The organism is Calidifontibacillus oryziterrae (assembly GCF_000331575.1).
Lineage (GTDB): Bacteria > Bacillota > Bacilli > Bacillales > Bacillaceae_J > Calidifontibacillus_A > Calidifontibacillus_A oryziterrae.
Map to the genome: position 1 here is coordinate 1,428,613 of NZ_KB223527.1, position 57,671 is coordinate 1,486,283.

Sequence of the window (57,671 nt, forward strand, 5' to 3'; positions counted from 1 at the left end):
GATTGCATAATGAAGCGGACGTTGCACCATATGCTCTTTATAAAGAACCATGTTATCACGCAAATAGTCAAAGCCAAATTCATTATTAGTACCATATGTTATATCCGCATTATACGCTTCCTGCTTTTCCTCTTGAGAAAGACTATTCAAATTTAAACCAACCGTTAAACCTAGAAATCTGTGGACTTTCCCCATTTCCTCAGCATCACGGCGAGCTAAATATTCGTTCACAGTTACGATGTGAACACCTTTGCCTGTAATAGCATTTAAATAAGCTGGCATTGTCGAAACAAGCGTTTTACCTTCCCCTGTTTTCATTTCGGAAATATTCCCTTCATGCAATGAAATTGCACCGATTAACTGTACAGGATATGGGCGCAAGCCTAATACACGGACTGATGCTTCGCGAACAACTGCAAATGCTTCTGGTAAAATATCATCTAATGATTCACCATTTTGAAAGCGAGCTTTAAATTCGTCCGTTTTGGCACGAAGCTCATCATCGGACAGCTTTTGCATATCCGGCTCAAGCGTCTCAATGTGATCTGCAACTTTTTGATATTGATTTAAATACCGTTGATTTCCATCCCCAAAAACCTTTTTCAAAATCCCTAGCATTTTTTACGCTCCTCTATTCATTTCATTATAATTGTTCAATTGTTAGTTATAAGGTAAGGTTTTTACCAAAACTAGCAAAACCCAAATTCCTTTTATGAAAAACTTTAGTAGTAACCGTAAAGGCATGTCCATATTATACAAAAGCACTAGCAAATAACGAAAAAACATAAGTGTGAGGATGCGCTTTTAACATCCAAACATCGTTATGACTTCATACCATCATACGCTTAACGCATAAAAAATATTAATAAAGTCCTATCTTTTATAATAACATTTTCTTAAAAAGTATTACAACTAATGGCTTAATTGGTTTTAAACATCGAATATTGAGGGAAGTTCGGAAGAAGCGATCGGAAAAAGGTTTTGAAAGGTTTGTAAATACGTCCCAGTTGAAAATCCGCCACATGATATACAAAAAACAAGCCAAGAACGAGCGAGATTCGTAGGTTCCTGACTTATTTTTATGCTTGTGCTTGGGATGCCATTTTCTTTTCTATATTAGCAAGTTGCCGTTCGTGAAACAAAATTTTGCGATGGGCAAGATCAACGTCTGTTTGCAAAACAGTAATTTGACCAATTAGTGTTGTTACTTTTTCATCCGTCTTTTGTTGATTAAGTTTTAGCTCAGTAACATCATGGTTGATTACTCTAACGGAATCTTGAAGTTGACTTATCATTTCTTCATTTTTGTCGAATCTAGTGTTAACTTCAGCAAACGCTTGTCTTACTTCTTGTTGGAACTCTAACGATTGTTCTTTGAAGTCTGTCATTTCTTGCTTGAAGCCAACCATTTCTTCCTTAAAGCTCGTCATTTCTTCTTGGAAACTTAACGATTGTTCTTTGAAGTCTGTCATTTCTTGCTTGAAGCCAACCATTTCTTCCTTGAAGCCAACCATTTCATCTTTAAACTCGACAAACTCCTCCCGGAAATCTGTTAGGAAATCCATAATTTGTTTTGTCTCTTCACTCATCCGATTCACCACCATTCGTATTATATTTTAACCCCAGAAAGGTAATTTTGTCACACAAAATCTTGCCCGTTAATAGCTTCAAAGACGCATATAAATTATATATGTAAGTACCTTATATCTTTATTGATGTACTACTATTATAACATAAACGCCGATAAAAACAAACGTTTGTTCGCCTTTCGTCGGCCTTTGTGTTGTCGAAACGATCAGACTTCACACTTAACATTATCAAACTACTACCCACATCAACTAAAAATAGCGAAAGACGCCGTTCAATTACAGAACAGCGCCTTTACCTTCTTAGATTTAAATATGTTACTGAGCTTCAATCAAACCATATTTTCCGTCTTTACGAGCGTAAACAACGTTTGTTTGGTTTGTTTCAGCATTTACGAATACGAAGAAATTATGACCTAACATGTTCATTTGTAGAATCGCTTCCTCAGCATCCATTGGTTTTAAATCAAAGCGTTTTGTACGAACCACTTCGATTTCATCATCTTGACCATTGTCCGCATCTTTGTCATTATCCGTAAACACAAAGCTAGGTGCGTTATCCATTTGACGGAATTTACGGTTTACCTTTGTCTTGTGCTTGCGAATTTGGCGCTCAAGCTTGTTAGATACTAAGTCAATTGCTGCATACATATCAGTATGGCTTTCTTCAGCACGAAGTAGCAGGTTAGGCATTGGAATTGTGACTTCTATTCTTTGCTCATCATTATATACACTCATGTTCACACGAACATCAGAAGTTGGAGTAGAATCAAAGTATCTTTCAATATTTCCAATTTTTTTCTCCACATATTCCCTTAATGCTGGAGTAATCGTAATGTTCTCCCCGCGAATGTTGAAATTCATAGGAACCCCTCCTTGATAAATAAAAGCTATGTAATATCATTTCTATTTTACCCTATAAAACTCCTGCTGAAACAGTAAAAATATTTCCGGTTGTGGAGAGAATGTGACATTTTTCGCACAACTAGCACAACTATATTTATAGAATATTCTGCCCCATTTTATACAGATAGATGGTTTTATGGTTTTATTTTGGGCTCTTCTATCCTGATATTGCGGTGGATTATCATTGTTGAATTTAAATGCGCAAAAAGATTTTCCATCTCGTCTGTTAACCTCGTGTGCGATCGTTGAAAGTCATTGATTGCTGACGGAAGTCAAAAACGGTTTCTTCTCTGGATGATCCAAGTGAATATGAAATCCGTATTCTCTTTACAATTTCAAATCAATCGTTCCCCCAAGATGCGGCTGAGCGGCACGTTGTATCGCACTAACATTAGCTGATTCAAGCATTTTCGTTAAACCATCTGCAGAAACTTCAGCTTGATTCATTGCCTTTTTCATAACAGCTAATGAAACTTGTTGTCCTAACTGACTTTGGCTTAGCGACATTGACATTATTGCTATATCCATTCGAACACATCCTTTACTAGTTTGTGCGACTACTATTTTATGCTTCAAATTTCGAAATCCTGACCTAGCAAACATTTATAATTTTTGCTAGGGTTCCTAATTCCTTTATAAAAAGTTTCCCCCTGATTCATCTTCGTTACATTAGCATAAGCTTTTCTAGTCATCGGGGAGCAATAATTTTAATACCATTTGAGATTGTTGATTTGCTTGGGCAAGCATCGCTAATGCCACCTGTGATAAAAGCAATCTTTTAGTATATTCCATCATTTCTTTCGCAATGTCTGCATCTCGAATTCGTGATTCGGCAGCTTGTAGATTCTCAGCTGTATTGTTTAAATTATTAATGGTGTGCTCTAGACGGTTTTGATAAGCACCCAGTCGAGAACGTTCAGATGATACTTTACTAATTGCTTCATCAATCCGATCTAATGCAGATGTCGCTTTATCATGAGTCGAAACGTCTAAATAAAACTCACTGTTCGGATCATTACTTAACCCTAAAGAAGCTAAACCAATATTTCCAATCTCAATCGTCATCGTTTGCCCTGCATTTGCCCCTACTTGTAGTGTAAAAGTAGATTTTGCACCACCATCAGCGCCATTTAATAATGGTTGAGTATTAAACTCTGTCGAATCACTAATTTGTTGAATTTCTTCCAATAGCAGATTAATTTCAGTTTGGATCGCTTCACGTTCTGCTTCACTATTTGTGTCATTTCCAGCTTGTACGGTCAATTCTCGAATTCGTTGCAAAATAGCATGTGTTTCATTTAAGGCACCTTCTGCTGTCTGAATAAGCGAAATGCCATCCTGGGCATTCCGTGCCGCTTGATTCAAACCTCGAATTTGCGCTCTCATTTTCTCAGAAATCGCCAAACCAGCAGGATCATCAGCAGCACGATTAATCCTTAAACCCGTAGACAATCTTTCCATCGATTTCTGAAGATAACTTTGCTGCCGTATATAATTATTATACGCGATAAGAGCGGTCGAATAATAATTTATTATCATGGAAATGACCTCATTTAAATGAAATTGAAAGCTCTCCGTTTCCCTTCATCCATTTTCTAACGGAGCATATTGTTTGCACTCACTTAATAATCAAATGATATGTGAAATAATCCCCACCTTTGAAATGAACCATTTTTGTTAGACATAACAAAAATTAGTGGTGCCGTTCATCTAAAGCAGGGATTATTATCATAATAATAAAGGAATTGTAATTATTGATCTATCATCGACGCTTGTCCAAAAAAGTACCGTCTAAATTTGACGAAGACTCGTATGGATTAGAATATTGTATATTTTTTTTCTTCCTTTGGTTAATTCGTTTTAAATCGTTTTTAATCAACTGTAAGCATTGATTTAATCGTTTGTCTATTTCCTTATTGCTTTGAATAATTTGACTCATTTCAGCACGATCAAAAGCAGGATCAGTTTCTTTTAATTTTATAATAAGTTCCTCACGTTCTTCTAAAAATTTATTAATCTCCTCAATGTACGAATCCCGATTCTCAGTAGGAAAATCCTTATTCAAAAAATCAAGAAACTGTTTATTTAAATTTAATAAGGTTGAATAGCTTGTCACTATACATTGCCACCTTGATATTTTTGCTGCCTTACTTGCTGAATCACTTCTTTCCATGTATCCCTGAATTCAGTTGCGTACACTTCAACTTCGTCTAAAATAGAAATATCATTTGTAATATTCGCTTCAACTAGTCGTCTATTCATATAATCATACATTTTTAACATATCTTTTGCGACCGGGATATCCATATTTAGAGTAACCATCAGCTCATGAATGATATTTTCCGCTTTAATAATATTTGTGTGTTTTCCTTCAATATTTTGGTTATCAATATCTTGCTTTGCTTGTTTGATAAACTTTAAGCAACCATTGAATAGCATCAACGTCAATTCACCTGGCGAGGCAGTTTCTACTGAATTCTGCTTATATGTCTGATATGGATTTCTCATTGCCATCTTATTACACTCCCTCTATTTACATACTTGAGAACTGTTGCATTAACCATCCGCTTTGTTCATTAGCTTTTTGGATTGCTTTCTCCATTGCGGTAAATTGACTCCAATAGCGAGATTCAATTTGCTGTAGGCGGCGTTCAAAATCATCAATACTATCATTAATGTCGTCGATATTTTTTCCAATCGTATAATTTTCTAACTCACTATATTGATTTCCAGCCTTCTCTTCAATTCTATTAATTGTGTCATATAAAATATCTCTCATTCTAACTACTAGGCCAGATTCATTAAATTTTTCTTGCCGTTCTGCTGAAGTTAAATCCTTACTGCTTTTAGATGATAAATCACTGTCTGTTGTTTTTGCAAACAGTTCATACACTGCATTTGGTTCAGTTTCGAGTGCTTTACGTAGTTTTGTTTCATCGATTTCTAATTTACCACCGTCGAGGTAATTCTTAGTTGTTGTTATACCAATTTCGCTTAAAATATCAAAGTCCGAATTAATCCCTTTATCACCTGGTTGAACTTTTGTATAAAGCGCTGTTCGAATACTGGAAAACCCACTTGAAAGGATTGGATCTCTTCTTAAATGTCCACTTTTTGCGCGTTCTTCCCAAAGTTCAATTTCTCTATCACTCATTGCTTCTTTTTGCTCATCGGTTAGAGGACGATAATCCCGATATTTTGTTTCATTTAACTTTCCATTTACCTTATCTAGCAAATCATTGTACTTATCTACAAATTCTTTGATATTTTCAATTGCTAAATCTACATCAGTCTTAGTTGAGATCGTAACATTGCCAACATCTTTCAATGTATAGGTTACACCACTAATCGTAAATGTATTAGACTTTTGTTTTGTATACATTCCATTTATTGTTAGCTCTGCGTCTTCGCCATCTTGAAAACCTGTTAAATAATTTGAAGCGTCTGTTTGGAACCCTAGGTTACTCATAAATGTATTTGTATTAGCATCTTGAACAGCAATTTCGTAGTTACCAGAACCAGATGATTTATTTGTAAAGACGATTGTTTCCTGCATCGTGTCATCATCACGAAGAAAATTACCTTTCATCGCTGTAATACCTAAGGATGAATTATTAATTTTGTTTAAAACATCGTCTACAGTATCTGTTTCATTTATTGTAATATTTATTGTTTCAGATTCTACACCATTTGCATTAGTAGTTTTAAAAGCAAATGTTGCCTTTCCATCAACAAAATTAATCCCCTCACGCCAATCAGTTTTTACGGCACCTTCTGATGCCCATCGAGAGGAAGTTGCTAGTTTTGTAACTTGAATAGATGAAGTCATATCAGGCGCATTCGAATTAGCAGTTGCAGAAACAATTGTCGAATTACTACTTTCAACGTTTTTCGGTACAAAAGTATTTTTCTTTAGCATCTTATCAAACAAGTATGTCCGAAATTGCTCCATTTCTTTATTTAATGTACGATAATCGTCCCGTTGCCATTCCAAAATCTTCTTTTCTTGTTTAAATCTGTCTAATGGTAGCCTCTCTACTTGCATTAATTGTTTTACAATACTGTCAGTATCCATTCCACTCGCAAGACCACTAAAACGAATTCCATTCATAAAATTATCACTTCCTTCATGTATTACTTATATTCTTTTATCTACAACAAATCCTAACAATTCCTTCATAGCTGCATATATATCTAATAATTTTTTCGGTGGTATTTCTCTAATTACTTCTTTAGTGTTATTGTCAACCACTTGAACGTAATATTCACCTAATTTGTCATGTAAGGAAAACTTCAAAGATGAATAACTCGGTTCCAAAAATTTATTTATACTATCAACAGCATTTTGAATTTTTTCTTTAATAAGCTTGTCTGTTTCAAGTTCGTTTTCCTTTTCTTGTCTAAACGGCTTAACAATTTCCTCCTTTACTTCACTTATGGGTCTATTTTCATTTTTAGGCACATGAGATGTTGAAACAAATGATGTTGATGCATTTTCAATCCTCATGAGGATCCACTCCCATTATATATATTATTAATCTATATATCGGTATTTATGGGATAAATTTTAAGTAAAATAATTTTATTAAATCTACTCCATACAAAGTGAATAGTAAACATATAAAATAGATCTAAAACATTTTCTCCTAAGTAGTTTCTTTACTTTAAATAATACTCTGCAACCTTTTTTACACCTTTAATGACAGATTCAATATCTAGTTTTGTCATCTTCGGAAATAATGGTATTGTCAATACCGTTTCATACCATTGTTCTGCAATCGGACATAATCCTTTTTTATAACCTAATCTCTGATAATATGGATGTAAATAAACGGGAATATAATGTACATGAACTCCTATATTTTCTGCGCGTAAAGCTTCAAAAATTTCTTTTCTTCCAACATGAAACTTCTCTAACTCTAAGCTTAGAATATATAAATGCCAGCTCGAGTTTGTATTATTTATTTGGTAGGGAATCTTTACACCATTTAACTTTGAAAATTCCTGATTATAAATATTAGCAATTTCTCTTCTCTTTGTTACAAACTTGTTGAGCTTTTGCATTTGTGATAAGCCTAAAGATGCCTGCAAGTCAGTAATTCGATAGTTATAACCTAATTCAACCATTTCATAATACCAAGGACCTTCATCTCTATATAAAATATCACTTCGGATACCGTGGGAACGGAATAAGCGTAGTTTTTCATAATATTCTTTTGAATTTGTGGTAATAATTCCACCTTCTCCAGTCGTTATATGTTTAACTGGATGAAAACTAAACATTGTCATATGTGCTAACGTCCCTACTTTTCTCCCCATATAAGTAGCACCCAAGGAGTGAGCAGAATCTTCAATCACGACTAAATTATGTTCCTGAGCAATTTTCATAATCTTATCCAAATCAACAGGTTGCCCTGTAAAATCTACAGGTATAATAGCTCTGGTTTTCGATGTTATTACACATCGAATTTTATCTGGGTCAATATTATAAGTTTGCTCATCAATATCAGCAAATACTGGTTTTCCACCACAATAAAGAACACAGTTACTACTCGCTGCAAATGTTATTGGAGTTGTTATGACCTCATCTCCACTACCAATTCCAGCCGCAAAGCAAGCTCCATGCAACGCAGCCGTTCCATTTGCAAATGCTACAGCATACTTTGCCCCAACATAATCAGCTATTGATTGTTCAAACTCTACTATTTTAGGACCTTGCGTTATAAACGGACTTTGAAGTGTATTAACTATAGCATTGATATCATCTTCATCAATCCATTGTTGTCCATAAGATAAATATGTATCACGGACAGGTTTCCCACCAAAAATGGCTAACGTCATAATTACTCCTCCAAACAGGCACTATAAAACTTATAGTAAATCCCAAGATAACGGGGTTCCTTTTTTTACATCTTTTTGTACCTTTTTCCCTAGCACGCTTTTAAAATGTTTAGGTGGCAATCCATGTCCTGGACGAATCGCTCTAACATTTTCTTTAGTAAGCGTTTCACCGACTTGAATATCTTTAACTACATATAAGGAACGGCGATCCTTCAAAGATTGTATCTCTGCATCGGTTGGACCATAGCTTACCGAACCCAAACTTTCCCATGCTCGTTCCGTTTCAACTACTAACACTTCCATTTCTTCCGGTTCCATTGAAAAAGCAGCATCCGTTCCACCTTCGGCTCTTGAGGTAGTAAAATGTTTCTCAATAACTGAAGCACCCAAAACCACACTTGCAACTGCAACCCCGGTTCCCATTGTGTGATCAGATAATCCAACCTCACATTGAAATAATTCTTTCATGTGTGGAAGCGTTAAAAGATTTGAATGTTCAGGGGATGATGGGTATGTACTTGTACACTTTAATAAGATCAAATCTTTGCAACCAGCCATTCTAGCCGCACGCACTGTTTCATCTAATTCTGCAACTGTAGCCATTCCCGTTGAAATTATTAATGGTTTCCCAGTTGAAGCAGCCTTTTCTATCAGTGGGATATCTGTATTTTCAAAAGAGGCAATTTTATAGCATGGAACATCCAATTCTTCTAAAAAATCAATTGCCGTCTCATCAAACGGGGAACTAAAAGCAATTAACCCCAACTCCTGACAACGCTTAAAAATTGGTTCATGCCATTCCCATGGAGTATATGCTTCTTTGTATAACTGATAATAGGATTTACCCTTCCATAGACTATCCGGGTTATTAATAAAAAACTCATCTTCATTTATGTCAAGCGTCATCGTATCCGCTGTGTATGTTTGTAATTTAAGTGCATCCACTCCAGCCCTTGCAGCAGCTTCAACAATTTCTAATGCTTTTTCCAACGATTGATTATGATTACCTGACATTTCAGCAATAATAAAAGGTTTGTAATCAGAACCAATCAATCTTCCTTGTATATTAATTGGATTTTTCACCTTTTTAAGACCTCCAATATTTCTTGAACAACCGGATGATTCCCCTTTACGATATATGCATGCATTAATTGTAATGATTTTTCGGACATTTTTTGTAATACATTTGGCTGATTAATTACCCTATTAATTATATCGACAAGATCGGCTGTTTTTACATTTTCATGCCATCCTAAATTCCATACAGCTCCATACATAGCAGCAGCTTCCGTAGATTCTTGTTGATTTTCTGCAACAACAGTCACTATAGATGGTAGTCCCAAAAAACAACGTTCCCACATCGTTACCCCACCTGCACCCAAGGCTAAGTCACACATTCTCATTAAATCAGCCATGTAGTCAATTTGTAAATAAAACTTGTATTGACTTTTTTCACATTTCCTTCGAATTAATTCCCTATTTGTGTTCGATAACCCCACAACAACATGAACAGTTACATCCAACAATTTTAGAATATCCATGGCTTTTATCACTTTTAGAGTTTCATTAGTTGGGTCAGATCCCCCGTAAAAAATTAAAATATTTTGAATAGGTTGTTTTATTTCAACAACGTTGTTTTTCGTGTAAAATTCTGGACGTAGCAATAAATAGTGGGGTCCTAAGAGTTTCCTACAATGATCAGGCACTAAATGCTCATATCGATTATTAAAATTGATGAAAAAATTTTGGTCTAAAAGTAAATCACAATCATGTTGTCTATTAGCAAGATCATCAATAACCATCACTTTCAGATCTAAAAATGCTTTTTTTATAATTCTCTCCCATCTGTAGTCAATTTGATAGTGATCAATTATTAATAGATCAGCTTCATTTCCCATTAAAATTTCTTTCGTAACATTTGCATCATTTATAATATTATTTCTCTCAGATAAAGCTTTTACTAGAAAACCTTCGCTTATTATAAATTCAATTAGATTCCCTTTTGTTTCCTTACAAATAAAAATAACCTTAGCACCAATTTCCTTTAAGTAATGAGCTAATGTTAGGCACCGCATAACATGTCCTGTTCCTATTGTAATCGAGGCATCTACTCTAATAAAAATATTCATTTTCTCACACTACCGGTTTCTGTTTTATATGCGCATTAATACTAGCAATTTCAGGATTTTCTTTCAAAAATTTAACTACTTTTTCTGTAGGAACAAGAATATCTTCTATATAGTAATCTGCAATTTTTTTACAAAGCTCATAATCTTCTTCTGTATCTAATGTAATTCGTAATTCTGGCTGTTGAATAGCTTCACAAGCCTCAATTGTATCCCAAGAAAACTCCTCTTTAAACTCATAGGCATAATATGTCACGTGCTCCCGATGGCGTTGCTCTTTACCATGCTGGTTCATATAATTAAGTGAATGATACGAAAACAATTCAACTGCCAATCCTCTTGGTAAATCCCCGATAATACTCATGAAGTCACACCTTGTCTCGTTCTTTTTTTCTACCATTTTCGTAGCTAGCTGATAATCAACAAAAGGACAATCTGCAGTAACTCGAATGACATATTCGGGATTATATTCTTTTGCAGCTTCGACATAACGACTTAATACATCTGTTTCAGACCCCCGAAAATAAGAAACGTCCTTCCGTTTACACCACTCTTCAACCACATCATCCTGAGGCAACAGTGAAGTTGCAACAATTACTTTACTAACGCCTTTAATTTTTTTAGATCGCTCCACAACATAGGTGAGAACATCAAAACTGCCTAATGGCTTCAATATTTTTCCTGGAAGACGTGATGAACCCATTCTTGCCTGAATAATTACGATAACATTCATCTCTACACAACCTCTTTGCTAAGCAGCCATATTTTGAAATAACAATTTCTAAATCACTTCTGGAATATATTTTACATATCTCTTTCCAAAATCTGTCCACATTTTTTTAGTCATTTCGAATATATAGACATTGTGATATTTCCCATATTTATAAATATGCTCGGTTAAATAACCAACTTCTCTAGCACCTTGCTTCAGATGAATCTTGCGAATACCTCCATTTTCTTCCATGACCTCACCCATTAATTTATTCATGCCGAGGTTTTCAAAAGCGTAATTGTACATGTATGGACCTATAAAACCTCCTAACATGCTATATTCCTGCTCTCCTATGTAAAAGTTCCAATAAGCTCTTTTATCTCTTAGATTTATATTAGTTAAAGATACTAGCCCAATTGGTTGATTTTTATATACTAATATCCAGTAGCAACTATTGGAATCATTTTGAATAGACTGAAACCACTTTTTCTGTTCCTCCATGTTATTCTCTATATCTGTATACATGTAACGAGTGACAAATTCTGATGTACGCCATTTCAAAATTAATTTTAAATGTTTTTCCTCAACAGTAACAAATTGCATATTCATCACCTAAATCATCCTAATTATAACTTTTTACATAGCTAAAAATTATTATCATTTCAATTATTATAAATTAATTGTTTATTAAATAACCATAATCAACCTTCACAGTTATAACCTACCGTATCACAATCTCTCTTGTTAAATAAAATAATAAATCATACCCATCCCATATCCCTTCAAAATTTAGGGCCTGTCCAATTGGAACAATTCGATCAATACCTCTATTTTGTAATTTTTTAGCAAAATCAACTAATTCTGTACGTTTAAAACCATAATAAGATAATGTTTGATCCTTATCATCTAAGTAAGGAATTAAGTCATTCAACTTTTGAAGACTGAGTTCTATAAAAAGGCCTCCACCACAATGTTTTCCTCTTATCTCTAAATCAATACTGTCTACTTTTATACGCGAAAAATTTTTTTGATGTGAAAAATATTGAACATTATCACTACCACTTAGCAAATAGCCCGTTGCTAATTTTTGTACTTGTAAGGCTGGTGAATAATCTATAAAATGCGTATTAAGATAATTATCTATTCCGTTCCAAAAAAGTTCTCCTGCAGCTTTTATAGCTTGATCATTTCCGATCCATACAATTAATCTTGGTGAAGAACAAGCCATTTGAGCAAACCAAAACCCATCATTATAAAAACGATGAATAAAATCAGCAAAATCCTCTTCTCCTGCTTTCAAAATTGTATTGGCTTCAATAACTGATAACGAAAAGCGATCAGGAAAAGTCAATTCGATTGCTAAAGGAGCCAATGGAATAGCTCGAATTGCTTTTACGGTATTATCTCCACCCCATATAATACGGACATCGCATCGTTCAGATAAATATTTACTTGTTTCAATATCATGATCATAGGTTAAAATCACTGTTCGATTTGCAACCTCTTGATATTTTTCAAGGCCTATCATAATAGCATGGAGTAATAACTCAGTTTGAACTTGCTTTTGTCCAGAAATTCTAATGATATTGTTATTTCCAGCGAGCATGGATAGTACCCAAGAATATACAAAAATCGTATCAACATTTGAGGGGGCAAAATGTAACGCAACTCCCCTTGCCAAAACAATTTTAGAATTTGTTTGGTTATTAAATAATTCCTGCATTTCAACTAAATGAGCTTTTCTTAACCAATATGCTAATGCAATTAATTCAGGAAAGCGGCGATAGGAGCGATCCCCAAAAATTGTTTTTGAAATTGAATCCAAAAATAACAATACTTCAGGATGAAAAGGTTTAAGCGGATTCATTGCTACAACTTCTTCAATTGTTTCTTGCCATTTAGTTTGAAAAGATGTTCCAACTTCATCTTGATTTCCGCTAATTTTTCCATCACCATTTTTAGGCCAAAAAAAATTCATTTCCCATCACCTGCTTTCAAATCAAATGCAAACGTATCACTGCATCCCCGTAATTCTGCTTTCGGAATACGGCCATATACGGTAAAATACTTTCCTTTCCAACCGCACGGACAGTCATCTTCTCCGTGAACAATGCCTAAGTCTTCTGTCAACAAACTATGTCCTGGATAGCTCTTCGGTAAAACGCTAAGTACTTGAATCAATCCTTGTTGACCAAACATTAGTGGTTTGAATGAAATTGGATCACGTATAATAACATCCGCATAAATTGGCGTATGAAGGTGACCTTGCGTACACTCTAAAAAAATTGAACCTATTTGTTCGACCATCCCATAATAATTATGGACATTACGTAATCCAAATTGATTTAATAATGATCCTTTAAAGACATCATTACTAACCGCTTCCTCTCGTAGTTTTTTCCAACCACCACCATGAATAAGTATACTGTTACCCAAGTCAATTTGAATACCACGCTGAACGGCTTCTTTATAAAAATGCTTCCAAATCATAAAAGTAAAACCAAATAATAATATTTTTTCGCCTTTATTTTTTTCTAAAAATCCCATTAAACCAGTCCAATCAACACTCATGTCCTCATGAAACAAATAAAATGGGCTCCTTCCAAAATTTGCAAAACCTAATATACCAGCACCTCTTGCACTAAAGGATTTACGATCCTTCAATATACTTTTCGTGTCAATAATGATCATCGGGAGGCGTTTGGAACCAATTAGTGGCTTCATGACAGTAACAAGTGCCCTTGTTTGTGCGGATGCAGTTTCTTTATCTAAAAAAATTTTTGAAACCTTCTGACCAGTCGTACCACTTGAAGTCAATATTTTAAAGATATCTTTTTTATTGACGGAGTATAAATCCATCATTTTGAAAAGCTGCACAGGTAAATACGGAACCGTTTCAAGTGAGTGTACCAATGTTTTTTGTCCCGCTTTATTTATTATGTTTCGATATGGCTCACAATGATCATAATGAAAACGTGTTAACGTATTCAGTTCCGTTAATAGATAGGATTGTTTCATTGTTTTCTTTGTTTTATATGGTTCCATTTAATATCAATTCCTTTTAAGCATCATAATTATAATATGATAGATTGTTACAACCACAACTAATAAAAGCTAGTGTGGCATCTGTCTTATTTAACATATAGAAAACCCTTAACATTACGGTTTTAGAAAACTAAATCCAATAGAATTTTATAATCAATTTTCCCATTAGCTAGCCTCGGAATGTCTTCTATGACTTTCACAACGAAGGCACTGGGATGTAATTTATATAAATCTTCAACTATCTCTTGAATTTTATCTTTCATTTCCATATTTCGAACCACTATTGCCATTTTATTATCTGTTCCAACGCAAACAACATTTGTCCCTAATCTGGATTCGATTTGCTTTTCAATATCATCTAAATTTAATCGTAAGCCAAATAATTTAATAAACCGCGTCAATCTGCCCTTTAAATAAAAAAAACCTTCCTCATCAAGGGTTGCAAGGTCGCCAGTACGTAGATATCCTCTTAATTCGTCAATCTTCGCTAAATCTTCTATGTTTACCGCATAACCCATCATTACATTTGGTCCTTCGTATATGAGCTCGTTTGTTTCCGGATCTAGATGTAGATTACCACCTGGAATCGCTTTTCCAATACTTGTTGGCTTCTCTAACGTTTTATCTGGCGGTAAATAACTAATCCGAGCTGTCGCTTCAGTCTGGCCATACATGACAAAAAATTGCTTCCCTTGTTCCTTGGCGTACTCACCAAATAAACGAACAAGCTTCTCATTTAAAGCTCCACCCGCTTGTGTAAAATAACGTAGGTGGGGGAGTTTCATTTTATGGAAACCAACCCGATGCAACATCTGGTATGTGTATGGAACACCAGCAAACGATGTCGCCTTTTTGCTTTTCATAAAATCCCAAAAAGACTTTGTCATTACGCTTTCGTTTGTTAACAAAACAGTCGATCCTGCTAGAAGGTGACTATTAATAATTGAAAGTCCATACGAATAATTTAGTGGCAAATTGGCTAAACCGCGATCTTCACTTGTAATATTCAAGTATTCCTTAATCGATTTTGCATTTGCCACAATATTATTATATGATAACCGTACGAACTTCACACTACCAGTCGTTCCTGAAGTGCTTAACAATAATGCAAGGTCGGGATTAATGAAATAGGGGATGGTATTTTTTCTTCGAGTCCAAATTTGGCAATATTCGTATTGTTCACACTCGTATCTATCAGAAAAATCAAATCGTTGGTTTACTGAAAAAATCCAGTTAGGTTTGTATATTTCAAGAATTTCCGAAAGTAGCTGCCTATTTAATTTTTCATCAAGTAGCATAACAGCATCCTGCTTTTGCAATGCTGCTAAGTAAGCAACCAACGGCCCAACTTCATTTCTACATAAAATCAGCCCATGTTGTTTTCGATCACAACTGGGTAAAAGCTTTTTTACAGTTTGAACCTTTTCGTCAAGAGAACTATAAGTAAATGAACCATATTTGTTATCTATTATGGCAATTTGATCAAATTTAATTTGCAAATTCCAAAAATACATATTTATCACACACCTTGTTACTCTAATATTTCTATCGGAAGAATTCTTGTTTTGTAAACTACAACTTAATCAAAATTAAAAACAGCACTTTTCTTAAAAGAACAAGTACTGTTATTTTCTCAAATTATTGCTTTTTATACAATCATACCCCCATCAACCCCAATAACCTGTCCCGTAACATAAGAAGACAAATCTGATGCAAGGAATAACATTGTGTTTGCTACCTCTTTTGGTTTACCAATTCGATTCATTTTTATTGATTCCATTCTTTTTTTATATTTAGCTTCTGACAGTCCTCTTATCATCTCTGTCTCGATAAAGCCGGGGGCAACAGCATTCACACGAATATTGGAAGGTGCTAACTCTTTCGCCGCTGACATGGTAGCACCAATTAATGCTGCTTTTGTAGTCGAATATGCAACCTGTCCTGCTTCCCCAAAACGACCAAAAATTGAACTTACATTAATGATTGATCCTTGTTTCTTTTGTGTCATTATTCTTGAAGCTAATTGCATATGGAGAAGTGAGGCAATTAAATTCACATTCAAAATTTCTTCAAGCTTTTCAAGTTGAATCATTCCTAGTAAGCTATCGTAGAGTGTGCCAGCATTATTTACTAGTACATCTAACTGACCAAACTGCTTATGTATCTGTTGAAAGGCAGCTTTCATTTCAACTATATTGGACACATCATATGGAAATACAAGCACCTTTTGGCTGGTATTCTTATTAATTCTTTCTGCTAGTTCTAATAAACGCTGTTGATCACGTCCATTAATAGCAATCCTCGCTCCTTCCTCAGAAAAAACAAGCGCAGTAGCTTCCCCAATCCCTTTCGATGCTCCAGTGATGAAAGCAATCTTCCCATCAAGTAATCCCATAGTTAAAATTCCACTCCGTATTTCTTTAAAATCTCTTTTGCTTTTGCAAATGAACTCAACTCAATGACATCGTCAGTATCCATCATAATTTCAAAACCATCGTCAATTGCAGAGACCAAAGCCATATGAGCAATAGAATCCCACTCTTCAATTCTATTATATTGAAGATCATCCGTTACTTGCGCTTCCGGTATCCCTAATGTCTCAGCAAAGATTCCACGTAATTTATGTAGGTTCATTGTATTAATCCCCTTTATGTATTTTTTAACATAATTATTTTTAGTTGCAATACTATATATCAAATTTATTAATAATTTTTACTTTCTTTAAATATTATTCCTCATCCCTAGTATAAGTAAAGGATAGATCTAAGGAAGTAATTTTTTCGGATTAGTAACACCGTTAACAAGTTAAATCCTTATTCTCATTCTTACCACATAATATTGTTGACATAATTGTTAAATAATGAATTTTTTATAATAATGTTTTGTCCTGATACATTCCCAAACTCGATATATCCAATCAAGGTTTTTGCCAACTATTACTATATAAACAAAGGAATTTATACTGCCTACTAAGCATAAAATTGATAATAAGAAATACATTGTAAAAATGTCAAAGGCAGGAATCATCCCTCTATCAATAAACCACTTTTTCCAAGATGCACGGACAAGTGGGTGTTTTTTCATAAAAGGTAAAACATATTTATGAACGACAATTATATCAAGCATAAGTGTTGTTATAAATATTATTTTAAAAATAACCTGAACATTCGTTCCGAATAAAATACCCAACAATAAACTAGTTCGAACTAAACGATCTAAATGCAAGTCCAGTTTTGCTCCTATAGCTGAAGATGTTTTCGTTAGTCGTGCTAAATTACCATCGACAATATCTAAAATTTGATGGGCAATAATTAATAAACCAGCGAAAACTAAATTACCATTATAAATACATATTCCTGCCAACGATCCGAAAGTTCCTGAAATAATCGTTGCCATATTTGCAGAAAGTTTAAGTTTTAGAAATAATAATGTTACATAAGGAACAACAGTATACAAATAAAACAGGTTTGTAATATAATCTAGATTTCGATTAGAAGCATTTAATCTATTAAAAAACTCTTTATATCTTCTCCATAAATCTTTCATTCTCGCCACCGCTTTATATTTCCCATTTCATCACCGTTTTACCGTATGGTTTTATACTATCCATTTCAAACGCTCTATGGATATCAGTAATTGAATGTACTGTTAGTTGATTTGTAACTAGCATATTTAAATAATCGTATATTTTATTTTCAAGAATAAATTCAATCGTATCTGTAAAATCCCTAGTGTTACTCCTACTATTTCCAATAAGGACAATACCCTTTTCTAATACTTTTCGAACATTGACTTCTACTTTTTTTTCCGAAACGCCTAAAATTGAAATAGAAGCCCCTGGTTGTACAATGTCTATGATTTTATTTATTACTTCACTTTGTGCTTCACCGCCTACGCATTCAAACATGTGATCAATAGTTATAAACGTTGGGTATTGATCAATAAAATATCTTTCATCAACAAAGGAGAACATCTCAAGTTTATTTGGGTGTTTTCCAAATACAATAACTTTAGTCGAAGGCATCTTTTTCTTAAGTAAGAGGGCCATTAAAAAAGCGACATTCCCATCTCCCCAAACCCCAATATATTTATTCTCACCATTTGAGTAATAATAAAATCTTTTAAGGGCGTGCATACAAACTGATAATAATTCTGTAATTGAAAAAAGATAGTCATTAGAATTTTCATGTATTTTAACAACAAGGCTTTTTGGTTGCATAATCAATTCTTGCATAAAACCATCGTATCCACTAGATCTAAATTTACCTTGTGGACAGTAATTTTCGCCAATTCTATCATTTAATTCACTAACTGTTTTAGGTAATCCTATTAAATAGCCTGGTACATTGGGCACTAACACAACTTTTTCACCAGACTGATATTCATTTGAAGGGTCATATAACACTTCTCCGATCGCCTCATGGATTAACGCCATTGGTAATTTCTTTTGCAGCACCTCTTTGTCACGAGTCCCTTTGTAATAACGTTGATCAGCGTGGCATATCGACATATAAGAGGGCCTGACAATTAAGTATTCCTTCGAGAAATGTACACTTTCCATTACAGTTTCAAACATTTTAGGTTGAATTAATCTAATTACTTGATTGATCAATAGTGTCAGCCCTTTCTATCAACGCCCTGGCCATTGATAAATCAAATGGAGTAGTTATTTTAAAATTATTCTGTTCACCCATTACTAAATATACTGACTTATTTAACAAACGATATAATTTAGCAACATCAGTTGTTGATTCGAGTTGTTCATCTGTGAATTGGCTATAAACACTAACCAGTTCATTAATGAAGAATGATTGAGGTGTCTGACCTTGATAATATTCCTCTCTCTTTGGAATTTCAGCAATTTTAAGACCATCTTTTGAATATACAATTGTATCTACAGCTGGAATAACTGTATCAACAGCACCCCATTTTTGAGTACCTTTTATATTTTCTTTAATTATTCGGTAGCTAACAAACGGGCGCACTGCATCATGTGTTAAAACTACATCGTCATCTTGAGGATCGTAACTCTGTTGAATATGTTTCAAACCAATTCTCACAGTACTATGTCTAGTAGTTCCTCCTGTGATCACTTCAAAATATGAAGATTGTTTTTTGAAATTTCTACTAATTAGATCCCGTGTATAAGCAAACCACGTTGGATGTGTAGCAACAATGACTTTATCAATTTCATGCCGAAAAACAAAAAATTTTTCTAAGGTATGCAATAAAATCGCCTTATTATCCAAAATAAGAAATTGTTTTGGCATATCTATATTCCCCATTCGCTGACCTGAACCACCAGCAAGAATTAAAGCAATGTTCATGTATACCCTTCTCTCTATTTTAAAAATTTAAAAATTTAATTATTCGACGGTAAAGCATACAAAACAGTATCAAATAAGACATCTTTATGATGACCAACAAAATATTTATAACCTAAATCGAATTGCTGAATTACATCAAACACCTTCCAAAAGTGAGTAATATCATGGTAGATACTAATTGCTAATATAGGTTTATCTTTCTTTATCAGTTGTTCACCACCTTTTAATGCTTCTACTTCAGAACCTTCAATATCCATCTTAATAAAGTTTATTTTTTGATTTGAATTGAGACCATTTGCAAATTCATCAAGAGATATTGCCGAAATAGTGATCTCCCCTTCATCTGAAACTTTATTAGTCATAGCAGCATCAAAAGTTTGGAACTTAAGGTTTGTGCAAGTAGACCACAAGCATTTATCAAGTAGTGTAATCTCCCCAAAGTTTCTTTTTTCTTTATTAATCATTTCTTTTATTTGAATCAGCTTATCTTTTGTAGGTTCAAAAGCATATAAGTGGTTCAAATTTGAGAATTGACTAAAAAATATTTTAATTGTGTCCCCATTATACGCTCCAGCATCTATAACTGTATTTACCTTATTCTTTTCTATAGATGGATGAATGTATTGATCATAATTAGAAATCTTTATAAGTTCTCTATCTCCGGTAGCTCTATATGCAAGCATTCTAATATATACTTCTTTAGATAGATCATCCTCTAAATTATCATATACATTTTTATATTTCTCAGCATTTTCCAGCACTTTAAACTCCTCGATAATTTTACAATTATCCCATTCAAATAGTTCAAATGGATACACAATATAGTTATAAAAATCCTCGTCATTTAATTGCCTAATTATTTCTTTATACCATTGACTTGCTATTATAATTTGCATGTCTTTGATTTCTCTTTCCTGAAAACCCATTACCTTAATTCCATCAATGCATGTATTCACCTTTTTTTCATCATTATCGATAAATGCATGCACATTAGCCATTCCCTCAATTGCTTTCTTTACCTTATTTCCAGCTAAACCCGCACCAAATACATAAACATCCTTGTTTATTTTATTGTTGAAATCATTAATGTTATTGCTCTCCAAACACCGCAATAGATAATCCCAATTATATTCTTTGACCATAATATATTTATCTCCTCATAGTATCGAAATAGTAAATATTGAGTATATTATTTTTGAATCATCAAACCATATTTTATGAATATGACATATGGCTATAACCTACCCCACCAAGGATTCGATTCTAAATATTACTGAATTAAGGATCCTACATATCTTCTATCAATGATTGCAGTTCTTTTACAGATAACCACTCATTATTCTTATCACTTGTATATTTAAAATCCTCTGGAAGTGCTTTTCCATTAGTTGTTCTTTCTTTTGACCACCAAGGAAACTCTGGCGTAATTACATAGTAATCATCAAACTCTATTGTATGTCTTGCATCATCTTCTGTAATCATTACTTCATGTAACTTTTCTCCTGGACGAATTCCTACAATTTCAATTTCAGCATCAGGTGCAATAGCTTTAGCAAGATCAGTTATTTTCATACTTGGAATTTTTGGAACAAAGATTTCCCCGCCGCTCATTCTTGATAAACTATCAATAACAAATTGAACACCCTGATCTAACGTTATCCAAAAACGGGTCATTCTTTCATCGGTGATTGGTAGTTTACCTGTAGAAGCCATCTTTTTAAAAAAGGGCACAACACTGCCTCTACTGCCAACAACGTTTCCATAACGAACGACAGAAAATCTTGTTTCTTTATCCCCAACATAGGAATTTGCCGCCACAAATAATTTATCTGATGCTAATTTTGTGGCACCATACAAATTTATCGGAGCTGCAGCCTTATCTGTACTTAAGGCAATGACTCGCTTTACCTCTCGATCTATAGCTGCCTCAATTATATTTTGAGCACCATAAATGTTGGTTTTTACCGCTTCAAACGGGTTATATTCGCAAGCTCCTACATGTTTTAATGCCGCCGCATGAACTACAATATCTACCCCATCAAATGCTCTATAAAGCCGATTCCTATCACGTACATCACCAATAAAAAAGCGAATGCGCGAATCTGTAAATTCTTGTGCCATTTCATATTGTTTTAATTCATCACGACTAAAAACTATTATTTTTTTTACATTAGTTTTTAGCGCTTCCTCAATAAACCTCTTCCCAAAAGAACCTGTTCCACCCGTTATGAGAATGGATTTGTTACGCATATCCATAATTTCACCAATCCTTATTTTAAAAAACACATAAAAAAATTAATTAAGCATAATTTGTTCTAAGTTATTAATTTTTTAATAATACTGACATGTAACTCATAGTTATGTAGCGAGATTCTTTTAACGATTCAAATATACTTTTCATGTATATTTTATTGTGGCCTATCTCTTTTTCAATTGACTGTATTAATTTAATTACTATATCAACATTAAGCCCCTTGCGGTAACCAGACATTCCAATCAAGTGTACTTTTATCAAAGCATAGTGCAAAACCATGAATGTATAGTTATCAAACAAAGTATCACCAGTTCCTAAAGGAAATGCATTTTGAAATATGTAGTTCACAAGATAGTTTTCCAATATAAATTCATTTTGATTCATAAATGGTGAATAGTAATTAGAATGACATTCTTTATATATTGATTTTGACTCTTCTAATGAGTGTTCTTTATCAAAACCCAAACCATTTAAAAATTCCTCAAAACACTCTGAATATCTCTTCGTTTTAATATTCTTGGAATAATTTACAATAACGCTGTTCAACATCATCATTTGGGCTGAAATCTTTGTTGGAATATCCTTTATCAAGTCAAAAGATTCTACTTTTTCTAGCAAATTTTTATATGATTGAATAAAAGTAGGTATGCTTAAGTAATTACTATCATCTATCATTTTTTGTAACTTATTGTAAAACATCCCTAGTATTATTAAACGTTCATAAAGTGGATATCTTCTATCTTGGATTGTCTTTATTGAAAAGACCCTTAGGTCCCAAAAATATTCCCATATGGTATCTGATTTCAATACCGAGTTATCTAAATGGATATTTTTTTCTGATATTAGTACTTTTTTTGACTCTTCAACATAATTAAATGACATCGGCTCTGAATTTAATAAAGCAATCCGTGCAACTTCAGGACACGACATTGTTGCAGAAATTTCAATAGTGTTATCAATCTTATTGATTATTCTAGGATAAGTTGCACAAACTGGAGATAAGTAATCCTCACCAAGATTCAACTGCACTTTACAAAGTGATTTTTGAGATAATAACGGGCAACGATTATTTTCATCTAATCTAATTTTTGCATAAGTAGCATTGGTTGGGTTTGAGCGATTACGTTTAATTGCCTTGTTTAATAAGGGGCGAATCTCACTGTCATTTATTCTTTTATACTTTTTATAAGTATTCTTATCTATATCAATATCCCAGATAGCACAACAAGTATCCTCGCAATTTGATCCTATACATTGAAATTGTTTAAGATACACAGGCTCTAAAAAGTTTGTTTTTTTTACACCCATGATTCTCCCCTCTTTTAATTATTTGTAGTAGTTTCTTTAGATGACAATTGATTATTCCAATTTCTGAAAATTGGTAGCACCTGATATTCTAATATATCAGAAACTGAAACATAATCATTATTTTCTAACAACTCAATAATTTCTGCTGATCTAAAAGCTAACTCTTTAACATCCTCAGGGAATAATTGTTTTATGGTTGAATTACTCAAAATTACATCAAACATCTCAGATAGCAGTTGAATTCCTTCTGCATTTTTATCATTATATAAATAGCCAACTGTTATCTCAATAATTTCTTTAAATGTTTCAGTTAGATTATGCATTTGTACAGCAATTTCCTTATTCATGTTCATCACCTTCTCCAACATTAATTGCCGAAAATAAAGTATTAACGATAACATCATAAAATTCATATTGTTTTTTTATACCATTTAACAATAACTCATATTTCTCTTTTAATTGACCTTCCGTTTTACTTTCTAAAGAGTTATAAGAAGTTTGTCTTATAGCTAGATTAAATGCTGCAACAATAGGTTGTATAAATTTCTTGTGAACCTCTAAATCTTCGATTTTCTCAGTTAACTCTTCTACCATATCGAACTCTTTTGTAAACTCTTCATACATTTCTTCTGCCACCGTTGTTAATAACTGTTTTATCTTATTAATCCTTTTTTCACTTAAATCTAATATTACTTCAGCTTCTCTTTTAATGTATTCTATAAAATATTTTAGCTTTAATTCATAGTTAACTGTCTCGTTTTTTAATAATTCCTCATTATATATTGAAGTAATTTTTACAAATAAGTCATCAGGAATAGTTTTTAATGTTTCGATAACTTGGGAAACGGGAATATTAATCATACCTTCAATATTTAGCCCACCGTCAGTACAATTAATATATTCAACACCCTGGTGTTGATATATATAATTTTCAAAATATGACTTATAAACTAGAAATGCTGATTTTGTATAGATATCATTCCCATATTTATCTTTTGTTAAAATTCTATCACCATTATCGGTATGCATATTAATCTTATGAACAGCACCAGTAGCATAGAGTTGATCATTGGTATATGCCAAATCCTGCCCTATAAAAATGAGTTTTTGACAACCAAATTTACGAGCAATATCCATTGCTATGTTTGCACAAGATGGGCCAAATTCAACTTCCTTTGTATTAATTCCAACGTAGTATTCATAAAATTCAGTCGAGTAATCTACATCCCCTTTCATCCATACTTTTTTTCCTTTAAAAGAATCTAAAGCGTTATAGTTAATGGTATGTCCATATAACAATGTTATCTGATCATAATTTATTATATTCTTAAATATCCGTTGCTGTGCATTAGCACCATCAACCGCAACTACAAAGTGTGGAATTATTCCGATTTTTTCTAGTATATTCACTGCTGAGCCAGCAGCTATTATTAGAAATTTATCTTTGTTTTCCAATATTAGTGACAATTGGTTACTTAAAGAAGGCCCTGCCGCAACAATTAGTGCCGGCATATTTAGGAATCTATTAAAATAACTGTTGATGTTAATATTATCAATATTTACAACATGTAAATTTCGTGTATTATTATACACCCATTTTTGCGAGTGCACATATTCTGTCGTTATATTACATCTTAATGTTTTTAATGTATCATTTATGCTCTTGTTTAATTCCAAATAAAAATTTGAAAAATCCCTTCTGTAAGACATTAAAATTGCCAAATCAAAGTTTTGAAACCCTTTGGCTATAAGCAATTCTGCTAGAATTAGTGAGATTTGATAGGGATTATTTAATTGCAGTAAGAGGATTCTATTATTTGTTAAATACGGTTGCATATTTATATTTTTTAAAGCAGATAAAAATATCTCTTTGCTTGGTTCAATAATAATTATTTTTTTATTCGGGTATTCTTTAATTAGCTCTTCAATATGATAGTAATAGCCACCACCCACTACTACTACAAGATTATTTTCTAATTGAGAAGAATCAATCCATTTCTGGGCTTCACTATAGGGACAATAATTACTATGCAGATAGTATTGCTTTGGACCATTTTTTATTAATAAATTTTTTTGCCCTTTTTTTGTTAATACTTGTTCCAAGTTTAAACTTTCTTTCATATCGTTAGAACATTTTGTAATATCTATATATATTTCAGGATAAGTGTCCTTAAGTATTTGTAAATTCCTTTCAAACATTCCCGGTATCCCTTTCTCTTTTAAAAAGAGCTAGCATATATTTATACGCTAGCTCTTTTTTTCTTTACTAGTATTATCTTAATAATTGTAGTACAGCTTGTGGTTGTTGATTAGCTTGTGCAAGCATTGCCTGAGATGCTTGATTTAAGATATTTGTTTTTGTAAAGTTCATCATCTCTTTAGCCATATCAACATCTCTAATCCTTGATTCAGCAGCTTGAATATTTTCAGAAGTATTATTTAAGTTTTTAATTGTATGTTCTAAACGGTTTTGGTTTGCCCCTAGCTTAGAACGTTCAGTAGAGATTGTTTTAATCGCTAAATCAAACTTTGCAATTGCAGAAGCGGCATTCCCATGAGATGCAAAAGAAAAACCAGTTAAAGATAATTTAGCTGCTTTCATAGTCGCAATTTGAAGCTGGATCTTAACGCCTTTATCAGCACCAATTTGCAAATTACCTACTGCCTTTGTTAATGTTCCATCTAATAGCGTCTTTTCATTAAACTTTGTAGAATCAGCAATTCTATCTACTTCAGTGATTAGTTCATCAATTTCTGCTTTGATTGCTGTTCTATCAACATCAACATTAGTATCATTAGCCGCTTGTACAGCTAATTCTCTCATTCTTTGTACAATTGCTTGAGTTTCTTGTAAAGCACCTTCAGCAGTTTGGATCAAAGAAATTCCATCTTGAGCATTTTTGGATGCCATATCAAGACCACGGATCTGCGCACGCATTTTTTCTGAAATTGAAAGACCTGCTGCGTCATCTCCAGCACGGTTAATGCGAAGACCTGAAGATAACTTCTCCATAGACTTTGCACCAGAATTAAGGTTAATACCCATGTTACGATGTGCATTCATTGCATTTAAATTGTGATTGATAATCATTTTATTTTCCTCCTTGAATTGTAAGTATATTCACGTCCTTGTGAATATTGAATTTGGTTAAGTCGCTTTTAAAGTCGGCCGCCTTTTATTGCTCACTTAACTTATACATTCTATATATCGACAAAGATTTTATTAGTTTAATAGTTTTAATAAAATTTTTTTGCGATTTTCATTCCTTTTTTTAACAAATATAAATATCCACCTAGATTTATTTTGAATCTAAGTGGAATAGTGGAGACGAATTATTTTTTTTGTATTTGCATGGATAAATTTTTCAATTGATCAATTGAAACTTCTGATGCTTGGCTGTTTTCTTCTTGGATTGCTAAATAGATTTCTTTTCTATGGATTTCTATTTGTTTTGGGGCATTAATACCTATTTTTACTTGGTCACCTTCGATGGATAGGATCGTTAGCTCAATGTCTTCACCGATTTGGATCGATTGGTTTTTCTTTCGGGATAGTACAAGCATTATTGGCCCCCCTCGTTTGCTGGAGCTGGCGTTTTGATAATAGGATGTTTTGTTGTGAAGCTTTCATCATTTACTATTACTTGTTTCCCTAATCGATGCTTTACATTTATTACAATCGGTCCTCTTAAGTTAGCGGTAGTATTTTCGAACGGATCTTGCACCGTTAATATCACATATAACGCTACTTGATCTTTGTTTTCGATATTTAATTTTGTTAGCGTTGAGTCGGATAGTTCAATTGAATAGTCGTTAAAATAGTCAAATGGATTTACAATAACAAAGCCTAAGCTAGCTGTTTTTATTGATTGAAGAATCAGAAGCGGACTGTCTTCCCCTAGTGGAAGTACAATGAAGCTCTTTTCGTCTTCAAAGCCTGGGATCCCTTCTTCAAATTGAATCATTCCTTGTTCGTCTATTTCAAGTTCACCGTGATATTTTGTTTGAAATTTCATATTGTCACCATCTTCTTATTATTTGCATTTTACACAAAAATGCTACAATTAAAACTATACTTGTACGAAATCGTTTAAAATCAAAATCTAATTGCACCGACTGCAACTTTGTTAAAAATTTTTTAATAAAAACAATTGAACCCAATTGAACCTCTATATCCTACGATTATAAATTTCTATCCACATTCAAGCCAACAGCCCTAAATTGTATCGATTCCTTCTGTTTAACATAAATATTAGTTTGTCCAGGATGATATTTCATTTCTGGCGGATTTGCTTTGAATTTTACGATTGGTTTTTCTGGATTGACTTCTACTTTTATACGCGAAGGCTCATAATGGAATTTGACTTTAAATATGGACGATGGAACGTAGCCAATATTAAAATCTTGCCTTTTTGGCGTAATATTCTGCCTTGCGATTTGTGGAAAGGCATTCCCACCATTTTCGATTCTCATCATTTGATCGCCTTGCTGGACATCTATCGCTACTGCTTCACGAGCTTTTTGAAGCGATTGCTGTATCCACTCTCTACTTTTCCTTAAAGGGTGCTTTAGACCCGCATCGGCAAATGCTTCCGACTGATCAATGTATAATTTCCCTTTTGTTTTGATCATCTTAACGTCTGCGGGTGGTTGTTTGATCATCACGTCAGCATGTCTTTGATGGATTTCAAGATGTGCCCTTTTTTGTCGAATACCTAGCTGGGCAAAATGATTTGTAATTTCAAGTCGAGGAAGCTGCATCCTTTCATCACTCCTCTATATCATTATAGAAAAAAGGCTGACCCAAAGCAATGAGCCAGCTATGTTGTTGCTATTTCTATGAAAATATACAAAGTCACCTTTACGATTTACGAAAGAAAGCGTATGAACGATACATTCACTGTAGAATGTATCGACGTTTTCAATTCATTAACGGAGAAAATCCATCAGTGTCGGCTGAATAATACGCGCACCTGCTGCTAGTGAGGCGCGATGAATGCTTTCCTGTGTCTTTAAATCAATGATAACTTTTTCAAAGTCAACATCTTCGTTTTTTGACATTTGGTCCCGAGCGGTTAGCTCTTGTTGCATCAGCCTATTTTCAACCATTTCGACTCGATTTGTTCGTGCCCCGATTTCACTACGTTCCGAAATCACAGTATTAATTTGCGCATCTAATATATCCAAGAAATCGTCAATTTCCTTGGTTTCTGTCGTGCTATCTTCTAATTTATTCGCTAATTCATACAATGCACCAAACAGTTTTTGCGAGAATACTTTTTGCGCATTTGCGTTAACCGGCATATACACACCCTTCAGTACTTCCATTTCGATAGATTGGTTGTTTACTGCAATAGCAGTTTTATCGAACAGGACAAATTCATCTTCTGTTAGTTCAGTGGTGGATTGGGCCCATGCCGGTGGTTCACTATATTTATTATATCCCCAAGAAGTATATTCAATTGTAAAGTCATCAGAATCAATCGGAGATTCTGTAATTGTAATTGTGTCTACACCATCATCTGTATCATCATCTGGATCTTTTACATTAGGTATCGAAAAGACCCATTCTTTTTTTTGTGGACCAGTGGGATCATTAATTGGATCAATAGGAACAGTAGTTACGTGGTCGAATTTGTACTCTTGCCCTTTATAAATAATTGAATGGTCTTCTAGAGTAACGTTTGCTCCCTTTAACACTTTTGCGTCTAAATCAAAGCCATCTGTATTGACAGGCGGTACAGATGTATCTGAACCATTAAAAATGTATTTCCCATTAAATCTAGTGTTCGCAATCGAAACGATTTGCTCATTTAGCTGCCTTATCTCTTTCGCAATATTGGCTCTTTCTTCCGGACTATTACTGTCATTTGAAGCATTGACAGTGAGGTATCGAATCCTTTGCAATGCCTGAGTTGTTTCTTCAAAAGCAGCATCTGCACTATCCATCCAGCTATACACTTCATTAAGATTTCGTTGAAACTGTTGAACTTCAGCAACTTGGGAACGATAACGCATCCCTTTCATCGCAATGACAGGGTCATCAGACGGCTTTGTAATTTTTTTCTCCGCAATCAATTGATCCTGAAGCTTCCCTAATCTCTCATAGTTTTTACTAAGATAACTCAAATTGCTATTTGTTAACATCATTTGCGTGACGCGCATAATGGTTCACCTACCTTCCAACTAATCCCATGTTGTTAATAATTCGATCAAGTGTTTCATCTACTAGTGTTATCATTCTAGCCGCTGCATTGTACGCATGTTGAAATTGAATCATATTTGTCATTTCTTCATCTAACGATACATTGCTCACTGAAGCTCTTTTATTTTCAACGCTATCTCTCAAAATGCCTGTATTTGTTGTCATTCGATTAGCTTCGTATGCTTGAACACCCATTTCACCAATCACACCTTGATAAAAGCTTCGTAGCGTTGTACGACTTCCACCAAAATGAAGCTGAGCATCGCTAATGACTTTCCCTAATTCAAGAGCGTTTGAACCATCACCTTCGCCCATTTGCGTGAGATCTAAAACTGGCTCATATATCTCATATTTAACCGTATAAGGCTCTGGATATTTTGATGGATCCTTAATTGTGACTGTCAAGGTTTCTGGATCGATTGTATAATCAATCCCATTTTTTAATTCTTCTGTCCCCGAATATATCGCTTCTGAACCAATTAAGTAGTTTGATTTATTGTCTGTTGACGGATCAGCATCATGATCATACCCGGGTGGGTTTAACGTAAATGTTACGCCAGTTTTATTATTTTCCTCATATTTGGAAATGATCGGTGCCCCCGCTGCGGCAATATTGCTTAAATCAGCCATAATACCAGAACCAATACGAATATGATATGCGGCCCCTTTGTAATCATATCTATCGGTTTTTACTGGATCGAATTCAAAAAAATCGAAAGATGTATCATAGTCGTTGCTTCCTGCATTAATTTCCGATAAACTCCATCCTAATCTATTAATTTCGTTAAATCGCTCCGCAAAAGAAAACGCCATATGGTCTAGTTCATCGAGTATTTGTGGTAGGTCTCCTTTCACGTTACCATTATTATCAATATATCCATACGTTTCTACAAAAGACTTCAAACTTCCTGGCGAATTAAAATCCTCAATTTTTAAATTGAAACTTGATTGAGCAACAGCACTACTATCTGTGGCGAAATCTACCTCGTTCCCATTGGCATCTGTCGTTTTTGTTGACAAACTTCCGTCTTTGTTTCTATTCGTAAAATGAATATGTTCTATCGGATTTACATCACTTGTATCAGGGAGTTCTGGGAAGGATATTTCCACATATCGATCTGTCTTGCCGTCCAATAATTTAAAATCATAGTCCCCAGCGTTATCTCCATCTGTATCTATATTTATTCTTTTTCCCGCATCATCTAATAAATAAATATTAAAATACCCATCTGCAATATCTTTTGAGAGTCCGCCACTTGGTTTTTTTTCAACCTCAATATTCATATACGTGGAAAGTTCATCAACTAATCGATCACGCTCATCATATAGATCGTTTGGTAAATATCCGTTTGGTTCAATTGATTTAATCTGTTGATTGACACTGTTTATTTGCTTTATCAATGAATTTATTTTACCTGCGGTCACTTTTATTTCATTTTTATAATCCTTCTGTACTACTTGTAATTGTTCACTTAAATAGTTAAACGTATCCGCCACGGCAATCCCTTGTTGAAGAACAACACGACGGGTTCCTTCTTCATTTGGCTCTGTTGATAAGTCCTGTAACGCGCTCCAAAATTTATCGATTGTATTCGCAAGCCCTTCATTGTTGAGTTCATTCATAATATCTTCGATTTGACTAAAAGCGTTAGCTCTAGCCTCCCAATAACCTAACTTGCTATTTTGACCTCGGTATTGGATATCTAAAAAATGATCTCTTATTCTTTGAATTTCTCCAGCTTGCACACCTGTCCCCAATTGTCCAGGGATGTTCGGACGATTCCTTGATGGTGCTGGATATGCATCAGTCGTTTCAAAGTTAACTCGCTGTCTAGTATAGCCCGGCGTATTGGCATTGGCAATATTATGACCTGTTACATATAGTGCCGATTGCTGTGTCATCAACCCGCGATAAGCTGTATTTAAACCATGAAAAGTCGAAACCATTTTATAACCTCCACTTATGCTTTTGAATCAAAAACAGAACGACCTTCCTGCCCAGCTTGCTGATTTTGTCCTGGTCGATCATAATTAAACGAATCTATATCCGGCATAATGATGTCTAACGATAAATTAACAAATTGTAATGATTGCTCAAGCATTTGTTGATTTAAGTCATTTTGAAACTTTAATTCTGTTATTTGATTTTCTAAAGCAGTCTTTAATTGTGTTAGCTTCGTTTTATCTGTTTCATTTAAAAGATTTATGCAATCGTTCAACGTGAACTCACTACTTGTATAACCTTTTTGTTCGAGATACTCTTTTGTATTGTTCATTACTTCTGTCTCAAATTTTTTAATTGCTTGAATATGTCGAGTTTCGTCCTTTATTAGAGAACGAATGGCTTCGATGTCCCCGGTTTTAATCATTTCCGTCTTTTGCTTCGCTAGTTGGTATAAGCTTTTATGCAAAAGAAGTAGATTTTCAAGAGGCTTCGTTATCCTTTCAGTAGACACTGATTACACCCCTTTTTTAATTATTCCAAAATTCATACATCTTCTTAGCTATTTCTTTTGGGTTTACTTGGTAGTCACCGGATTGAATTTTGTTTTTCAATTCATCAATCTTAGCTTGGCGTTCAGCTTCGATTCGACTGCCTTTTTGAAGCTCCATCGCTTCAGTAGAAATTTGAATTTTATCAGTATGAGCAGTTCTTTGTAGCTTTTCAGCTTTTTCTATTTGTTTTTTATATGGGTTTGTATTAATTGACCCGATATTATTTATTTTCACCTTCTACACCTCTTTCATTAGAAAAACACGACTTTCGCCCATAACAGCGAAAGTTGATGTCCTTTCTTATACTATCGACCTAATTATACGAATTGGGATAGTACAACAAATCCTTATTACTAGTATCGGCAGTTTTTAGTAAAAGTTTACTGAATTTATTGGACTACAATTAAAAATTAAACCCCATCCTCTAAACAATGAGACGGGGTTACCAATAAAAATCTATGAACGTATACTATAATTTGTAGTTTCAGTCAATTTTTATTCTGTTTATTAATCACGTTTAATCTTTGTATCAACCGAATAGTACGTATGGGCAGCCTTCTTTTCAGCTTCCTCTCGCTTCTTTCTAATCTCTTCCGTTTTTGTATGCGCTTTGAGATCTGATTGTATATTTTCTAAGCAATCCTGACATAGCTTTCCTTTATTAATAAGCCTTCCACAACGTTCACAACGATAACCAAGATTAGGAAACTGTGTTGTTCGAAGCCGTCCTTCCTTTACGAAGCGCATAATAGTATCCTCACTAACACCTGTTGCTTCAACGATTTGCGCAATACCAGCAGTGCGGTTTTCACGCTTTCTTATAAACTCATATACTTTTTCAAACAATTTGTCTTCTTCTTTTCGACATACATCACAAATTCCGTGTATATTCCGGACATATAAACGTCCACATTTAGGGCAGTTATCTAATTCAGGCATTTTATTGTCCTCCTTGCGACCTTTTCTTTATTGTTATTATAACGTGTAATTTCGGAAAAGTTTAGACAAAATTGGACAATTTAGGGAATCATTTAGGCTTATTTTAAGAAAGTTTCATAAATATTTTAACTTCTAGCTAAAGTTAATGAATAGATAGCTTTTGGTGATAATGGAGTAAGTGCTTTTGCAGCCTGTCTTAACGTTGTCCCTGTAGTATATATATCGTCAATTAATAATATTGGTTTGTTGTGATACTTTTGTGGGTCATTTAGTTGAATTAAATGAAAGGGAGATTGCTTGTGAATACGCTCTTGTCGCGTCTTTTTACTCTGCTTTTCCGTGTGAATTCTAGTGAGAATATTATCAATTGGTACATTTAATAATTGTGCTAGTGAATTAGCTTGATTAAAACCCCTCTCATATAACCGTTCCGGGCTAAGGGGTATCGGGACAATGAAAGGTAGTGATTTTTGATGAAACATTTGTTTGAATTTGCTTTGAACGTGTGTCGTAAAAGCTTTTACGATTTCATGATCGCCACGAAACTTAAACTGAGCTAACAGTTCTTTTAAAAAGTCATTGTAATCAAAAATTGATATGTTTCTGGTTAATGTTCCCGTCCACTCCACGTCTTGCTCCCAGCGGTAACAATCGTGGCAAATATCTTTATTTTGAAATTCTGTTGGTAACTTCGAAAATGGTCGACTGCAAATACGACATTGCTCTCCGTATATTTCTTCTAATTTCGAACTGCAAATTTTGCAAATTTCAGGATGAACTGGACTTGATAAGAAAAGATGCTCCCAGCTTATGATTTGGTCAATTGGGTTGTGGCATAGTAAGCAATACAATTTGTTCACCTCCTTTCCTCGTTTTCATCGCTTCCCCTTAATCTACCAATCCTAGCTTTTGCCCTTTTTGATTCATTGTTACGATTTGGTTTCTAGCTGCGTTCATTGCATGTGTTTTTCCATAGTGATAAAAAATCACTTCACCAGTTGGATATTTAGGGCTGCGCCCAACTCTTCCTGCTATTTGTACAAGTGCACTTTCGGTAAAAATATCATCTTCCGCTCCCAAAATAGCAACATCTGTATTCGGAACGGTAACCCCTCTTTCTAATATTGTTGTAGTCACGAGAATGGGAATACTCCCTCCACGGAAGGCTTGGACTTTTTCTTTTCTGTTTGGGTCTTCGGCATGAACACCTTCTATGTTTGAGTTTTGTTGCTTTAATATTTGGACGACTTTATATTGTGTTTCGATATGTGGGACAAAGAGAAAGGCTTGTTTTTGTTGTTGTAAGTGGGTTGCGATCCAAGTGATGACATTTGGCGGGAGTTGCTTCTGTTTCTTCATTCTTTTTTGCCAGTTGCCACACCATTTGAATATCGGAACTGGTAGCGGCTGACGGTGATAGCGGGCTGGAATGGTGACCGTTGATAAGGTCCTTTTCTTTGCTTGTAGCTGGAGAGTTTGATCAGGTGTTGCCGAAAGGTAAATTGTAGCTGAATGTTCTTTTTTTGATTTTCTTACTGCAAATTTTAACATCTCGTCAACTGAATATGGGAAAGCGTCGACTTCATCAATAATAACAACATCAAAATTCCGGTAGTAGCGCAAAAGCTGGTGTGTGGTAGAAATCGTCAGTTGGGCGGTCTTTCCACGGTCTTCACTTCCACCATAGAGTGGGATAATATTTGTGTCAGGAAAGGCTTGCTTCAGTCGAGGTGTTAATTCGAGGACAACGTCAGTCCGTGGAGTTGTAATACAAATACGTTTGTTTTGATCTAGTGCTGATTGGATCCCTTTAAACAGTACTTCCGTTTTCCCAGATCCACATACGGCCCAGACTAATAAATCAGTATTCGCATTGATCGCATTCATAACAGCATATGATGCTTTTTGCTGACCTAGTGAAAGTTGACCGTGCCAATTTAGAATATGTTTTTTACGTTCAGGCCCCTGGAGATGCCAAGAAGGATCCTGCTGGGTTTGTGAAGGATTATGAGATTTAAACTGTAACTCCACCGAACGCGATGAGGCATCAAGCTGATTTAGTGAAGGTATATTATTTTTATAAACTGTAGGAGGTCCAGTCCAAGTAATTAAAGGAGTACATTGACTTACCCTACCCATTGTGATGCATTTTCGGCAATAAACACAATCGTCATTGCATCTCGCACAATGAAACGAGGCGAATAGATGCTGAGACTCATTGCCGCAGCGACAGCAGTGATATAGGTTTTGGTGCGTTGTCATTCCATGATTTATTTTTAGGTATCTATTTAAATAGTGTTCGTGGAATTGTTTAAGGTCATGCGCTGAAATAATTCCGTGATTATATTTTAGATAACCATTTAAATAATGCTCTTGAATTTGTTCAATTGGAAATGGTATTTCATCTAAAAGGAGCGCTTTGCCTTGCAGGTATGTTTGAAGGTCTTCTGAGAATTTATATTGTAGGTTTAGTTTTTGTTGATGGAGATTTTTAATGTGATAGATTGATTGAAATATAAGTTTCTGTTTTTGGTCATAGGTTGTCAAAATTTCAGGCAACAAAAATTCTTTGTTATTCTCTTTAAAAATAGCAAATCTCATTGTATTCATCACCTTTCTCTCTACTTTAATAAGCAGAACAAATGTTCTTTATTTGCTTGTAGTTCTTAATTTACATTGATATAATAGATTTTAAGGAGGTGAAACTAGTGGATAATGAATTGAAAGAAATGAACGCATTTAGGAAGGAAACAAATGAGAGATTTGATCATGTTGATCGTCAACTTAGATTTTTCGATGCAGATTTAGAAGGAATGAATCTTGAAATTGCTACACAAAACCGAGAAATAAAAAAATTAAAAAATGTCTAACGAGAAGCACTAACAGAAATAATCCTGTCAGTGCCTTATTTTTTATACCAACCTAGACCAAGTGCTCCTTCTCCTAAATGAGTACCGATTACCGCACCAAAATAGCTTATATCGACTTCGACATTGTTATATGTTAATTCGATTTGATTTTTGAGTTCCTCGGCCATTTCCGGACGATTCGCATGAATAACAGTCGCTTTAATTGGTACTCCTATAGTCGCATCCTCGGCAAATAGCTCTAAAATTCGTTTAATTGCCTTTTTCTGTGTTCGAATTTTTTCAAATGGAACAATTTTTTTATCCACAAAATGTAATAACGGCTTTACTTGAAGCAAGCTGCCAATTAAAGCTTGTGCTCCGTTTAAGCGACCGCCACGCTGTAAATGTGTTAAATCGTCAACCATAAAATAAGCCCGCATTGATTGCTTCATTTCATTGAGACGATCTAGTATTTCTTCAGGATCTTTTCCTTTTAATGCCATTTCAGCTGCTTCAAGGACGTAAAACCCTTGTACCATCGCACTTATTTCTGAATCGAATGAATAAACTTTAATATCCTCAACCATTTCACCAGCTGTAACTGATGCTTGATACGTTCCGCTAATTGCACTAGATAAATGGATCGAAATAACTGCATCATACCCTTTATCCGCTAACATTTTAAACGTTTCCGCAAACAAACCAATTGCTGGCTGAGATGTTTTTGGTAGCTCTGTGGCTGTCTTTACTTTTTCATAAAAATCTTCTGCACTTATTTCGAGTTCTTCTTGGTAAGACTCTGTGCCAAAAATAACATTAAGCGGGCATATTTCTATATGTAATTGTTCGCGCAATTCCTTAGGTATGTAAGCCGTACTATCCGTAACGATTGCTGTTTTCATCGTTTACCTTCCTTTAACTAAATACTTTTAAATTATTTGCTCTTCATTACCAATAACTATATTTTACATGAAAGAAATTAAGATTTCATCTAATAATCTACAAAACAAAAAGAGGCTTTCACCTCTTACGTATTATATATGAATAGCTTTTTAAATAAGAATAACTATTTAAGCATAAAAAAGCAATTTCGTACTTCAGGTTCTCTTCTCTTACGCATATATATTAATTAGTAACCCTTTTATTTCACCAACCATCCCTAATATATCTAAGCTGGTTTTTTCTTTATCCAAAACCGCATTTGTTAAATCAATTAGTTTTTTATCTACTTCTTTGACAATTTTATAAATTTTTGTGCGTCCGCGGCGGTTGAAGCCTCGGCGTTCTTCAAGCTGCAAGCCGTTCTGTACAGCTTCATCCATAAATTCTTTTACCATTTTCTTATATTTGCGCAACTCATCAATTGTTCTTGACTCCGCGAGGACCTTGCCTTGGTCTTCAATATCTTGAACAAGTTGGGTTAATTTCTCATGGACCATTTGTTGACGGTTTTTACCCATTACTTCTTGGAAGGAAACACTTTCTGTTGGTCCAGTACTTTTCGCTTTAACTTTATTTAGGCTGGTTCTCCCAACTTTTTGTACATCCATACTTACTACCGCCTTTATTCTTTGTTTAGGGTGTGTTAGAAGACAAACTATCTTTTTCACTTTCGGTTGATGAATTAGACTTGATCTCGTCCAGCTTAGGCATTGAATTCTATTATCTATTTTGCAGCACTCTTTATAACTCTTATTTCCACATCTTGTTTTTCAATTTTTTGCTCAATTCTTTCTATTTTCACTTCAAGGGTGGATAGCTTTTCATAGGTTTGTGTATATCCATCAAATAATGCTTTTTGGTTTGCATCCGTTTTATTTTCAAACAGAATTAATGTCTGCTCAAGTTTATCTACTTTGTCCTCTACTTTAGCCAAATCTTGTTTGGTTGCCATGTTAGATTTAATTTCTTGCATTTCAACATACATTTTTTCTAGCAAATCAAAAGCCTTTTGTTCCATAGAAGAACCACCGCCCAATTTACTTATAGATTTATTATAGCATTTACAGCTTTTTTGAGTGAAATCTTTTTAATTGGATTTGGATAATTCATCGAACCTGACTAAATATACTGCCTTCTCAATGAAGGTTAGATTTAAATAATTAAAATTGGGACAAGGTACCTGTCCCCTTGTCCCAAAAAATTAACCTTGTAATAATTGAAGTACGCCTTGTGGCAATTGATTCGCTTGTGCAAGCATAGCTTGCGCTGATTGATTAAGTATATTATTCTTTGTAAACTCCGTCATTTCCAACGCCATATCAGCATCGCGAATACGAGATTCAGCTGCTGTTAAGTTTTCGTGCGTTGTTTGTAGGTTGTTAATTGTATGCTCTAAACGGTTTTGTGTTGCCCCAAGCTTAGAACGAACTGCAGATATTTGGTTGATTGCTTTTTCAACGTTAAAGATTGCTAAATTCGCATCTTTGTTAGTAAGTACACTAAGTTCGTCTATTCCTAATTGAACCGTACTCAATTGTGGCACATCAATGTTTACGTTTTGACCAGTATTGGCTCCAATTTGGAATGAAAGTGCTTTATTTGTTAAATCAAATTCTGATTTACCTTGTTTCGCATTTACCCCAAATACCATTTCTAGGCCGCCATGATTAATTTTGCCATTTCTAGTTGTTAACTCTTTCTTAAATGTAATTGGAGTTGGGTTACCATCTTCCATTCTTGAAACCGATACTTCCATATTAACCTCAACTTGTACTTTCGCTGTACCTGCTTGAGTGATTTGTGAAGTATCTATTGTTACTTTTCTACCAAACTCAGTGCCAATAGTTTGAACGGAACCTTTTTGGGCACCAACCTCCGCAGCTAATTTCCCAATTGAGAATCCATCTGGATCAAATACTTCAATTGTCGCACTACTTGATTCTTCATTATAATTTGTTACGACAATTGCATACTCACCTAAAGCTAAATTACTACTACCAACTTCGAACTCACTAACACCAGTCTTTGTAGCTGCATACATGTCTAATGAAAATTGACCATCTATATCTAATTTACCGTTAACAGTTGTCGCGCCAGAAACGGTTGCAACATCATTGCCGTCAGCATCCTTTATCGCAACGGTATATGTTCCTTCAACAGTTATGGTAGCTTCACCATCTTTTGTTATACCACTAACATCAAGTTGTACTATTTTATTTCCACTTCCAAAATCAACTGTAGTATCTCCGTCAACAACACTTTTTGTTCCAATCAGTTGATTATTAGCATCAAATATAGATACTGTTGCTGACCCTAAAGCTCCAGAACCATCATCAACAAAATCTTCTACAACAACCTTGTATTCGCCTAATGGTAATTCCGATGTTGCTGGATCTTTAATGAATTTGGCGTTTGTTCCAATATCAACGCCAGGATCAGTAGCATCATCAATAGTAGCATCTTCAACTTGGGGGGTACCAGTTACATTAACAGTATATGTCCCAGGCTCTACACCCGTCTGATCAGTAATTGTTGGTGCATTCACAAGATTTGTTTTTGCAGCTTCATCCTTTTTAAATTTTGAATCTATCATTACTACATCTAATACTGTATTTTGGCTAATTCCTGCTCCTGGCTGATTCAATGAAAATTGAAATTCCGGTGTGCTTTCAACTGAAATTTCATATTGACCTGTTTGTAGTGAAGGATCAGTAACAATTGGTACTTTTTTAATATTCGTATTTTCCATTTCTCCTACTCGATATTGAGTATCAACTGCACTGGAGCCATCTAATAATTTACGAGTGTTAAATTCAGTTTTTGCCGCAATACTATCAATTTCTAACTTTAATTGGTCGATTTCTTTTTGAATCGCTTCGCGATCTTCTACAGTATTTGTATCATTGGCAGCTTGAACAGCTAGTTCACGCATACGTTGTAGCATGGAGTGGACTTCTGTCATTGCACCTTCTGCTGTTTGCATTAAAGAAATACCATCCATGGAGTTTCTTTCAGCTTGATTTAAACCACGGATTTGCGAACGCATTTTTTCAGAAATTGCAAGGCCGGCAGCATCGTCTGCAGCACGGTTAATACGCAAACCAGATGACAATTTTTCTAAATTTTTTGATGTAGATGATTGGTTTAAATAAAGATTACGATATGCATTTAGTGCTTGAATATTGTGGTTTATTCTCATTTTCACAAATCTCCTTTTATCTTTGTTCTATCGTTCTATATGTTTGGATATTATTTTTCATCCATTAAAATATTTTTTTCATAAGCCATCGCTTTTTGTCTAGCTCCAGTTGAAGCCGGGTTATCTTTTTTCTTCAACGCTTCATTCCACGCCATTGCAACTGGTTCTAAAGCTTTTATTACTTCTTCAATAATCTTCGGATCTTTTTTATAGTTTGCTTCAACGACTTTATCTGCCATATAGTTGTATAAAGCATCTAGCTGATCTGCAATAATACCTGCTTCATAATTTAAGCCAGCTCCTAAGCGATGCAAAATGTCATTTGCTTTTTGCAGCTTTTTATTGGCAATTACAAAGTCTTTATTATTGATATTTTCGATTGCTTCTTCTAAATAAGTTAGGCATGCTTCATATAGAAGAGCGGTGATTTCTTGAGGTGATTTCTTATATAGTGCGTCCTCTGTTAATATGCCAGTCACGGAATGTGCACCTCCAGTTTTATTATCTGTTCTTTTTATCGGCGAAAGATGATAGAGTTTAATAGTTATCATTTGAATTTTTTCACTTAATTAGTTGAATACATTATTTTTAGGTATTTGTTGTTTATTCAAAATTGTTTACGAAGCTCGATTCATCCATCCAATTTATTAAATATTTAGTCTAGGGGTCCACTTGATACAGACATTATCCCAATGGTTGATCCGCCACTAGTAGTTCTTTTCCATTTCTTCAATAAGTAGTAATATTTCTGCCATGACTGAATAAAGTTGCGGCGGAATGTTATCCCCAAGATCCATGTCTAAAAGATTCTCAACCAGACTTGAATCTTCTTGCATATGAATATTGTTCTTTTTAGCTAACTCGATAATTTGTCGAGCAACTTGTCCCTTTCCGTGTGCAACGACAACAGGTGCTTTACTTGAGTCTTCGTCATATTTAATAACCGCTGCTGACGGACCGTTGATATCTTTCCGTTTTTTCTGATTGTAATATTTTGATACTCTCATATTTTGAAGTCCATTCCCTTCTCGGTAAAGACTGGTCTTGATGGATTTTGCTGCTGGTTACCCTGTAGTTGTTCTTGCTGTTGCTGTTGGAATGTTTGGCTAACGACAGGTGTCATTCTTGTAAAATTAATACTGTTCACGTTGTATCCAATTTCTTGGAGTTTTTCCTTCGTGATTGCTGCGATCGGCTCCATTTTTTGTTTAAAACCTACTTTATCATTTTTGATCGTGATTGCTAGGTTGCGATCTGTCGATGATAGCATAATACCAACATCGCCAAGCTTTTTCGTTTCAATTAAAAAGTAAAGATTACAGTTTTCCCAATCGACTTGTTGTCCTTCATTTTTCGAATTCACAAACACTTGAAGGTTTTCTGGTTTTTCCCCTAGTAATAGTGGTAGGTTAAAAAACATACTTTGCAACGAGTTTCCTGAATCCGATTTGCTTAGCAGTTGCTGCCCTGTTAAATTGGTAAGGGCTTGTTCAGCTTGCTGAGCTATTTTCGTTGTGGCTTCATCCCCATCGATTTGTGCAAGCTTCATGAGGGCCGCCTTTAAGTTTTGCTGCTGTTGCTGAGCTTGTTGATCATGTTGATTTTGCTGATATTGCTGATTTGCACCCTGGTAGTTTTGGCTCTGGTTTTGAAAATTTGGTTGATTTGTACCTTGATGAATTGAAACTTGATTATTTGATTCGCCATTCTTTTGGAACACTAAAGATTTAGCTAAGTCACTGTCATGATTGAGGCCAAGTGATCGTATCATTTCAAACATTTGGCGAGCTGACGGTTCATGTCTTACATAAGAACGTGCCGTTTCATCAAAACGATTTAAAAGTTGTTGCGATGGTGAACGGTGTTCAAGGTTTTGACTTTCTTTTGTCACGTAATGCATGATTTTTTGCTCTGAAGGTTTGAAATTGATTTTATCCATTAGCATTTTAATGTCATGAACGATTTTCGCTGCTTCTGTGTGATTTCCTTTTGCGAGTAGTTTTTTTGCATCTGCCAGCTGCGTGCTTGCTTGCATTAACTGTTTTTCTGTTCTCATATCTGTAAATAACATCATTTCACTTTTTAAGATTGCATTGTCGAGCTTGCTAATCGTAGTTTCTAGGATTTGCTTTGCTTGCGGATAAGCATTTTTCTTTAAAGCGTTGACTAACCGCTCAATGTTATCTAAATTCCTCGTAATCTCTCTTTTTAACTCACGGAAATCATGAGTAGCTTGGGCTAGCTTTTGTGTAACTCTAGTTACGAGAATGTCTTTAGATTGTACTGGTAGTGTTTGCAACTGATCGTTCAAGTCGAAATTGTCAATAGTTTGTTGGACTGTATTTTGTCTGTTCGTTGTAACAGATTGTTTCGGCTCTGTTTTTGCAAGCTCTTGTTCTAGCTCAGTTAAAGCGTTTGTAATGTGCTGACGTGCACCTAGTTCTCGTCCTTTTTCTTGTAGTTGTGATGCCCGTTCTATAGCTTTTTCTACTTTATCGATTGTTTTTAAGTCTAAGTTTGGATCGCTTGACGTTTCTTTCCTTACATGATTTAAAGCTTTTTCTAGATTAGGTTCTTTTTGTATATGCTTAAGTAGATCTTTCATTAGCTCAGTTGGACGCTTTTCGGTTGATTGTGCTATTGGATCTTCTTCAAACATGTTAGGTAGTATGGTGCTTTGTTGATTGGTTACTGGTGTTGTTTTTGCTTGCTTTTGTTGGTCATGTTGATTTTGGTTTGATTGAGTATTGGATTGATTATTTGTTTGATTATTTGTTTGATTATTTGTTTGATTATTTGTTTGATTTTCTGTTTGTTTCGCTTGTACTGCTTCGTTTTGCTTGAGTATCTGCTCAACCTGTTCGAGCATTTTGGTAATTCTTTCGCGTCCCGCTTGATCCAATTGCTCTGCTTGATTAACCATTCGATCTATGTTACGAGAAATTTCAGGATCAATATTTTTATTATTAGATAATAGTTCACGGACTTTTTCGAGTGCTTGTTGAAGGTTTGGATTACGTTGAACTATCTCTTTAGCTTGGTTCACCGTTTCGCTTGCTCGTTGTTCCTTAGTATAATCAGGTTGCGTTGACGGCTGTTCCACTCTTAGTTGTTGCTGTTGTTGTTGCTGACGCGTTTCAATTTGTTTTAATTCACGTTCTGCTTGTTCTAGAGCTTGGGTTAAGCGTTCACGACCTATTCCTTCTCGGCCAATTTGTTGTAGCTGACGAGCTTCGTTAACAGCTTTTTCAACTTTTTGTGCTACTTCTCGGTCTATCTTTGGATTATTAATAACTTGCTCGCGAACCTTTTCAACGGCACTTGCAAAATTCGGATCACGTTGAAAAGCTTCTTTTACTTGCTTGACGGTTTCACTTGCTGATTGCTCCGTTGGACGACGTTCTAGCTGAGTTTGCATTTGTTGTTCGGTTGAGCGCCTCTCTAGTTGTAGTTGTGCCTGTTGTTCGGTTGAGCGACGTTCCTGTTGAGCTTGCGCCAGTTGTTCAGTTAAGCGACTCTCTAGTTGTGGTTGCGCCTGTTGTTCGGTCAAACGGCGTTCTACTTGTGGTTGTGAGTACTGTTCGCCTGAACGACGACTTGGTTGAATCTGTTCATGTTGTTCCGCGCTACGGCGTCCTGGATTTTCTTGCTGTGATGGCTCTCCCTTTGGTTGCTGCTGTGGTGATAAAGTATCTGTCACTTTTCCTTGACTTGGCTTCGTTACTTCTATAGCCTCTAATTCGTTCTCAATAGCTTTTAATGCATGTACTAACGCTTCCCTGCCTGTCGTAATACGACCTTGTCGCTGTAGTCGAGTTGCTTCATCCACAGCTTGGATAACTTTTTGGACAACTTCCTTCGGAAAACGAGGATTTTCAATTATTTGGCTTCGGACTGCTTCGATAGAACGCTGAAGATTAGGAGTTTTTGAAACACCTTCTTTTACACCTTTTACAATCTCACTTACCGATCCATCCCGCGCAGTTTCAAAGTTTGCACCTCGGCTCGACTGTGTCGAGTTCAATCGAGTCTGTTCCGCCGTTTGTTGTTCCCGTCTAACAAGCTGCTCTTCCGCTGTTTTAAGTGCTTGAATAAGACGTTCCTTGCCAATTGATTGTAGCTTCTCGGCCTCATGAACTGCCTTTTCTATTTTTTGAACCATTTCTCGTTCAAGTGAAGGGTTTTTTAATAACTCATTACGCAAACTTTCTATTGCTTGTTTTAGATCGGGCGATTTCTCAATTAGCTCAATAGCTTTTCGAAAAGCCTCGCTTACTTGATTGTTGAACTGAAGCTTACTACTAGTAGCTTGAGTAGAATTGAGTTTGTTTGCTTCTACTATTTGAGTTTGTCGTTCATTGCTAGTTGTTTTTCCTTCAGATCCCTGAGTCTTAGACGCATTTTGATTCGCCTGCTTTTCAATATCGTGAGATTTCGGCGCTTGATTTGTGTCCGCTTCCTTTTTTGACTGTTGAGCATTTCCAGCGTTTTGCTGTGTTGCTCGTTGTTCTGCTGCCTTTTGCTCATTTTTCGCTAAGTCAAATTCTGGATCAATCTCTTTTGCAAGTTTTGTTAAAATTTCGTTTAACGGCTTCCCATGGAGCGCCTCATGAATAGGGCGAAGATGAGCTTGTGTGACTTCTAATCTTTTATTCACTAGAGCTTTTACAGTATCTAATTTTTCGGCAGCTGTTCCTTCTGTTTTTTCAAAAAAATCTCTTAGTTCTTGAACAGACTCTTTCGTAACAGGCATACCTTTATTTAACAAAATCTGAACACTTTGTTTTAATTCCGGAATGTCCTTCATTGTAATTCCAACGCTTTGGAACACTTTCGTGTCATTTTGTTGGTTTGTTTGGTTCGTTGCCTGCGAAGAATCAACTGATATTGCTTTCACTATTACAGTTTGCTCTTTTTGCCCAGAGATTTGCACATTTATGCGGTCTTCACTAGGGACCGCGCCTTCGAATTTTGCCGAAATTTCCTTCCCTCTAATCTGTATAATAGCTTCACTGTCTGAAATTCTTTCTTTTATTTGAGCTCTATATAGTTCCCCTTGCTTCAATTCAAGAAGTTTATCTGTGGTAGTTGTTTGTAATTGATTCGAAGATGATAGCTGTTGATTGTTGATCTGCATACTTCTCCACTCCCGATGGTTTTTTGCTTATATTCGTTATACGGTGAACTTAGTATTTTCTGAGGTAAAGTTCATTTTTAAAATTTACAATTATTATCAAAAACGCCGAGTAAATACTGGGATAAAATATATTTTTATAAGTTTTTTTGCACTACCGATATTGGATTTAAATGGATACCGAGATAAGATTCGATTTTACAGTTATTTCTAAATAAACCTGAGTGAATACTGGAATAAGGTTTGAACTTTATAAGTTTATTTGTATTACTTATATCGGTTTAAATTGGGGGATTTTAATGGAGATTTATTTTCCAGATAGTAGAATCAGTTACTCTTTTTATGGAATTTATTTATGTGGTTAATATCAATCCTTTATTTTTCAAGTAATAGTTTGATAAGATAAGAAATTACTAATTTCATATTTAATCATCAAATAGTAGATCGTATGATCTATCCTTATAAGTTCCTGTATATTTCAGGTTCAATGAATGAAGAATGTTATAGGCTATTGCATTTGTAGGGAGTTTTAAAAAGGTTTTTAGCTGATTATTTGAAATCGAAGGTTGAATTAGAAGAGAATAATCTTTTAAGGAATTTAGATGGGCATCTTTAGACGAAAAAGAACAATTTGGGCAAATCCATACTCCTCTTTCATATTTCATAAGAAGTGAAGAACAGTTCTCACAATAAACACCATTTAAGATTTCCGACTTTTGAATATTATATTTCGTAAGATAATCAGGACAGGATGGAGTATGATTTTTCACTAATAGATTTGTTAGTCTTTTTAGATCTTTACCGTTTAACTCAGCTGTTGTTTGTCGTTTATTGAATTGATCAATTTTGGAAAGTAAACCCGTGCTTCGAGTTACTCTTTCCATATAGCCTCTTTTATTACTTGCGCATTTTATGATAGTGTTCGGATTAGTTAAGACAACAATCGTCTCAATTGGAATATCTTTATAGTTTTTCCGTTTTATCCATTCCTGCAATTGGTATTGTTGATGCGTGACTTGCCTTATTGGATCTGGAAGTGCAATATCGACGCCGGAATGTGAATTAGACCAAATAACTTGATCAAAGGCTGGATCAAATATAAGAGTTCCAGATATATTTTTTACTTCTACTATAAGGAAAAAAGTTTGTGAAAGGAGTAGAATGTCGATTTGAAAGTGAGTACCAGCGGAGTTTGAAAGGCGTAGATCATGTAAAATAATGTATTGCTGCGTTGGTAAAAAGTCAAAATAGTAGTCTAAGGATTTTTCTCCTTTGTATCCTGAAAAACTTTTTGCGTATTCTTCAAGGATTTCTTTCCGTTTTGGGTGATCTTCTGGAATTCTTCTTACTAGTGCTTGTAGTTTTTTAAGCTTCAATGGCATTTTTAATTCTTTCTTAATCATTTTAAAGGCCTCCTTATAAAATTCTTGTTAAAATACTGAATTTTAGTCCTATTTCTTTGTCACCGAAACTACTTTTTTGCTTTGGATTCGGATAAAAAAATGATTTACCCACATAATTTGGTAAAATACCCATATAATATTTAGAAATACCCACATAACGTAATACATTACCCACGAGAAACTCTAATTTACCCACGAATTTAGGACAAATACCCACATTTACAAACAGCTTTCAAAAATGAGTAGCTCTTAGTGATAAGAGTCATATCGCTAAGAGCCAATATCTATAAAAGAGGTATAAAAATCTATCTAACTCTATCAAAAAACTATTTCACCTGCACCCAGCCGTTTTTTATTGCGACGACTACGGCTTGTGTACGGTCGTTTACATCCATTTTCTGTAGAATATTGCTTACGTGGTTTTTCACGGTTTTTTCGCTAATAAATAACGTTTCACCAATTGCACGGTTGCTTTTTCCGTCTGCAAGCATTTGTAATACTTCACACTCTCGGCGTGTAAGAATATGTAGAGGTTTACGATATTCAACATCCTTTAATGTACCGATCGAATGGCCTGAATCTCCAGATGCAAGGCGGCGGTACTCGTTTAATAGGTTGTGAGTCACCTTTGGATGTAAGTATGATCCGCCAGCAGCAACAACTCTTACTGCTTCAATTAAAGAGTCAGCATCCATTTCTTTTAATAAATAGCCCATTGCGCCAGTCTTGAGAGCATGTGTTACATAGCTTTCATCGTCATGGATTGATAAAACTAGTACTTTTACGTCAGGGAACTTTTCAACTAGCTTGGCTGTCGCTTCAACACCGTTCATATGTGGCATATTGATGTCCATTACAACAACATCCGGATTGTATTGTTCTACTAAACTGACAGCTTCTTCACCGTCATCTCCTTCTGCAACAACTTCAAAATTCTTCTCTAACTCTAAAATGCGTTTTACTCCTTCTCGAAATAGCTGATGGTCATCAATGATTACTATACGTGTTGTATCATTCATTGTTAATCCCTCCTTAAAGTAAAAACCTTAAATAAAATAGTGGAAGTTTTTGATAATTATTGATTCTTTTCAATCTTATGTTAATTCTTTTAACTTTTTTTCTCATCATCCATTAGCGGTACCAAAATCATGATGAGCGTACCCTTATTGATTGCTGAGTCGATTGTCATTTCTCCTTTTAGGAGTTCGACACGTTCTCGCATGCCGACAAGCCCAAAGGATTTTTCTTTTTTCTCATAGATATCAAAGCCTTTGCCGTCATCCTTAATGATTAACGTGCATTTTGATTTCGTAATTTCAATTTTTACTTGAATTTCTTTAGGGGCCGCATGCTTTACTGCGTTTTGAACAGCCTCTTGAACAAGCCTGAATAACGCAACCTCCAAACGAGGTGATAACCGTTTGTCTTTCCCCATTGTTAGGAAATTAATTTGAATATTATTATATTCTTCAATTGTTGACAAATACCTCTTTAATGTCGGAATTAAGCCTAAATCGTCGAGTGCCATTGGTCGTAGGTCATAGATGATTTTTCGAACCTCGTATAATGCAGAACGAACCATTTGCTTCAAATCCTTAACTTCCTTCAGCGCCTCCTCCATTCCTTTTTCGCGTGAAATGCGCTCGATCAGTTCGGATCGCATCATCACATTGGCTAACATTTGCGCTGGCCCATCATGAATTTCACGTGATAGCCGTTTCCGTTCCTCCTCCTGTGCTTCAATAATGCGCAGACCAAATTCTTGTTTAACCTTGGCATCTTCAAGCATTTCATTTACTAGCTTTAAATCACTAGTTAAATAGTTTAATACAACTGATATTTGACCGACTAAATTTTCGGCGCGGGCAACCGTCTTCTCGAGGTTTTTCAAACGGCGTTCTAGTTCATTGCGTCGCTCGATTAGCATTTTTTCATTTTGACGTAGGAACGATAACTCCATTTGAAGTTTATGTGCTGCTTCATACGCCTCGCGAATTTGTTCTTCAGAATATTTTTTAAAATGCTTGCTAACTTCGGATAAACGCTGGCGGGAGAACTTTTCACTAATCTCTAAGCGCTCGCCTTTTTCAATTGATTCGACTACTTCTTGGCGCGTTCGTTGCAGCTCTTTTGTTAAAATTTCAAATTCCTGACGTGATTGCTCACCAATTTCAAAAATTTCTTTTTTGCTATTGGCAACCGTTTCGATCATTTTTTCTAAAATTTTATCTAATACTTTTTCATTCAAGCGAATTGACATTTATAACGCCTCCGGCAAGTGCTATATGAAGCCTATTGTATTAAAGCTTTATGTTTAAAGTCAGTTTTACTTATGTAGATTTAAATTTGATTTACGATTGCATACTTTTAAGTGTGGTACCTTTATTTGAGTTAAGAATGCCCATTTGAGTGGTAGCTTTTATAAGGTAGGACTCACAATTTTAATGTGTACCCTTGTTTGAATTAAAATTGCTCACTTTTATTGGATCTTCTATTTGAGTTTAAAAACGTATTTCTTAATGCACTCTTGTTTGAGTTAAATTGCGTATTTCTTAATGCACTCTTGTTTGAGTTAAATTGCGTATTTATTTCTAAATGGCCCACTTATTTGAGTTTTATATGGGTCAAAAATGCAGCTTTTCACCTTTAATTTCTAATTAATTTTAAAAAGTATGATTATAGTACGGTCAATTGGCTAAATTTTGCTACTAAAGTCTTCGTTACTTTGACCCATTGTTTGGGGGTAGTATTAAAATTTTTTTAAAAATATTGAAAGCTATTTTTGAGTTGCCTGCGTAATATAATGATTTGATGCATAATCCATGTATATTTATAATGGAGTTATTGGTCTATTAATATTTTCTATATTAATCTTCGCTTATTTATCAGTCGAATTTCAATTTAATTCGTCACACATTGTATATATTTTTAGGGGGACAACTATTTATGCTACTACAATATTATACCGTAAAAGCTGCGGGTGAACATGAAATAGTCATTGAAAAATCAAGATTTATTGCCTATTTTAATCGGGCAACAACCGAGGAAGAAGCACAATCTTTTATTCAGGAAATTAAAAAAAAGAATTGGAATGCAACCCATAATTGTTCAGCATATTTGATTGGTGAGCATAATCAAATTCAAAAGGCAAATGATGATGGCGAGCCAAGCGGAACTGCTGGTGTACCTATGCTAGAGGTTTTAAAAAAACGTGATTTAAAGGATACAGTCGTTGTGGTTACTCGTTACTTTGGTGGTATTAAGCTAGGCGCTGGCGGTTTGATTCGTGCTTATGGTAAATCTGTATCGGAAGGTTTAAACGCGATTGGGATTGTTGAACGCAAATTAATGCGTATTATTCATACAAAAATTGATTATTCTTGGCTAGGTAAAATTGAAAACGAGCTTCGTGCTCATCCAACTTTTATTTTAAAAGAAATTCATTATTTGGATTCGGTTGAGGTTGAAACTTATGTTTTGGAAGAACTGAAAGAAACCTTTGTAGAGTGGATGACAGAGCTGACGAATGGCCAGGCAGAAATCCTTGAAGGCAATACGGAATATTTAGAACAAGATATCGTGTAAGCGATAACGATCGTGCAATCCAGTGCAAAATAGGCAAAGGGTCCTATGCTTGTTATCGCAGCATATTCGTTTAAGCGGCAGCGGTCGTCCAATCCGTGATTAACAGCAAAAAAACGGGTAAATAGAATTCCGAGCTTAACATTCGGCAAACTAATCGCAATTGGAGAAATATGGCTGAATAATGTAACAAAAAAGACATAAGAATGTGTACGAAAGTTGAATATTATTAATTATAGTAGTATAGGGTAAACTATTAAATATGATCGAATTTTGCAAAAGCTAGCTTGAAACTAACAATATTACAAGACAAGCAATGTTTGATACTTGAGCATTTGCCCAATAGTTCCATAAGGGAGTATATATTCATGACAGAACAAAAGCAACGCCCAATTAAAAAAATTTTGCTTCTTATTCTTATTCCAGTTTTGTTGATACTCATAGGGGTAGCAGCGTATGCATCCTATTTAACAAATACAGCAAAAGAGGTTGTTGAGAACTCGCAGCATAAGTTAAGTAGTCGCTCTCTTGAGGAAAAATCAAAACTACGCGTTGAAAAGGTAGATCCAAGAGTTGATAACATTTCAGTACTATTTATTGGAGTCGACGCTAGTAGTGATGAAATGGTTAGTGGATCCACACGGTCAGACGCCCTTATTTTAGCTACCTTTAATGAAAAAGAAAAGTCGGTGAAGATGGTTAGTATTCCACGAGATTCTCGTGTTGAACTCGTTGGACGTGACCGCATGGACAAAATTACACATGCTCACGCTTACGGTGATATTGAAATGACAGTTGATACAGTTGAAAAGCTATTTAATGTTCCAGTTGATTATTATGCTAGATTAAATTTTGATGCCTTTATTCAAATAATTGATGCCCTTGACGGCATAGAAATTGATGTTCCTTTTGCAATTGTTGAGCAGGATAGTCACCGGAAGAAAAACGCGATTAAAATAGATGAAGGCTTGCAAACATTAACTGGTGAACAAGCACTTGCATATGCCCGCACTCGAAAATATGATGGTGATCTTGAAAGAGGCCATCGCCAGCAGGAAATTTTGAAGGCTGTTATTAATAAGTTACTATCGTTTAAATCTGTTTCAAAATATAGTGATGTAATGAAAAGCATTGGAGAAAATTTAACGACCAACATGTCGTTCGATGAAATGCTAGCGTTTCATGATTATGCATATGAAGGTTCAAATATTGACATAGAGATGTTGACTTTAAATGGAAAAGCAGCAAGAATTGACGAGCTTTATTATTATATATTAGATGAAGAAAACTTAGAAGAAGCAAAAACAAAGCTTAGACAGCATTTGACACTTGAGGAACCCATTGAAAACAATGCTACTAATTTCAAAGAATCTAGTTCGGATATAGAATAAAACAATCCATAAGTGGTCGTCCCTAATTTGTTAGCTATATGATTTGATCTCTATTGATTTAGAATAAAACAATCCATAAGTGGTCTTCGCTAAATTGAGTAGCTACATGATTCGATCTCTATTGATATAGAATAAAACAATCCATAAGTGGTCTTCCCTACTTGAGTTATATATTGTATAAAGCATGTCCTGAAATATAGCAAAAAACCAGTCATTCCATTTTGTAAATGACTGGTTTTTTATTTTCACTCATAAAATTCGACGAATGTATCAAACAATGCTTGAGCTGCCTTTTGGCGGAATTCATCTGATTTCAACAGTTTCTCCTCGGAAGGATTTGACAAAAACGCTAATTCGACTAAAATTGCTGGGATTTCAGTTTCACGGATTACGTGTAGGCTTTTGTCATTTGATCCTCGATTTTCTGTCCCTAACTGTGAGGTAAGTTTTTCAATCGCGATATCTGATAAAAGCTTACTTTGTTGCCAGCTAGGATTTTTACCGGAATGATAAAACGTTGTTGATCCTTTTGAAGATGCTTTAAATGAATCTGCATGCAAACTAATAAAGACATCTGCTTCATTATCATGAGCAACTTCCACCCGTTCCTGCAATGATAAAAATGTATCATCCTGCCTTGTTAAAATAACATCAGCTCCGGCTCCGCGGAGTAAAGCTGCTAATTTATGTCCAACATCAATATTGACTTCTTTTTCTCTTAGCCCTGTCGCTCCAATTGCACCTGGATCATGATCGCCATGACCAGGGTCAACAACAATTCGTTTTCCTTCGAGGCCATTGTTCAATAAAATGACTTTTACTGAATCAGTAGAGTGCCGGACAACGAAATGATAGCCACGGTTAAAGTAAATGCGTATTTTTGATCCATTGGATGCTTCATGATAATCAATTCGATCTATAGCCGGGTGATCCTCATTATCCCATTTCTCTATATTTGAAGCACTTGTTTCGATTTCGACACCGTTAGCGAATATGCGATGGGATGTTGTAACTGCGCCTAGGAAACCCCATTGTAAGAATGACCTATCATCATCTTCTTCTAAAACAGGTTCAATTAACACTGCATAAGTTTGGTTTCCCTTTTGCATCTTTAAGTAAGCAGTGTGAATATAGCCCCATTCATCATCGTATTTGATTTTTGCCCAATTTCCGTCTAATTCATAGACTAAGACTACTTGGTTCTTTATAAGCTTTGCAACAATATCTGACTCTGTATCTGGTGATTCACGAATGTTTAATACGGTTGCCGTGACAGTAGCTTTAATTGTTTCATCTAATGGTCGAATTGAGTCAGCGTCTATATAACCAATTTCATCATCAAAATCTATTTCTAACCATTCATCATCAAAATCGTCAGCTTGAGGGTATTCATAAATTTTAACTGTATCGCCTTCCTCTAGCTTGCCTAATCTATCGCTTTTTTTAGATGGCTCTTCATAGACTCTTACGTCGTCTTCTTCAATTAATGCCAATACAGTTGTTATAATCTTGTCAGGTATCTTTGGTGTCTCAGGATTAGGCGAACTAAGAATAGGATCGTCTATAATTAAGCTTTCATCAACTGTATCAATGAGTACTACACGTTCCTTCTGATCCCAGCTAACACTAGCTCCATAGCTTTCCGCAAAAAAGCGGAGTGGGATTACTGTCGAATTCTCAACAATGGTTGGTGCTGGGGTCAAACTGACTGTTTCGTCATTAACTTGAACAGTAGTTGCTCCAATAGTAAATAAGACTTTCTTATCCGAGCTAATCGCCTCAACTTGTCTTGTTTCTGGTAGCCAACTCACCTTAATACCAAGTGTTTCTCCAATCCCACGGAAAGGAATTAATACGCGGTTATCAATGATTGGCGGGTCAACCGGTAGCTTTAACTGTTCCCCATTTACAATTACCTTCACAGGAGCTGTTGCTGTGGATGACTTTGCAGGCGAAGTTACCGTAGTTTTTGATGGATCAATTTTTACGTATAAACTATGAACATAACCCTTGCCTAGCTTTGATGTAATTTTTAACCATTCTCCTGCGTGTTCAATGACTTGAACTTGGTCACCAGTATGTAATTTACCAAGGATTTGTCCTTGCAACGAAGGAGTACTTCTGACATTTAAATTATCTGCCGTTATGTGAGCTGCTTCATTTGCACTAGCCGAATTTAAAGGAATACTTAAAAAAACAAGAGCAATGACGAACGTACAAATGAAGGAAAATATAAATGACTGTTTCGACATATAATTTACCCCCCTTCTAGTTAGTTTCGGTAACTTTTTTTAACTTCATTTCAAATTTAATAGTTTACTAGCAAAATTTCAATATGATTAGCACATTTTCTTAGAAATTGAGACATTTGACCTGATTTTGTCATATTACTGTTAACATTGTATTATTTCCTAGGAAATAGTCGAATTTATTCCGCGATTTGTTACAAAGTTTTACGAATTTTTTTAGTAAAGGGGATCGGAATTTTATGTTCGACATAAAAAGAGCGGCTCCCAACCAAAAGCTCGATTGAAGGGATCGCTCTTCTTTTCTATTATATTTTCATTCAATTAACATTTTTTGTACTGCTGAATGAAACGCTTACTTTGATTTATTTAATAAAACTTTAACAACTGCTATTTCGCCATTTTCTACTTCGCTGAACTAGAGACTCTTACTTGGATTTATTTATTAAACTAAGCACCTTTTGTGCAGTTTCATTTGCATTTTGTTGCAGCGGCTTAGCTTGTTCTTTTAAAAGAGTAGCTTGTCGCTGGTGATTTTGAAGCTGATCTTGAATCATTTCATAAAGCTGTTCAGGAGTCCAGTCTCCATTAACATTGCCAATTAACGGCTGGTCGATTTGATTAATAAATGAATCAATTTTGGGATCATATGAAATTCCAACCATTGGTGTATTTGCAATAGCTGCAAAAATTAATGCATGAAGCCGCATACCCACCAAAAGGGTAGAATCACCAATGAGGGAGATTTTCTCAGAAATGGTTGCATCATATGGAAAAATTGCAACGTCAGCATTCATGCGTGATGCCCATTCCCTGGATGTCTCGTCATCATCTTCACCATGCATCGGTAAAAATACAATCTTCTGACCATTTTTCGCACAATCATCTAATGCTTTTATAACTTTTTCTGCAAAATTTGTGCTAGTGGGCCACTCCCGAATTGCGACTGTAATAAAAGGCGAAGTGAGCCCCTCTTTTGTTAACCACGATTTATTTAAGCCTTTTTTATAAGTCATTCCCATTACAGGGTCGGGAACCAAGTCAATCGGCTGGCGTACACCAATTTTCTCCAACAATTGTAAGGATTCTTGATCACGAACAGAAATATATTTTGCTTTGGAAATCGCAAATTTTACAAGCTTCTGACTTAACTTTCGCTGTAATGGTCCAATTCCTTGAGCGTAAATGAAAAAAGGTTTCCCAAAAAAGTAAGCAATCATCATGATCACGATATAGTAAGGAACTGTCTTCATTCCTGTTTTATCCTGTAGCAAGCTTCCACCACCGCTAATAACTCCATCTGCTTGGCGAATCGCATTCATTACTTCTGACATCTGCCAGCGATCAACGGCGTCTACGTTGTAAGTTCCCTTAGTATAATCAGGATCATTTGAAAGCACCGTAATTTCGATGTCTTTATTCTTTTTTCGTAAGGCGGTGATAATCGCTTGAAGTATTGCTTCATCACCTACATTATGAAATCCATAATAACCCGACAATACAACTCTCATTTTAAAACCCCACTTTAATAATTGACTAAACGATTTTTTAAGTATAGCTTCTAGATTTTTTCGTGTAATCCTCTAGATTTTTTCGTTATAGCTTCGCTTGAATAAGCGGCCAGTATTTTTTCCCTAGCTTGTACATCCAAATAAGTACGATTCCTAATAATGCACCGATTGCAAAGCCGTATATGGTTCTCAATACTGAAATATAAAGTGGTATATGCAAATGGGTAAATGTATTTACTGTTGATAAAAAGCCGATTGCTCCACCTGCTAATAGGTATTTGCCAATCCGTTGTTCCCATCCTTTACCTTGATAAATAATAAACATCGCTAGTACAAACAGTGGATATCCAATCAAAAATTCCTTTGTTCGTGGTCTTACAAACATCAAGTCCTCTAACCCTTGTCGTAACATTAGTTCCGCACCTGATACAATTTCACCAGCATCGTTACCTGAGCGCAACAGTAAAATTGCCATCCCTGCCGCTAATACGGCAAAAATTATGAAATAATAATTTCGGGTAAAGGCCAGAGCTAGTTCTTTTACATGATCACGAATAACATGTAAGCCTGTTAATACAATTGGCAATAAAAATAAAAGTTTCACACCTCTAAACTCATCAATCTTCACTAAGAATAAGTTGCCATATAACAATGCTGTAACGAACCATGCACCGATTAATGCGATTGCAGCCGCTTTAACAAACTTAATAACCATTTCTTTTTTACTGTTTATATATTCACCTGTAATTGCAGCCCATGTAGCCGCAACAATTGAGACCGCTAATGCCGCCGCCTGTAAAAATAAAATTGATCCTGTTACGATATAGCCTGCTGCTACAACGAGCATACCACCAAACGTAAGCAGTGCGATTTTTTCGGATACCATCAGCGCAGCAACGGCTATGAACGCTGCAACACCGATAAGTGCGGCTAGTGTCATCCATGTTGATGATTTTAAAATATTATAGGATTGAGAAATGCCCGGCTGATGCTTGTCCGCCATTTTTTCTTGAATTGCATCAATGCCAATCGTAGCTACTTCAAATGATTGATCAGCTGTAATCATTTCTGCTTCTAACCGTTTTATATCAGCAATATGGATGTAAAGAGCTCGGATGTTTCGTTCTTTTACGGCACGAGTTGCACGGTCCGTATAGCCACCTCTACCATCAAAAAAGTCAATACTATGCAGTCTCACGATTTTATTTTGAAATGTTCGTGCATAGGTTTGCAGTCCGTCTTGATCAGTGAATTCAATTGGCATCAAGACAAAGCCTTCATTTTTCAATCTTAGAGCGTATTCTTCAGCATCAGTTATTTCAAGATCCTCATGTGGAGATACACCTAGCATCGCATTACCTGTAAATACGATTTTATGTGCATCAAATTGGTCGGAAAGCTGTTTCATTTGATCTAATACAAAGCTGTTTGCCTCACTCACATTATTTCCAATTCGAAAAACTGGCTCAAAACCGTAAGCAGCGTACTCTGCTATTACTTCTTCGTCATACCCAATTGGTTTTGTTAAAATTGGATTCGATACTGTTGTGGTACCTTGCAAAAGCTCTTGTTTGTTCAAACCACTAATAAAATAAAGTGATTCTCCTGTAAGAGTTGGCACATCTTCAACTTTTTCGATTCTGTCCTTAAAGGTTGTTAAAATTGCTCGTTCCCATCGTTCATCTAAATCATTTCGTAATAAAATATATAAACCATTTGCACGAGAGTATAATACATTTTCACGTGTTACTTCATCTTCATTTTGCAGCATGCTGAAAAGGTCACTCTTAGTTAACGTCATAACTTGACCCTTTTTCTCAAGGTCTTGAATTCCGGTTGGTTCAAATGAAATACCTTTTACACCAAGATCCGCAAGTGTACTTAGCATTTCTCCGGTGTCTAAACCTCGATTTTCTAACTCACGAATTTCCTCATATGGGACAATCATTTCATATGTATCATTTTGCCATTCCACTTTGGCGCGGTTATAAATTAGTGGTGCTGTTAACAATATCGATAGTGCTACAATCGCCATTAATATTTTTTTCAATGAATCCAACATCCTTTCCTTACTTACATGAGGTCAGTGTATTTACAATTACGCACAGTATATTTGAAATTTGATCCGATATTTATGGTTTAACGACTATGTTTGCATTTCGTGCAAGTATTTATATATCTACAATCTGTCGCTTCATATTTACAATTTCAATCGAAAATTTTACTATTACACGTTAATTTCTATAATTTTACATTACATAATTCCAATTACACATTTTAAAAATAACCTTTACTAAGAACAAAAGCTATAGGCGCCCTGATTAGCGACGTATAAACTAAGAGCGCATCGACTAAGATAAACAAAACACGTCGAGGGACGAGTCGATGTTGACTTATCGCAAAAGAGATGAGCGAAGTTTACTAGTCGTTGGGGGCTGGAGCTGGACGACTTCTCTCTGTGCTATAGTATTTATCCACAGGACCAAATTTTATAATTTCCTAAACAGTTAAAAAGGAAAGCTGGATCCAGCCTCCCTTTTCATATTAATTAACTAGCTTTTACCGTAAGTATCGCAAGTTTCGTTATCTTTTACTATTTGCAAATTTTCTAACTAAGTTTAACATAGGTCGATAATTTTCATGAATTAACCCAACACGTTCAACGATAA

Annotated in this window: 55 protein-coding genes (2 of these 55 only partly in view); 3 read left to right on the forward strand and 52 right to left on the reverse strand. The window is 35.0% G+C overall.

Annotated features, from left to right (window positions below):
* From secA to D612_RS0115735, 38 genes are all read right to left on the reverse strand, one after another.
* A protein-coding gene (secA, locus tag D612_RS0115550; RefSeq protein WP_017756416.1) for a preprotein translocase subunit SecA crosses the window boundary here: on the reverse strand, positions 1-618 show its start. The gene continues 1,893 nt to the left of window position 1, outside the view; the window shows 618 of its 2,511 coding nt (coding positions 1-618); its start codon is at positions 616-618; the stop codon falls past the left edge of the window.
* A gap of 461 nt (positions 619-1,079) precedes the next feature.
* Complete coding sequence (locus tag D612_RS0115555; protein WP_017756417.1) at positions 1,080-1,589, reverse strand: hypothetical protein; 510 nt, start codon at positions 1,587-1,589, stop codon at positions 1,080-1,082.
* A 315-nt stretch (positions 1,590-1,904) separates the two neighbouring features.
* A complete protein-coding gene (gene hpf / locus D612_RS0115560; RefSeq protein ID WP_017756418.1) occupies positions 1,905-2,450 on the reverse strand; it encodes a ribosome hibernation-promoting factor, HPF/YfiA family in 546 nt (181 codons plus the stop codon).
* A 369-nt stretch (positions 2,451-2,819) separates the two neighbouring features.
* A complete protein-coding gene (locus D612_RS0115565; RefSeq protein ID WP_017756419.1) occupies positions 2,820-3,020 on the reverse strand; it encodes a YjfB family protein in 201 nt (66 codons plus the stop codon).
* A 156-nt stretch (positions 3,021-3,176) separates the two neighbouring features.
* On the reverse strand, positions 3,177-4,031 hold the full coding sequence (locus D612_RS0115570; protein WP_017756420.1) for a flagellin N-terminal helical domain-containing protein: 855 nt from the start codon (positions 4,029-4,031) through the stop codon (positions 3,177-3,179).
* A gap of 223 nt (positions 4,032-4,254) precedes the next feature.
* Entirely contained in the window at positions 4,255-4,608 is a 354-nt protein-coding gene (locus tag D612_RS18445) for a flagellar protein FliT (protein ID WP_017756421.1), read from the reverse strand.
* The gene (gene fliS / locus D612_RS0115580; protein ID WP_017756422.1) at positions 4,608-5,006 is read right to left on the reverse strand and encodes a flagellar export chaperone FliS; all 399 of its coding nucleotides are present in this window, start codon (positions 5,004-5,006) and stop codon (positions 4,608-4,610) included. The genes D612_RS18445 and fliS (D612_RS0115580) overlap by 1 nt, the downstream gene beginning before the upstream one ends.
* Before the next feature lie 19 nt (positions 5,007-5,025).
* Complete coding sequence (locus D612_RS0115585; RefSeq protein ID WP_017756423.1) at positions 5,026-6,603, reverse strand: flagellar hook-associated protein 2; 1,578 nt, start codon at positions 6,601-6,603, stop codon at positions 5,026-5,028.
* A gap of 27 nt (positions 6,604-6,630) precedes the next feature.
* Positions 6,631-6,999: a flagellar protein FlaG gene (gene flaG, locus D612_RS0115590; RefSeq protein ID WP_017756424.1), complete on the reverse strand. Its 369-nt coding sequence runs from the start codon at positions 6,997-6,999 to the stop codon at positions 6,631-6,633.
* Positions 7,000-7,151: 152 nt separating this feature from the next.
* Entirely contained in the window at positions 7,152-8,333 is a 1,182-nt protein-coding gene (gene pseC, locus D612_RS0115595; RefSeq protein WP_017756425.1) for a UDP-4-amino-4,6-dideoxy-N-acetyl-beta-L-altrosamine transaminase, read from the reverse strand.
* Between the two features lie 30 nt (positions 8,334-8,363).
* Positions 8,364-9,416: a pseudaminic acid synthase gene (gene pseI / locus D612_RS0115600; protein WP_017756426.1), complete on the reverse strand. Its 1,053-nt coding sequence runs from the start codon at positions 9,414-9,416 to the stop codon at positions 8,364-8,366.
* Positions 9,413-10,462: a UDP-2,4-diacetamido-2,4,6-trideoxy-beta-L-altropyranose hydrolase gene (pseG, locus tag D612_RS0115605; RefSeq protein WP_017756427.1), complete on the reverse strand. Its 1,050-nt coding sequence runs from the start codon at positions 10,460-10,462 to the stop codon at positions 9,413-9,415. The genes pseI and pseG overlap by 4 nt, the downstream gene beginning before the upstream one ends.
* A 4-nt stretch (positions 10,463-10,466) precedes the next feature.
* Complete coding sequence (locus D612_RS0115610; RefSeq protein ID WP_017756428.1) at positions 10,467-11,192, reverse strand: cytidylyltransferase domain-containing protein; 726 nt, start codon at positions 11,190-11,192, stop codon at positions 10,467-10,469.
* A gap of 48 nt (positions 11,193-11,240) precedes the next feature.
* The gene (gene pseH / locus D612_RS0115615) at positions 11,241-11,780 is read right to left on the reverse strand and encodes a UDP-4-amino-4,6-dideoxy-N-acetyl-beta-L-altrosamine N-acetyltransferase (protein ID WP_017756429.1); all 540 of its coding nucleotides are present in this window, start codon (positions 11,778-11,780) and stop codon (positions 11,241-11,243) included.
* Between the two features lie 112 nt (positions 11,781-11,892).
* Complete coding sequence (locus D612_RS18450; RefSeq protein WP_017756430.1) at positions 11,893-13,149, reverse strand: acyl-CoA reductase; 1,257 nt, start codon at positions 13,147-13,149, stop codon at positions 11,893-11,895.
* Positions 13,146-14,216 carry a LuxE/PaaK family acyltransferase gene (locus D612_RS0115625; protein WP_017756431.1) on the reverse strand — a complete coding sequence of 357 codons (1,071 nt, stop codon included), beginning with the start codon at positions 14,214-14,216 and terminating at the stop codon, positions 13,146-13,148. The genes D612_RS18450 and D612_RS0115625 overlap by 4 nt, the downstream gene beginning before the upstream one ends.
* 122 nt (positions 14,217-14,338) lie before the next feature.
* Entirely contained in the window at positions 14,339-15,730 is a 1,392-nt protein-coding gene (locus tag D612_RS0115630; protein WP_017756432.1) for an AMP-binding protein, read from the reverse strand.
* A gap of 134 nt (positions 15,731-15,864) precedes the next feature.
* Positions 15,865-16,611 carry an SDR family NAD(P)-dependent oxidoreductase gene (locus D612_RS0115635; protein WP_017756433.1) on the reverse strand — a complete coding sequence of 249 codons (747 nt, stop codon included), beginning with the start codon at positions 16,609-16,611 and terminating at the stop codon, positions 15,865-15,867.
* A gap of 2 nt (positions 16,612-16,613) precedes the next feature.
* Entirely contained in the window at positions 16,614-16,850 is a 237-nt protein-coding gene (locus D612_RS0115640; protein ID WP_017756434.1) for an acyl carrier protein, read from the reverse strand.
* Between the two features lie 219 nt (positions 16,851-17,069).
* Complete coding sequence (locus tag D612_RS0115645; protein ID WP_017756435.1) at positions 17,070-17,762, reverse strand: CDP-alcohol phosphatidyltransferase family protein; 693 nt, start codon at positions 17,760-17,762, stop codon at positions 17,070-17,072.
* A gap of 13 nt (positions 17,763-17,775) precedes the next feature.
* On the reverse strand, positions 17,776-18,828 hold the full coding sequence (locus D612_RS0115650) for an alcohol dehydrogenase catalytic domain-containing protein (RefSeq protein WP_017756436.1): 1,053 nt from the start codon (positions 18,826-18,828) through the stop codon (positions 17,776-17,778).
* On the reverse strand, positions 18,809-19,543 hold the full coding sequence (locus D612_RS0115655; RefSeq protein WP_017756437.1) for an IspD/TarI family cytidylyltransferase: 735 nt from the start codon (positions 19,541-19,543) through the stop codon (positions 18,809-18,811). Before D612_RS0115655 ends, D612_RS0115650 begins: the two co-directional genes overlap by 20 nt.
* Positions 19,544-19,578: 35 nt before the next feature.
* The gene (locus D612_RS0115660; protein ID WP_017756438.1) at positions 19,579-20,685 is read right to left on the reverse strand and encodes an FkbM family methyltransferase; all 1,107 of its coding nucleotides are present in this window, start codon (positions 20,683-20,685) and stop codon (positions 19,579-19,581) included.
* Positions 20,686-20,830: 145 nt separating this feature from the next.
* Positions 20,831-21,799, reverse strand: a complete 969-nt coding sequence (pseB, locus tag D612_RS0115665) for a UDP-N-acetylglucosamine 4,6-dehydratase (inverting) (RefSeq protein WP_017756439.1) — start codon at positions 21,797-21,799, stop codon at positions 20,831-20,833.
* Positions 21,800-21,866: 67 nt separating this feature from the next.
* Complete coding sequence (gene fliB / locus D612_RS0115670; protein WP_017756440.1) at positions 21,867-23,105, reverse strand: flagellin lysine-N-methylase; 1,239 nt, start codon at positions 23,103-23,105, stop codon at positions 21,867-21,869.
* A 14-nt stretch (positions 23,106-23,119) separates the two neighbouring features.
* A complete protein-coding gene (locus D612_RS0115675; RefSeq protein WP_154649496.1) occupies positions 23,120-23,458 on the reverse strand; it encodes a hypothetical protein in 339 nt (112 codons plus the stop codon).
* Positions 23,445-25,304: a motility associated factor glycosyltransferase family protein gene (locus tag D612_RS0115680; RefSeq protein WP_017756442.1), complete on the reverse strand. Its 1,860-nt coding sequence runs from the start codon at positions 25,302-25,304 to the stop codon at positions 23,445-23,447. Before D612_RS0115680 ends, D612_RS0115675 begins: the two co-directional genes overlap by 14 nt.
* A 73-nt stretch (positions 25,305-25,377) precedes the next feature.
* The gene (locus tag D612_RS0115685) at positions 25,378-26,196 is read right to left on the reverse strand and encodes a flagellin N-terminal helical domain-containing protein (RefSeq protein ID WP_017756443.1); all 819 of its coding nucleotides are present in this window, start codon (positions 26,194-26,196) and stop codon (positions 25,378-25,380) included.
* A 242-nt stretch (positions 26,197-26,438) separates the two neighbouring features.
* Complete coding sequence (gene csrA, locus D612_RS0115690) at positions 26,439-26,669, reverse strand: carbon storage regulator CsrA (RefSeq protein WP_017756444.1); 231 nt, start codon at positions 26,667-26,669, stop codon at positions 26,439-26,441.
* On the reverse strand, positions 26,669-27,121 hold the full coding sequence (fliW, locus tag D612_RS0115695) for a flagellar assembly protein FliW (RefSeq protein WP_017756445.1): 453 nt from the start codon (positions 27,119-27,121) through the stop codon (positions 26,669-26,671). The genes csrA and fliW overlap by 1 nt, the downstream gene beginning before the upstream one ends.
* A 166-nt stretch (positions 27,122-27,287) precedes the next feature.
* The gene (locus D612_RS0115700; RefSeq protein ID WP_017756446.1) at positions 27,288-27,866 is read right to left on the reverse strand and encodes a DUF6470 family protein; all 579 of its coding nucleotides are present in this window, start codon (positions 27,864-27,866) and stop codon (positions 27,288-27,290) included.
* A gap of 168 nt (positions 27,867-28,034) precedes the next feature.
* Positions 28,035-29,270, reverse strand: coding sequence for a flagellar hook-associated protein FlgL (gene flgL / locus D612_RS0115705; protein WP_017756447.1), 1,236 nt, complete (start codon positions 29,268-29,270; stop codon positions 28,035-28,037).
* Positions 29,271-29,280: 10 nt separating this feature from the next.
* Positions 29,281-31,257: a flagellar hook-associated protein FlgK gene (flgK, locus tag D612_RS0115710; RefSeq protein ID WP_017756448.1), complete on the reverse strand. Its 1,977-nt coding sequence runs from the start codon at positions 31,255-31,257 to the stop codon at positions 29,281-29,283.
* A 14-nt stretch (positions 31,258-31,271) separates the two neighbouring features.
* Complete coding sequence (locus D612_RS0115715; RefSeq protein ID WP_017756449.1) at positions 31,272-31,766, reverse strand: flagellar protein FlgN; 495 nt, start codon at positions 31,764-31,766, stop codon at positions 31,272-31,274.
* Positions 31,767-31,782: 16 nt separating this feature from the next.
* The gene (gene flgM / locus D612_RS0115720) at positions 31,783-32,040 is read right to left on the reverse strand and encodes a flagellar biosynthesis anti-sigma factor FlgM (RefSeq protein WP_017756450.1); all 258 of its coding nucleotides are present in this window, start codon (positions 32,038-32,040) and stop codon (positions 31,783-31,785) included.
* A 273-nt stretch (positions 32,041-32,313) separates the two neighbouring features.
* The gene (locus D612_RS0115725) at positions 32,314-32,745 is read right to left on the reverse strand and encodes a TIGR03826 family flagellar region protein (protein WP_017756451.1); all 432 of its coding nucleotides are present in this window, start codon (positions 32,743-32,745) and stop codon (positions 32,314-32,316) included.
* A 125-nt stretch (positions 32,746-32,870) separates the two neighbouring features.
* Entirely contained in the window at positions 32,871-33,596 is a 726-nt protein-coding gene (locus D612_RS0115730) for a ComF family protein (protein WP_017756452.1), read from the reverse strand.
* A gap of 37 nt (positions 33,597-33,633) precedes the next feature.
* Positions 33,634-35,346, reverse strand: coding sequence for a DEAD/DEAH box helicase (locus tag D612_RS0115735; protein ID WP_017756453.1), 1,713 nt, complete (start codon positions 35,344-35,346; stop codon positions 33,634-33,636).
* A gap of 107 nt (positions 35,347-35,453) precedes the next feature.
* On the opposite strand from D612_RS0115735, the gene D612_RS19545 reads away from it, so the two are divergent.
* Positions 35,454-35,615 (forward strand): hypothetical protein, encoded by a 162-nt coding sequence (locus tag D612_RS19545; protein ID WP_017756454.1) that lies wholly within the window; start codon positions 35,454-35,456, stop codon positions 35,613-35,615.
* A gap of 35 nt (positions 35,616-35,650) precedes the next feature.
* Here the strand turns inward: D612_RS19545 and D612_RS0115745 are convergent, their stop codons facing one another.
* From D612_RS0115745 to D612_RS0115790, 10 genes are all read right to left on the reverse strand, one after another.
* On the reverse strand, positions 35,651-36,496 hold the full coding sequence (locus tag D612_RS0115745; RefSeq protein ID WP_017756455.1) for a DegV family protein: 846 nt from the start codon (positions 36,494-36,496) through the stop codon (positions 35,651-35,653).
* 210 nt (positions 36,497-36,706) lie between these two features.
* On the reverse strand, positions 36,707-37,144 hold the full coding sequence (locus tag D612_RS0115750) for a YaaR family protein (RefSeq protein WP_017756456.1): 438 nt from the start codon (positions 37,142-37,144) through the stop codon (positions 36,707-36,709).
* A 116-nt stretch (positions 37,145-37,260) separates the two neighbouring features.
* Positions 37,261-37,554, reverse strand: a complete 294-nt coding sequence (locus tag D612_RS0115755; RefSeq protein WP_017756457.1) for a hypothetical protein — start codon at positions 37,552-37,554, stop codon at positions 37,261-37,263.
* A gap of 183 nt (positions 37,555-37,737) precedes the next feature.
* Positions 37,738-39,735 carry a flagellin N-terminal helical domain-containing protein gene (locus D612_RS20000; RefSeq protein WP_017756458.1) on the reverse strand — a complete coding sequence of 666 codons (1,998 nt, stop codon included), beginning with the start codon at positions 39,733-39,735 and terminating at the stop codon, positions 37,738-37,740.
* Positions 39,736-39,785: 50 nt separating this feature from the next.
* Positions 39,786-40,214, reverse strand: a complete 429-nt coding sequence (gene fliS, locus D612_RS0115765) for a flagellar export chaperone FliS (RefSeq protein ID WP_017756459.1) — start codon at positions 40,212-40,214, stop codon at positions 39,786-39,788.
* Between the two features lie 228 nt (positions 40,215-40,442).
* On the reverse strand, positions 40,443-40,742 hold the full coding sequence (locus D612_RS0115770; RefSeq protein WP_017756460.1) for an EscU/YscU/HrcU family type III secretion system export apparatus switch protein: 300 nt from the start codon (positions 40,740-40,742) through the stop codon (positions 40,443-40,445).
* A complete protein-coding gene (locus tag D612_RS0115775; protein ID WP_017756461.1) occupies positions 40,739-44,872 on the reverse strand; it encodes a hypothetical protein in 4,134 nt (1,377 codons plus the stop codon). Before D612_RS0115775 ends, D612_RS0115770 begins: the two co-directional genes overlap by 4 nt.
* Before the next feature lie 422 nt (positions 44,873-45,294).
* Positions 45,295-46,272, reverse strand: coding sequence for an NERD domain-containing protein (locus D612_RS0115780; protein ID WP_017756462.1), 978 nt, complete (start codon positions 46,270-46,272; stop codon positions 45,295-45,297).
* Positions 46,273-46,598: 326 nt separating this feature from the next.
* On the reverse strand, positions 46,599-47,291 hold the full coding sequence (locus D612_RS0115785) for a response regulator (RefSeq protein ID WP_017756463.1): 693 nt from the start codon (positions 47,289-47,291) through the stop codon (positions 46,599-46,601).
* Between the two features lie 89 nt (positions 47,292-47,380).
* A complete protein-coding gene (locus tag D612_RS0115790; RefSeq protein ID WP_017756464.1) occupies positions 47,381-48,532 on the reverse strand; it encodes a sensor histidine kinase in 1,152 nt (383 codons plus the stop codon).
* 686 nt (positions 48,533-49,218) lie between these two features.
* Between D612_RS0115790 and D612_RS0115795 the strand changes: the two genes are divergently transcribed.
* On the forward strand, positions 49,219-49,857 hold the full coding sequence (locus D612_RS0115795; RefSeq protein ID WP_017756465.1) for a YigZ family protein: 639 nt from the start codon (positions 49,219-49,221) through the stop codon (positions 49,855-49,857).
* Between the two features lie 365 nt (positions 49,858-50,222).
* Positions 50,223-51,245 carry an LCP family protein gene (locus tag D612_RS18465; protein WP_017756466.1) on the forward strand — a complete coding sequence of 341 codons (1,023 nt, stop codon included), beginning with the start codon at positions 50,223-50,225 and terminating at the stop codon, positions 51,243-51,245.
* Between the two features lie 245 nt (positions 51,246-51,490).
* On the opposite strand, the gene D612_RS0115805 is transcribed toward D612_RS18465, so the two are convergent.
* The 4 genes from D612_RS0115805 to D612_RS0115820 form a co-directional block, all read right to left on the reverse strand.
* Positions 51,491-53,497: an N-acetylmuramoyl-L-alanine amidase gene (locus D612_RS0115805; RefSeq protein WP_017756467.1), complete on the reverse strand. Its 2,007-nt coding sequence runs from the start codon at positions 53,495-53,497 to the stop codon at positions 51,491-51,493.
* Between the two features lie 422 nt (positions 53,498-53,919).
* Positions 53,920-55,002 (reverse strand): polysaccharide pyruvyl transferase CsaB, encoded by a 1,083-nt coding sequence (gene csaB, locus D612_RS0115810; RefSeq protein ID WP_017756468.1) that lies wholly within the window; start codon positions 55,000-55,002, stop codon positions 53,920-53,922.
* Positions 55,003-55,087: 85 nt separating this feature from the next.
* Positions 55,088-57,052 carry a DUF5693 family protein gene (locus tag D612_RS0115815; RefSeq protein WP_017756469.1) on the reverse strand — a complete coding sequence of 655 codons (1,965 nt, stop codon included), beginning with the start codon at positions 57,050-57,052 and terminating at the stop codon, positions 55,088-55,090.
* Positions 57,053-57,585: 533 nt separating this feature from the next.
* Positions 57,586-57,671: the 3' portion of a glycosyltransferase family 4 protein gene (locus D612_RS0115820; RefSeq protein WP_017756470.1), read on the reverse strand. Its footprint extends 967 nt past the window's final position; only the last 86 of its 1,053 coding nucleotides appear in the window; the start codon falls outside the window, past its right edge; the stop codon is at positions 57,586-57,588.

Bases quoted from the DNA above. Each gene is read 5' to 3' on its own strand.
- D612_RS0115555 (WP_017756417.1), bottom strand. From the start codon at position 1,589: ATGAGTGAAGAGACAAAACAAATTATGGATTTCCTAACAGATTTCCGG.
- hpf (WP_017756418.1), bottom strand. From the start codon at position 2,450: ATGAATTTCAACATTCGCGGGGAGAACATTACGATTACTCCAGCATTA.
- D612_RS0115565 (WP_017756419.1), bottom strand. From the start codon at position 3,020: ATGGATATAGCAATAATGTCAATGTCGCTAAGCCAAAGTCAGTTAGGA.
- D612_RS0115570 (WP_017756420.1), bottom strand. From the start codon at position 4,031: ATGATAATAAATTATTATTCGACCGCTCTTATCGCGTATAATAATTAT.
- fliS (WP_017756422.1), bottom strand. From the start codon at position 5,006: ATGGCAATGAGAAATCCATATCAGACATATAAGCAGAATTCAGTAGAA.
- D612_RS0115585 (WP_017756423.1), bottom strand. From the start codon at position 6,603: ATGAATGGAATTCGTTTTAGTGGTCTTGCGAGTGGAATGGATACTGAC.
- flaG (WP_017756424.1), bottom strand. From the start codon at position 6,999: ATGAGGATTGAAAATGCATCAACATCATTTGTTTCAACATCTCATGTG.
- pseC (WP_017756425.1), bottom strand. From the start codon at position 8,333: ATGACGTTAGCCATTTTTGGTGGGAAACCTGTCCGTGATACATATTTA.
- pseG (WP_017756427.1), bottom strand. From the start codon at position 10,462: ATGAATATTTTTATTAGAGTAGATGCCTCGATTACAATAGGAACAGGA.
- D612_RS0115610 (WP_017756428.1), bottom strand. From the start codon at position 11,192: ATGAATGTTATCGTAATTATTCAGGCAAGAATGGGTTCATCACGTCTT.
- pseH (WP_017756429.1), bottom strand. From the start codon at position 11,780: ATGAATATGCAATTTGTTACTGTTGAGGAAAAACATTTAAAATTAATT.
- D612_RS18450 (WP_017756430.1), bottom strand. From the start codon at position 13,149: ATGAATTTTTTTTGGCCTAAAAATGGTGATGGAAAAATTAGCGGAAAT.
- D612_RS0115625 (WP_017756431.1), bottom strand. From the start codon at position 14,216: ATGGAACCATATAAAACAAAGAAAACAATGAAACAATCCTATCTATTA.
- D612_RS0115630 (WP_017756432.1), bottom strand. From the start codon at position 15,730: ATGTATTTTTGGAATTTGCAAATTAAATTTGATCAAATTGCCATAATA.
- D612_RS0115635 (WP_017756433.1), bottom strand. From the start codon at position 16,611: ATGGGATTACTTGATGGGAAGATTGCTTTCATCACTGGAGCATCGAAA.
- D612_RS0115640 (WP_017756434.1), bottom strand. From the start codon at position 16,850: ATGAACCTACATAAATTACGTGGAATCTTTGCTGAGACATTAGGGATA.
- D612_RS0115645 (WP_017756435.1), bottom strand. From the start codon at position 17,762: ATGAAAGATTTATGGAGAAGATATAAAGAGTTTTTTAATAGATTAAAT.
- D612_RS0115655 (WP_017756437.1), bottom strand. From the start codon at position 19,543: ATGAACATTGCTTTAATTCTTGCTGGTGGTTCAGGTCAGCGAATGGGG.
- D612_RS0115660 (WP_017756438.1), bottom strand. From the start codon at position 20,685: ATGGTCAAAGAATATAATTGGGATTATCTATTGCGGTGTTTGGAGAGC.
- pseB (WP_017756439.1), bottom strand. From the start codon at position 21,799: ATGGATATGCGTAACAAATCCATTCTCATAACGGGTGGAACAGGTTCT.
- fliB (WP_017756440.1), bottom strand. From the start codon at position 23,105: ATGGGTGTAAAAAAAACAAACTTTTTAGAGCCTGTGTATCTTAAACAA.
- D612_RS0115675 (WP_154649496.1), bottom strand. From the start codon at position 23,458: ATGAACATGAATAAGGAAATTGCTGTACAAATGCATAATCTAACTGAA.
- D612_RS0115680 (WP_017756442.1), bottom strand. From the start codon at position 25,304: ATGTTTGAAAGGAATTTACAAATACTTAAGGACACTTATCCTGAAATA.
- D612_RS0115685 (WP_017756443.1), bottom strand. From the start codon at position 26,196: ATGATTATCAATCACAATTTAAATGCAATGAATGCACATCGTAACATG.
- csrA (WP_017756444.1), bottom strand. From the start codon at position 26,669: ATGCTTGTACTATCCCGAAAGAAAAACCAATCGATCCAAATCGGTGAA.
- fliW (WP_017756445.1), bottom strand. From the start codon at position 27,121: ATGAAATTTCAAACAAAATATCACGGTGAACTTGAAATAGACGAACAA.
- D612_RS0115700 (WP_017756446.1), bottom strand. From the start codon at position 27,866: ATGCAGCTTCCTCGACTTGAAATTACAAATCATTTTGCCCAGCTAGGT.
- flgL (WP_017756447.1), bottom strand. From the start codon at position 29,270: ATGCGCGTCACGCAAATGATGTTAACAAATAGCAATTTGAGTTATCTT.
- flgK (WP_017756448.1), bottom strand. From the start codon at position 31,257: ATGGTTTCGACTTTTCATGGTTTAAATACAGCTTATCGCGGGTTGATG.
- D612_RS0115725 (WP_017756451.1), bottom strand. From the start codon at position 32,745: ATGCCTGAATTAGATAACTGCCCTAAATGTGGACGTTTATATGTCCGG.
- D612_RS0115735 (WP_017756453.1), bottom strand. From the start codon at position 35,346: ATGAGATTTGCTATTTTTAAAGAGAATAACAAAGAATTTTTGTTGCCT.
- D612_RS0115745 (WP_017756455.1), bottom strand. From the start codon at position 36,496: ATGAAAACAGCAATCGTTACGGATAGTACGGCTTACATACCTAAGGAA.
- D612_RS0115750 (WP_017756456.1), bottom strand. From the start codon at position 37,144: ATGGATGTACAAAAAGTTGGGAGAACCAGCCTAAATAAAGTTAAAGCG.
- D612_RS0115755 (WP_017756457.1), bottom strand. From the start codon at position 37,554: ATGGAACAAAAGGCTTTTGATTTGCTAGAAAAAATGTATGTTGAAATG.
- D612_RS20000 (WP_017756458.1), bottom strand. From the start codon at position 39,735: ATGAGAATAAACCACAATATTCAAGCACTAAATGCATATCGTAATCTT.
- D612_RS0115770 (WP_017756460.1), bottom strand. From the start codon at position 40,742: ATGAGAGTATCAAAATATTACAATCAGAAAAAACGGAAAGATATCAAC.
- D612_RS0115775 (WP_017756461.1), bottom strand. From the start codon at position 44,872: ATGCAGATCAACAATCAACAGCTATCATCTTCGAATCAATTACAAACA.
- D612_RS0115780 (WP_017756462.1), bottom strand. From the start codon at position 46,272: ATGATTAAGAAAGAATTAAAAATGCCATTGAAGCTTAAAAAACTACAA.
- D612_RS0115785 (WP_017756463.1), bottom strand. From the start codon at position 47,291: ATGAATGATACAACACGTATAGTAATCATTGATGACCATCAGCTATTT.
- D612_RS0115790 (WP_017756464.1), bottom strand. From the start codon at position 48,532: ATGTCAATTCGCTTGAATGAAAAAGTATTAGATAAAATTTTAGAAAAA.
- D612_RS0115795 (WP_017756465.1), top strand. From the start codon at position 49,219: ATGCTACTACAATATTATACCGTAAAAGCTGCGGGTGAACATGAAATA.
- D612_RS18465 (WP_017756466.1), top strand. From the start codon at position 50,223: ATGACAGAACAAAAGCAACGCCCAATTAAAAAAATTTTGCTTCTTATT.
- D612_RS0115805 (WP_017756467.1), bottom strand. From the start codon at position 53,497: ATGTCGAAACAGTCATTTATATTTTCCTTCATTTGTACGTTCGTCATT.
- csaB (WP_017756468.1), bottom strand. From the start codon at position 55,002: ATGAGAGTTGTATTGTCGGGTTATTATGGATTTCATAATGTAGGTGAT.